General features: G+C 72.7%; 50 protein-coding genes and 1 pseudogene (2 of these 51 only partly in view). 35 read left to right on the top strand and 16 right to left on the bottom strand.

What is annotated here, in order from left to right; translation table 11 throughout:
- Positions 1-389: the 3' portion of a pseudouridine synthase gene (locus ACGFNI_RS22825; protein ID WP_393686423.1), read on the top strand. The gene continues 793 nt to the left of window position 1, outside the view; 389 of the gene's 1,182 nt are visible here — the last part of the coding sequence; its start codon lies beyond the left edge, outside the window; the stop codon is at positions 387-389.
- Between the two features lie 90 nt (positions 390-479).
- Positions 480-1,484, top strand: coding sequence for an ADP-ribosylglycohydrolase family protein (locus ACGFNI_RS22820; RefSeq protein ID WP_393686421.1), 1,005 nt, complete (start codon positions 480-482; stop codon positions 1,482-1,484).
- A gap of 30 nt (positions 1,485-1,514) precedes the next feature.
- Here the strand turns inward: ACGFNI_RS22820 and ACGFNI_RS22815 are convergent, their stop codons facing one another.
- Positions 1,515-2,219, bottom strand: coding sequence for a DNA polymerase beta superfamily protein (locus ACGFNI_RS22815; protein ID WP_393686419.1), 705 nt, complete (start codon positions 2,217-2,219; stop codon positions 1,515-1,517).
- Between the two features lie 165 nt (positions 2,220-2,384).
- Here ACGFNI_RS22815 and ACGFNI_RS22810 point away from each other — a divergent pair, with 165 nt between their 5' ends.
- The 5 genes from ACGFNI_RS22810 to der all read left to right on the top strand — a co-directional run bounded on the left by ACGFNI_RS22810 (position 2,385) and on the right by der (position 6,665).
- On the top strand, positions 2,385-2,510 hold the full coding sequence (locus ACGFNI_RS22810) for a hypothetical protein (RefSeq protein WP_393686417.1): 126 nt from the start codon (positions 2,385-2,387) through the stop codon (positions 2,508-2,510).
- Positions 2,507-3,592, top strand: coding sequence for a prephenate dehydrogenase (locus tag ACGFNI_RS22805; RefSeq protein WP_393686415.1), 1,086 nt, complete (start codon positions 2,507-2,509; stop codon positions 3,590-3,592). The genes ACGFNI_RS22810 and ACGFNI_RS22805 overlap by 4 nt, the downstream gene beginning before the upstream one ends.
- A 98-nt stretch (positions 3,593-3,690) precedes the next feature.
- Complete coding sequence (gene cmk, locus ACGFNI_RS22800; protein ID WP_393686414.1) at positions 3,691-4,413, top strand: (d)CMP kinase; 723 nt, start codon at positions 3,691-3,693, stop codon at positions 4,411-4,413.
- Positions 4,414-4,520: 107 nt separating this feature from the next.
- A complete protein-coding gene (locus tag ACGFNI_RS22795) occupies positions 4,521-5,108 on the top strand; it encodes a lysophospholipid acyltransferase family protein (RefSeq protein ID WP_393686493.1) in 588 nt (195 codons plus the stop codon).
- Positions 5,109-5,201: 93 nt separating this feature from the next.
- The gene (gene der, locus ACGFNI_RS22790; protein WP_393686412.1) at positions 5,202-6,665 is read left to right on the top strand and encodes a ribosome biogenesis GTPase Der; all 1,464 of its coding nucleotides are present in this window, start codon (positions 5,202-5,204) and stop codon (positions 6,663-6,665) included.
- Between the two features lie 72 nt (positions 6,666-6,737).
- On the opposite strand, the gene ACGFNI_RS22785 is transcribed toward der, so the two are convergent.
- Both ACGFNI_RS22785 and ACGFNI_RS22780 read right to left on the bottom strand, forming a co-directional pair.
- Entirely contained in the window at positions 6,738-7,019 is a 282-nt protein-coding gene (locus ACGFNI_RS22785) for a hypothetical protein (RefSeq protein ID WP_393686410.1), read from the bottom strand.
- A 169-nt stretch (positions 7,020-7,188) separates the two neighbouring features.
- On the bottom strand, positions 7,189-7,986 hold the full coding sequence (locus tag ACGFNI_RS22780) for a hypothetical protein (RefSeq protein ID WP_393686408.1): 798 nt from the start codon (positions 7,984-7,986) through the stop codon (positions 7,189-7,191).
- Positions 7,987-8,414: 428 nt separating this feature from the next.
- Between ACGFNI_RS22780 and ACGFNI_RS22775 the strand changes: the two genes are divergently transcribed.
- The 3 genes from ACGFNI_RS22775 to ACGFNI_RS22765 all read left to right on the top strand — a co-directional run bounded on the left by ACGFNI_RS22775 (position 8,415) and on the right by ACGFNI_RS22765 (position 11,325).
- Positions 8,415-9,674, top strand: coding sequence for a glycosyltransferase family 4 protein (locus ACGFNI_RS22775; RefSeq protein ID WP_393686406.1), 1,260 nt, complete (start codon positions 8,415-8,417; stop codon positions 9,672-9,674).
- Positions 9,671-10,609: a hypothetical protein gene (locus ACGFNI_RS22770; RefSeq protein ID WP_393686404.1), complete on the top strand. Its 939-nt coding sequence runs from the start codon at positions 9,671-9,673 to the stop codon at positions 10,607-10,609. Before ACGFNI_RS22775 ends, ACGFNI_RS22770 begins: the two co-directional genes overlap by 4 nt.
- A 500-nt stretch (positions 10,610-11,109) precedes the next feature.
- Positions 11,110-11,325: an I78 family peptidase inhibitor gene (locus ACGFNI_RS22765; protein ID WP_393686403.1), complete on the top strand. Its 216-nt coding sequence runs from the start codon at positions 11,110-11,112 to the stop codon at positions 11,323-11,325.
- Positions 11,326-11,439: 114 nt separating this feature from the next.
- Here ACGFNI_RS22765 and ACGFNI_RS22760 read toward each other — a convergent pair whose 3' ends face one another.
- Complete coding sequence (locus tag ACGFNI_RS22760) at positions 11,440-12,471, bottom strand: phosphatase PAP2 family protein (protein WP_393686401.1); 1,032 nt, start codon at positions 12,469-12,471, stop codon at positions 11,440-11,442.
- Between the two features lie 265 nt (positions 12,472-12,736).
- The gene (locus tag ACGFNI_RS22755; RefSeq protein WP_393686399.1) at positions 12,737-13,927 is read right to left on the bottom strand and encodes a hypothetical protein; all 1,191 of its coding nucleotides are present in this window, start codon (positions 13,925-13,927) and stop codon (positions 12,737-12,739) included.
- A 213-nt stretch (positions 13,928-14,140) separates the two neighbouring features.
- On the opposite strand from ACGFNI_RS22755, the gene ACGFNI_RS22750 reads away from it, so the two are divergent.
- Entirely contained in the window at positions 14,141-15,763 is a 1,623-nt protein-coding gene (locus tag ACGFNI_RS22750) for an MFS transporter (RefSeq protein ID WP_393686397.1), read from the top strand.
- A gap of 119 nt (positions 15,764-15,882) precedes the next feature.
- On the top strand, positions 15,883-17,079 hold the full coding sequence (locus tag ACGFNI_RS22745) for an acyl-CoA dehydrogenase family protein (RefSeq protein WP_393686395.1): 1,197 nt from the start codon (positions 15,883-15,885) through the stop codon (positions 17,077-17,079).
- Between the two features lie 47 nt (positions 17,080-17,126).
- On the opposite strand, the gene ACGFNI_RS22740 is transcribed toward ACGFNI_RS22745, so the two are convergent.
- From ACGFNI_RS22740 to ACGFNI_RS22725, 4 genes are all read right to left on the bottom strand, one after another.
- Positions 17,127-17,579, bottom strand: a complete 453-nt coding sequence (locus tag ACGFNI_RS22740) for a cell division protein SepF (RefSeq protein WP_393686393.1) — start codon at positions 17,577-17,579, stop codon at positions 17,127-17,129.
- Between the two features lie 387 nt (positions 17,580-17,966).
- Positions 17,967-18,929, bottom strand: coding sequence for an ABC transporter substrate-binding protein (locus tag ACGFNI_RS22735; protein ID WP_393686391.1), 963 nt, complete (start codon positions 18,927-18,929; stop codon positions 17,967-17,969).
- Positions 18,926-19,435 carry a GNAT family N-acetyltransferase gene (locus ACGFNI_RS22730; RefSeq protein ID WP_393686389.1) on the bottom strand — a complete coding sequence of 170 codons (510 nt, stop codon included), beginning with the start codon at positions 19,433-19,435 and terminating at the stop codon, positions 18,926-18,928. Before ACGFNI_RS22730 ends, ACGFNI_RS22735 begins: the two co-directional genes overlap by 4 nt.
- A complete protein-coding gene (locus tag ACGFNI_RS22725) occupies positions 19,432-20,526 on the bottom strand; it encodes an LLM class flavin-dependent oxidoreductase (RefSeq protein WP_393686387.1) in 1,095 nt (364 codons plus the stop codon). The genes ACGFNI_RS22730 and ACGFNI_RS22725 overlap by 4 nt, the downstream gene beginning before the upstream one ends.
- A 446-nt stretch (positions 20,527-20,972) precedes the next feature.
- Here ACGFNI_RS22725 and ACGFNI_RS22720 point away from each other — a divergent pair, with 446 nt between their 5' ends.
- The 12 genes from ACGFNI_RS22720 (at position 20,973) to ACGFNI_RS22665 (ending at position 34,314) form a co-directional block, all read left to right on the top strand.
- Positions 20,973-21,845: an amino acid ABC transporter permease gene (locus tag ACGFNI_RS22720; RefSeq protein WP_393686385.1), complete on the top strand. Its 873-nt coding sequence runs from the start codon at positions 20,973-20,975 to the stop codon at positions 21,843-21,845.
- A complete protein-coding gene (locus tag ACGFNI_RS22715) occupies positions 21,842-23,731 on the top strand; it encodes an FAD/NAD(P)-binding protein (protein ID WP_393686383.1) in 1,890 nt (629 codons plus the stop codon). Before ACGFNI_RS22720 ends, ACGFNI_RS22715 begins: the two co-directional genes overlap by 4 nt.
- Positions 23,715-24,614, top strand: a complete 900-nt coding sequence (locus ACGFNI_RS22710; RefSeq protein WP_393686381.1) for an amino acid ABC transporter permease — start codon at positions 23,715-23,717, stop codon at positions 24,612-24,614. The genes ACGFNI_RS22715 and ACGFNI_RS22710 overlap by 17 nt, the downstream gene beginning before the upstream one ends.
- Positions 24,611-25,378: an amino acid ABC transporter ATP-binding protein gene (locus ACGFNI_RS22705; protein WP_393686379.1), complete on the top strand. Its 768-nt coding sequence runs from the start codon at positions 24,611-24,613 to the stop codon at positions 25,376-25,378. Before ACGFNI_RS22710 ends, ACGFNI_RS22705 begins: the two co-directional genes overlap by 4 nt.
- 1 nt (position 25,379) lies before the next feature.
- Complete coding sequence (locus ACGFNI_RS22700) at positions 25,380-26,405, top strand: ABC transporter substrate-binding protein (protein WP_393686377.1); 1,026 nt, start codon at positions 25,380-25,382, stop codon at positions 26,403-26,405.
- A gap of 24 nt (positions 26,406-26,429) precedes the next feature.
- Positions 26,430-27,476, top strand: a complete 1,047-nt coding sequence (locus tag ACGFNI_RS22695; RefSeq protein WP_393686375.1) for an LLM class flavin-dependent oxidoreductase — start codon at positions 26,430-26,432, stop codon at positions 27,474-27,476.
- A complete protein-coding gene (locus tag ACGFNI_RS22690; RefSeq protein ID WP_393686373.1) occupies positions 27,476-28,858 on the top strand; it encodes an NtaA/DmoA family FMN-dependent monooxygenase in 1,383 nt (460 codons plus the stop codon). The genes ACGFNI_RS22695 and ACGFNI_RS22690 overlap by 1 nt, the downstream gene beginning before the upstream one ends.
- Positions 28,855-29,640 (top strand): DUF1684 domain-containing protein, encoded by a 786-nt coding sequence (locus ACGFNI_RS22685; protein ID WP_393686372.1) that lies wholly within the window; start codon positions 28,855-28,857, stop codon positions 29,638-29,640. Before ACGFNI_RS22690 ends, ACGFNI_RS22685 begins: the two co-directional genes overlap by 4 nt.
- Positions 29,641-29,932: 292 nt before the next feature.
- Positions 29,933-30,838, top strand: a complete 906-nt coding sequence (locus ACGFNI_RS22680; RefSeq protein WP_393686370.1) for a S1 family peptidase — start codon at positions 29,933-29,935, stop codon at positions 30,836-30,838.
- A 207-nt stretch (positions 30,839-31,045) separates the two neighbouring features.
- On the top strand, positions 31,046-32,116 hold the full coding sequence (locus ACGFNI_RS22675; RefSeq protein ID WP_393686368.1) for a slipin family protein: 1,071 nt from the start codon (positions 31,046-31,048) through the stop codon (positions 32,114-32,116).
- A gap of 102 nt (positions 32,117-32,218) precedes the next feature.
- The gene (locus tag ACGFNI_RS22670; RefSeq protein ID WP_393686366.1) at positions 32,219-32,641 is read left to right on the top strand and encodes a hypothetical protein; all 423 of its coding nucleotides are present in this window, start codon (positions 32,219-32,221) and stop codon (positions 32,639-32,641) included.
- A 605-nt stretch (positions 32,642-33,246) separates the two neighbouring features.
- Positions 33,247-34,314 (top strand): S1 family peptidase, encoded by a 1,068-nt coding sequence (locus ACGFNI_RS22665; protein ID WP_393686492.1) that lies wholly within the window; start codon positions 33,247-33,249, stop codon positions 34,312-34,314.
- 153 nt (positions 34,315-34,467) lie between these two features.
- On the opposite strand, the gene ACGFNI_RS22660 is transcribed toward ACGFNI_RS22665, so the two are convergent.
- Positions 34,468-34,920 (bottom strand): subtilase-type protease inhibitor, encoded by a 453-nt coding sequence (locus tag ACGFNI_RS22660; protein ID WP_393686364.1) that lies wholly within the window; start codon positions 34,918-34,920, stop codon positions 34,468-34,470.
- Between the two features lie 319 nt (positions 34,921-35,239).
- Positions 35,240-36,331 (bottom strand): DUF3533 domain-containing protein, encoded by a 1,092-nt coding sequence (locus ACGFNI_RS22655; protein ID WP_393686362.1) that lies wholly within the window; start codon positions 36,329-36,331, stop codon positions 35,240-35,242.
- 307 nt (positions 36,332-36,638) lie between these two features.
- On the opposite strand from ACGFNI_RS22655, the gene ACGFNI_RS22650 reads away from it, so the two are divergent.
- Together ACGFNI_RS22650 and ACGFNI_RS22645 are read left to right on the top strand one after the other, a co-directional pair.
- Positions 36,639-40,115 carry a DNA polymerase III subunit alpha gene (locus ACGFNI_RS22650; RefSeq protein ID WP_393686360.1) on the top strand — a complete coding sequence of 1,159 codons (3,477 nt, stop codon included), beginning with the start codon at positions 36,639-36,641 and terminating at the stop codon, positions 40,113-40,115.
- On the top strand, positions 40,112-41,170 hold the full coding sequence (locus ACGFNI_RS22645; RefSeq protein WP_393686358.1) for a hypothetical protein: 1,059 nt from the start codon (positions 40,112-40,114) through the stop codon (positions 41,168-41,170). Before ACGFNI_RS22650 ends, ACGFNI_RS22645 begins: the two co-directional genes overlap by 4 nt.
- Here ACGFNI_RS22645 and ACGFNI_RS22640 read toward each other — a convergent pair.
- Positions 41,159-42,475, bottom strand: coding sequence for an APC family permease (locus ACGFNI_RS22640; RefSeq protein WP_393686356.1), 1,317 nt, complete (start codon positions 42,473-42,475; stop codon positions 41,159-41,161). The two genes, ACGFNI_RS22645 and ACGFNI_RS22640, sit on opposite strands and share 12 nt — an antisense overlap.
- 81 nt (positions 42,476-42,556) lie before the next feature.
- Here ACGFNI_RS22640 and ACGFNI_RS22635 point away from each other — a divergent pair, with 81 nt between their 5' ends.
- Both ACGFNI_RS22635 and ACGFNI_RS22630 read left to right on the top strand, forming a co-directional pair.
- Positions 42,557-43,018 carry an Lrp/AsnC family transcriptional regulator gene (locus tag ACGFNI_RS22635; protein WP_227050922.1) on the top strand — a complete coding sequence of 154 codons (462 nt, stop codon included), beginning with the start codon at positions 42,557-42,559 and terminating at the stop codon, positions 43,016-43,018.
- A gap of 69 nt (positions 43,019-43,087) precedes the next feature.
- Positions 43,088-43,573 carry an NUDIX domain-containing protein gene (locus ACGFNI_RS22630; RefSeq protein ID WP_393686354.1) on the top strand — a complete coding sequence of 162 codons (486 nt, stop codon included), beginning with the start codon at positions 43,088-43,090 and terminating at the stop codon, positions 43,571-43,573.
- A gap of 197 nt (positions 43,574-43,770) precedes the next feature.
- Here ACGFNI_RS22630 and ACGFNI_RS22625 read toward each other — a convergent pair whose 3' ends face one another.
- The gene (locus ACGFNI_RS22625; protein WP_393686352.1) at positions 43,771-44,817 is read right to left on the bottom strand and encodes a lytic polysaccharide monooxygenase; all 1,047 of its coding nucleotides are present in this window, start codon (positions 44,815-44,817) and stop codon (positions 43,771-43,773) included.
- A 371-nt stretch (positions 44,818-45,188) separates the two neighbouring features.
- Here ACGFNI_RS22625 and ACGFNI_RS22620 point away from each other — a divergent pair, with 371 nt between their 5' ends.
- Entirely contained in the window at positions 45,189-47,408 is a 2,220-nt protein-coding gene (locus ACGFNI_RS22620; RefSeq protein ID WP_393686350.1) for an NADP-dependent isocitrate dehydrogenase, read from the top strand.
- Positions 47,409-47,619: 211 nt separating this feature from the next.
- Here the strand turns inward: ACGFNI_RS22620 and ACGFNI_RS22615 are convergent.
- Positions 47,620-48,377, bottom strand: a pseudogene (locus ACGFNI_RS22615) (GNAT family N-acetyltransferase).
- Positions 48,378-48,601: 224 nt separating this feature from the next.
- Between ACGFNI_RS22615 and asnB the strand changes: the two are divergent.
- The 4 genes from asnB to ACGFNI_RS22595 all read left to right on the top strand — a co-directional run bounded on the left by asnB (position 48,602) and on the right by ACGFNI_RS22595 (position 52,829).
- The gene (gene asnB / locus ACGFNI_RS22610; protein ID WP_393686348.1) at positions 48,602-50,452 is read left to right on the top strand and encodes an asparagine synthase (glutamine-hydrolyzing); all 1,851 of its coding nucleotides are present in this window, start codon (positions 48,602-48,604) and stop codon (positions 50,450-50,452) included.
- Between the two features lie 184 nt (positions 50,453-50,636).
- The gene (locus ACGFNI_RS22605) at positions 50,637-51,026 is read left to right on the top strand and encodes a GntR family transcriptional regulator (protein ID WP_393686346.1); all 390 of its coding nucleotides are present in this window, start codon (positions 50,637-50,639) and stop codon (positions 51,024-51,026) included.
- Between the two features lie 47 nt (positions 51,027-51,073).
- Positions 51,074-51,850: a dimethylargininase gene (gene ddaH / locus ACGFNI_RS22600; RefSeq protein WP_393686344.1), complete on the top strand. Its 777-nt coding sequence runs from the start codon at positions 51,074-51,076 to the stop codon at positions 51,848-51,850.
- 19 nt (positions 51,851-51,869) lie between these two features.
- A complete protein-coding gene (locus ACGFNI_RS22595) occupies positions 51,870-52,829 on the top strand; it encodes a pirin family protein (RefSeq protein ID WP_393686342.1) in 960 nt (319 codons plus the stop codon).
- Between the two features lie 46 nt (positions 52,830-52,875).
- On the opposite strand, the gene ACGFNI_RS22590 is transcribed toward ACGFNI_RS22595, so the two are convergent.
- Positions 52,876-53,553 carry a TetR/AcrR family transcriptional regulator gene (locus tag ACGFNI_RS22590; RefSeq protein WP_393686340.1) on the bottom strand — a complete coding sequence of 226 codons (678 nt, stop codon included), beginning with the start codon at positions 53,551-53,553 and terminating at the stop codon, positions 52,876-52,878.
- Between the two features lie 148 nt (positions 53,554-53,701).
- Between ACGFNI_RS22590 and ACGFNI_RS22585 the strand changes: the two genes are divergently transcribed.
- Together ACGFNI_RS22585 and ACGFNI_RS22580 are read left to right on the top strand one after the other, a co-directional pair.
- Positions 53,702-55,267 (top strand): DHA2 family efflux MFS transporter permease subunit, encoded by a 1,566-nt coding sequence (locus tag ACGFNI_RS22585; RefSeq protein WP_393686338.1) that lies wholly within the window; start codon positions 53,702-53,704, stop codon positions 55,265-55,267.
- A gap of 110 nt (positions 55,268-55,377) precedes the next feature.
- Entirely contained in the window at positions 55,378-56,100 is a 723-nt protein-coding gene (locus ACGFNI_RS22580) for a L,D-transpeptidase family protein (RefSeq protein WP_393686336.1), read from the top strand.
- A 109-nt stretch (positions 56,101-56,209) separates the two neighbouring features.
- Here the strand turns inward: ACGFNI_RS22580 and ACGFNI_RS22575 are convergent, their stop codons facing one another.
- On the bottom strand, positions 56,210-56,235 hold the final stretch of the coding sequence (locus ACGFNI_RS22575; RefSeq protein WP_393686334.1) for an N-acetylmuramoyl-L-alanine amidase. It continues 1,900 nt past the right edge of the window; 26 of the gene's 1,926 nt are visible here — the last part of the coding sequence; its start codon lies off the right edge, out of view — the gene reads right to left on this strand; it ends in the stop codon at positions 56,210-56,212.

The following is a 56,235-nucleotide window of genomic DNA, read 5'->3' as shown; positions in this document are numbered from 1 at the left end:
TCCTGCTCACCAACCACGGCGAGCTGGCCCACCGGCTGACCCACCCGCGCTACGGCGTCAAGAAGACCTACCTCGCCGCGATCCAGGGCCCGCTCCCGCGTGACCTGGGCAAGCAGCTCAAGGACGGCATCCAACTGGAGGACGGCTACGCCCGCGCCGACCACTTCCGCGTGGTGGAGAACACCGGCAAGAACTACCTCGTCGAGGTGACACTCCACGAAGGCAGGAAGCACATCGTGCGCCGGATGCTCGCGGAGGCCGGGTTCCCGGTCGAGCGGCTGGTCCGTACGAGCTTCGGGCCGATCGCGCTGGGTGACCAGAAGTCCGGCTGGCTGCGCCGGATGACCAACACCGAGGTCGGCATGCTGATGCGCGAGGTCGAGCTGTAAGCGGCCGAACCTCTGACCCCGGCAGGTGACGGCTTGCCGGGAAAGATCACCACCCCTTATTGTCACGATGACGATTAAGGGGTGGTTTTCATGGGGACCGCAGCAACCGGCGCGCTGATCGGGCTCGCCCTCGGGGACGCACTCGGCTATCCCACCGAATTCGACGGCGTCCCGTCGATCCTGGCGCGGTACGGGCCGTGGCGGCACCTGGCGCTGCCCGACCCCGCGCAGGTCAGCGACGACACCCAGATGACGCTGGCCCTGGGCCGCGGGCTGCGCACCGCCACGGAACGCGGACCGCTCACCGCACAGACCCTGGAGCGCCCGCTCCGCGAGGAGTACGTCGCCTGGTGGCGCTCACCCGACAACAACCGGGCGCCTGGCACCACCTGCCTCACCGCCTGCCAGCTGCTGAGCGCGGCGGAGCGGCCCTGGGCTCAGGCCAGCAGGACCGGATCCAAGGGCTGCGGCGCCAACATGCGGGTCGCGCCGATCGGTCTGGCACCCGGACTGAGCCCGCAGCAGCGGGCCGGCGCGGCGCAGCTCCAGGCCGCCCTGACCCACGGCCACCCGACCGCGCTCGCCGCCAGCGAACTGACCGCGTACGCCGTGCAGCTCCTGGCCGAAGGCGCCAGGCCCGCCGAACTGACCGGACTGCTGCGCGGGTACGCACGCGACCGGCGCACCGGCTACCCGGACGACTGGCTCGGTGACCTGTGGCGGCACGCCCAGGACCCGTCCCCCACGGCGTTCGCCGCCCGCGGCTGGGACGAGTGCACCGGCGTACTCGACCGGCTGGACGCGGCCCTGCGGGCGCCGGACGCGGAGACCGACCCCTGCCTGGCCACCGGCGCGGGCTGGATCGCCGAAGAGGCGCTCGCCACCGGACTGCTGTGCTTCCTGCTCTTCCCCGACGAACCGCTCACCGCGCTGCGCCGGGCCGCCTGCACCTCGGGCGACTCCGACTCGATCGCCTGCCTCACCGGGGCGTTCGCGGGTGCCCATCTGGGCGCCGGAGCCTGGCCCGCGGAGTGGGCGGGCCGCATCGAGTACCGCGCCGACCTGCTCGCGCTGGGCGCGGCCTGGGACGGGTGAGGTCCGTGCGGCGGGGCCGCGCCGCCCCGCTCACCGGGCACCGGGCAGCGCCGCCCGCCGGGCCCTGACCAGGAAGTCCTCCACCCGGGCCCGGTCCGGCTCGGCGGGCAGCGGGGAGCCGGACACCGCCGCCTTCGCCTCCTCGGTCAGCGTCGTCATCCGTCGCGTCACCTCGTCCCAGGACAGCTCGCCGCGCCGGACCGCCAGCAGCTGCGCGCGGGCCTGCCCGGCATCCGTCGCAAGGACGCCGCTGCGCAGGGTGTCGCGGCAGCAGACCAGGACCCGCAGCAGATGCATGGCGTGCTTCCAGCGGGGCGCGCCCTCCCGGCGGACGTCCGCCTGCACCTTCGTGAACTGCGAGGCGGCGAACCCGGTGAAGGTGCGGTGGAGCTGCCGGGACAGGAAGGCGCCGCGCAGGGCGAGCAGTTCGCGTCCGGTGGCGTCGATCCGTTCCACCAGCGGCGAGTGAAGGCACTCCAGCACGTTCGGGTCGGAGCGCAGCCCCAGCGCGCAGAACCGCTCCAGTTCCCAGGAGAACTCCTCGTCGCGCGGGCCCGTCACATGGGACGGCGGCTTCTCGAAGCGCCAGAACAGCTCGGTGGGCGGGAGGTACACCCCGCGCCGGTCGGTGTCGCTGCCTTCGACGGCGAGACCGAAGGCGCGCGAGCCGACCACGCAGGAGTGGACGGTGTGCCCGGCGACAAGGGCGTGACCTGCGGCATCGGAGGGTGGCATGGCGCAGAGTGTGGCCGCGGGGCGGGGCGGCTGTCACCCGGATTCCGCGCCGCGGGCGGCCGTACGTCCCGGTGGGCGGTCGCCGGGCACGGCTGTCGGTGGGGCTGGATACGCTTGATCGGCGTGCAGAGGCGCGCGGGCAGGTGCAACGCAGGGAGCAGGGACGTGAGCGTACGAGCGGTCCGCAGGGCCGTCCAGCCGGACCGGGACGAAGCCGGGCCGGCCAAGGCCCGGATCTCCCCTGTGTACCCCGGCGCCACCGCCGCGCCGCGAAAGGACATCGCCCAGTGAGAACCGCACTCGTCATCGGAACGGGCCTGATCGGCACATCGGCGGCGCTCGCGCTGCACGCCCGCGGGGTGCGGGTCTTCCTGGAGGACCACGACCCCGACCAGGCGCGGACCGCCGCCGCGCTCGGCGCAGGCGTCGCCGAGCCGCCCCCGGGCCCGGTCGACCTGGCGATCGTCGCCGTCCCGCCGGCCCACGTGGCGGCGGCGCTGGCGGACGCGATACGGCGGGGCGCGGCCCGCGCCTACCTCGATGTCGCCAGCGTCAAGGGCGGCCCGCGCCGCCAGCTGGAGGCGCTGGGCTGCGACCTGTCCCGCTACCTCGGCACGCACCCGATGGCGGGCAAGGAGCGCTCCGGGCCGCTCGCGGCCACCGCCGACCTCTTCGAGGGCCGGCCCTGGGTGCTGACCCCGGGACCGGGCGGCGACACCGAGGTGCTCAACCTCGCGCTGGAACTGGTCGCGCTGTGCCGCGCGGTCCCGGTCGTGATGGACGCGGACGCCCACGACCGCGCCGTCGCCCTCGTCTCGCACACCCCGCAGCTGGTCTCCAGCCTCGTCGCCGCCCGCCTGGAGGGTGCCGACGAGACCGCCGTACGGCTGTGCGGCCAGGGTGTCAGGGATGTGACGCGGATCGCGGCCTCCGATCCCCGGATGTGGATCGACATCCTGTCCGCGAACCCGGGGCCGGTCGCCGAGGTGCTGTCCGAGGTGGCGGCCGACCTGGACGGGACCGTACGCGCGCTGCGTGCCCTGGAGGCCGCGGACGAGGAGAAGCGGGCCGACGGCGCCGGTGGCATCGAGGACGTCCTGCGGCGCGGCAACGCCGGGCGGGAGCGGGTGCCCGGCAAGCACGGCGCGGCCCCCGCGGTGTACGAGATCGTCGCCGTGCACATCGGTGACCAGCCGGGCGAGCTGGCCCGGATCTTCGCCGACGCGGGCCGCGCCGGGGTCAACATCGAGGACGTCCGCATCGAGCACGCCACCGGCCAGCAGGCCGGATTCATCCAGCTCATGGTCGAGCCCGCCGCGGCGCCCGTGCTGACCGCGGAGCTGCGCGAGCGGGGCTGGTCCATCCGGCAGTGACACCGTGGAACACGGGGCGCGGGGGAGCCAGTAACCTTGACCACGGCCCGTTCGGCCCAGGACCCCCGCCCCGTGTAACCAGAAAGGTGTTCGTCACCGTGGAAACCGCCGCCCGGACCGCCCCGGCTGCAGTGATTGTCGCCATCGACGGCCCCGCTGGCACGGGCAAGTCCAGCACGTCCAAGGCCGTCGCGGCCAAGCTCGGCCTCGGCTACCTGGACACCGGCGCCCAGTACCGCGCGATCACCTGGTGGATGCTCTCCAACGGCATCGACGTCGACGACGCCGTTGCCGTCGCCGATGCCAGCGCCAAGCCCGTGATCGTCTCCGGCACCGACCCGGCCGCCCCGACCATCTCGGTCGACGGCCTGGACGCGGCGGGCCCGATCCGCACCCAGGAGGTCACCTCCGCGGTCAGCGCGGTCAGCGCCGTCCCCGAGGTGCGCACCCGGATCACCGACCTCCAGCGCTCCATCGCCGCCGAGGCCCCGAACGGCATCGTCGTCGAGGGCCGCGACATCGGCATCACGGTGCTGCCCGACGCCGACCTCAAGGTGTTCCTGACCGCTTCCGCCGAGGCGCGGGCGGCCCGCCGCAGCGGCGAGCTGAAGGGCAAGGAAGCCTCCGACCTGGCGGCCACCCGTGAGGCTCTGATCAAGCGGGACGCCGCCGACTCCTCCCGCAAGACCTCGCCGCTGGCCAAGGCCGACGACGCCGTCGAGGTGGACACCACCGAGCTGACGCTGGAGCAGGTCATCGAGTGCGTGGTGACCCTCATCGAGGGCGCGGGCGCCGAAAAGGCAGGGCGGGTCGTGCGGTGACCGGCAGCGGCAGGGCGCCCGAAGCAGGCGCGGCCCGCCGTCCGCAGCGCAGCCAGGCGCCGAGCCCGGCGGGTGCCGCGGTCGGCCGGCGGATCGGCATCGGCCTGATGTACGGGCTGTGGAAGCCGCGGGTGCTGGGCGCCTGGCGGGTGCCGTCCGCGGGCCCGGTGATCCTCGCGGTCAACCACGCGCACGGCATCGACGGCCCGATGCTGATGGGCACCGCACCCAGGCCGGTGCACTTCCTGGTCAAGAAGGAAGCATTCATCGGCCCGCTGGATCCGTTCCTGCGCGGGATCGGACAGCTGAAGGTCGACCGCACCACCACCGACCGCAAGGCGATCACCGACGCGCTCGGGGTGCTGGAAGGCGGCGGAGTGCTGGGCATCTTCCCCGAGGGCACCCGGGGCGAGGGCGATTTCGCCTCGCTGCGGGCCGGCCTCGCGTACTTCGCCGTGCGCTCCGGCGCGCCGGTCGTCCCGGTGGCGGTGCTCGGCAGTACGGAACGCAGCAGCCGGCTCACCCCGGCGATACCGCCCCTGCGCGGCCGGGTCGATGTCGTCTTCGGTGACGCCTTCGACGCGGGCGACGGATCGGGGCGGCGCACCCGCAAGGCGCTGGACGAGGCGACCGTGCGGATCCAGGAGCGGCTCACCCGTCACCTGGACAAGGCCAGGCGCCTGACCGGGCGCTGACCGACACTTGAGTAGTGGGCCGCGCCGAGCGGCCCACCGATGACGAAGCCACGCGGCGGACGCCGCGCATGAGCAGGACGAGGAACGGACTTCATGAACGACCAGACCCACACCGGCGACGAGCACGGTGCGCTTGGCGACGCCGAGTACGCGGAGTTCATGGAGCTTGCCGCGGAGGAGGGCTTCGACCCCGAGGAGGTCGGGGGGGACATCGCGGCGGCCGGACACGGCCCGCTGCCCGTACTCGCCGTCATCGGCCGCCCCAATGTCGGTAAGTCGACACTGGTGAACCGCATCATCGGCCGCCGCGAGGCGGTCGTCGAGGACAAGCCGGGCGTCACCCGTGACCGGGTCACCTACGAGGCCGACTGGAACGGCCGCCGCTTCAAGGTCGTCGACACCGGCGGCTGGGAGCAGGACGTCCTCGGCATCGACGCGTCCGTCGCCATGCAGGCGGAGTTCGCCATCGAGGCGGCCGACGCCGTGATCTTCGTCGTCGACTCCAAGGTCGGCGCGACCGACACCGACGAAGCCGTCGTCAAGCTGCTGCGCCGGTCGGGCAAGCCCGTCGTCCTGGTGGCCAACAAGGTCGACGGCGCGTCCGGCGAGGCCGACGCCGCGATGCTCTGGTCGCTGGGCCTGGGTGAGCCGTACCCGGTCTCCGCGCTGCACGGCCGGGGCACAGGCGACATGCTCGACGCCGCCCTGGACGCGCTCCCCGAGGCGCCCGCGCAGACCTTCGGCAGCGCGCTCGGCGGGCCCCGCCGCATCGCGCTGATCGGCCGGCCGAACGTCGGCAAGTCGTCGCTGCTGAACAAGGTCGCGGGCGAGGAGCGGGTGGTCGTCAACGAGGTCGCAGGCACCACCCGCGACCCGGTCGACGAGCTGATCGAACTGGGCGGCACGACCTGGAAGTTCGTGGACACCGCCGGCATCCGCCGCCGCGTCCACCTCCAGGAAGGCGCCGACTACTACGCCTCGCTGCGCACCGCAGCCGCCGTCGAGAAGGCCGAGGTCGCCGTCGTCCTCATCGACTCCAGCGAATCCATCAGCGTCCAGGACCAGCGGATCATCACCATGGCGGTGGAGGCCGGGCGCGCCCTGGTCATCGCCTACAACAAGTGGGACACCCTCGACGAGGAGCGCCGCTTCTACCTGGAGCGGGAGATCGAGCGGGACCTCGTGCAGATCCCGTGGGCGATGCGGGTGAACGTCTCGGCGCGCACCGGCCGCCACATGGAGAAGCTGGTCCCGGCGATCGAGACCGCGCTGGCCGGCTGGGAGACCCGGATCCCCACCGGACGGCTGAACGCCTTCCTCGGTGAGATCGTGGCCGCCCACCCGCACCCGATCCGGGGCGGCAAGCAGCCGCGCATCCTCTTCGGTACGCAGGCGGGCACCAAGCCGCCGCGGTTCGTGCTCTTCGCCTCCGGCTTCCTGGAGGCCGGCTACCGCCGCTTCGTCGAGCGCCGGCTGCGCGAGGAGTTCAGCTTCGACGGGACGCCGATCCACATCTCCGTCCGGGTGCGCGAGAAGCGCGGCCAGAAGAAGAAGTAGCGGTATGCCGAACCGGCCGGGGATGTCCCCGGCCGGTTCGGCGTGGTCAGGCCGTCCCGCGCGGCGGCCGGATCAGCGTCCGTGCGGCCTGGCGTCGCGCCGTCCCGGCGGCAGTGCGGGGAGCGCGGCGCGCGGCGTGTACGGCTGGCGGGCGACGACTTCCCAGTTGCCCGGTGTCGCCGTGGTGCGGCCCCAACTCCTGTTGCCGTGCAGCATCTCGGGACCGTCTCCCTCGCCCGACCGGTCGCCGGGCAGCGCCCGGAAGGCCCGGCGGTACTCGGCGTACAGCGCGTCGTAGATCGGTGTGGGCGAGCGGCCTGTGCCGTGTGTCCCGGGGTCCTGCGACGGACGCATTCCGGGAATCTGGTGCGGATAAGGGGCGCGGGATGAGGGGTCATATGCGTGCACGTCTGCACCAACGACCCCGATGGCCGGGGGATGCGGCTTCGGTCCGGAAACGGCTGATCGCGGGGTGTTCCCGCACGGAGTGACGGGAACACCCCGCGATCGGGGTCCGGACGGATCAGGTGCCGGCCAGCGGCATCGCGCCGGCCACCAACTCGCCACGGGCGGCGGCCTTCTCCAGCGCCTGCCGCATCAGATCCTCCCGCGGCTGGTGCCCGATGGCGCCGGACGGCGCGGCGTACATCAGCACCGACTGCGCCTTGGTGGCGGCGGCGCGCCAGCCGTCCGACACGGCCAGCGGCTGGTGCGCCTGCCACCAGGCCGCCTGGCTGCCGGTGTTGCCTGGCTGCAGCACGGCATGGAGCTTGCCCATCGCGAGCAGCGCGGACCAGCCCGGGTTGGGAGCGGGCAGCACGGCCACGTCCGTCACGGGGCGGAAGCCCTGCTCCAGAAGGAGCGGCAGGAAGTCGTCGTCCAGGCTGATCGAACCCGGGCGGGCGATCGGGCCGCTGGGCTCGACGACGAGCGCCGCGCGCAGCTCGCCCTCGACCAGCACGAGTCCGCAGGTGATCCCGAGGGTCGCCTGGCGCTCGCTGGTGGGGATGGGGGTGGCGGGCGGTCCCGGCTGTCCCGGGGCGCCCTCTCCGGTGATGGAGCGCACGGCTCCCTTGAGCTGCTCCTCCGATACCGAGACGACCTGGGAAGGAATGCACGTCGCGTGCGCGAAGGCGAGCACCGCGGTCTCCTCGCCCACGAACAGGACGGTGCTGGTGCGCTCCTGCTCGCTGTCGCCTGGCGTACGGCAAGAGGTGCAGTCATAGCTGCCGGGGGCGTTGCCACCGGCCAGCAGGCGGTCGGCTTCTTCATCGCCGATCTCGGCGCGAACGTCGTCGCTGACCTCGAGCATGCGCGGCACGGGTGGCTCCTCGATCTCTGAGTGGCTGCCGGGGGGTCTCCCGGCTCGTACAAGGACAACGGGTGATCTGCGGCCGGGGTCACGCGCGGACCGGAACGGAATCGAACCGATCGCCGCACACGGGAAAGGTGTGCCGGAACCGCTCGCCGAGCGCCGCCTTCCGCGCCGGAGTGCCCCACAGGCCCTGATGCCGCAAGGGCGGAGGCGCCCCGCGTCCTCGCAGTTCCCGCACATCGCTACCAATGCCCTAACTTTTTCGGAACAACTTGGCAAAAGCCCTCAACCCGGAACCCCGGTTCGTGGTCCAACCGTTCAGCTGACACATGCGTGGCACCGTCAGGAGGGGCGGGCACGGGCCACCGGCGCCGCGTCCTGCGGAGCTGCCGGAGGGCCAGGGACGACCGGGAGACCAGGGGATACGGGGACGGATGCACATCTCATTCCTGATTCACAACGCCTACGGCATCGGAGGAACGATCCGTACGACGTTCAATCTCGCGCGCACGCTGTCCGAGAGGCACGACGTGGAGATCGTCTCCGTGCTGCGCCACCGCGACACCCCGGTCCTCGACCTCGTCCCCCGGGTCCGGCTGCGGCATCTCGTGGACCTCCGGGAGGAGCGCCCCACGTACGAAGGCGCCGACCCCGCCCACCGTCGTGCGGCGAAGGTCTTCCCGGCGGCCGAGGGGCGCTTCGGCCAGTACAGCGAGCTGACCGACCGGCGGATCGCCCGGCACCTGCGCCACATCGAGGCGGACGTGGTGGTCGGCACCCGTCCCGGGCTCAATGTGCACATCGCCCGGCAGACCCGGCGCGGTGTGCTGCGGATCGGCCAGGAACACCTCACCCTCGACACCCACAGCCGGGCGCTCAAGCTGGTGCTGCGCCGCGCCTACCCCCGGCTGGACGCGGTCGTCACCGTCACCGAGGCCGACGCCGCCGCCTACCGCCGCCGGCTGCGGCTGCCGGGCGTCCGCATCGAAGCCGTCCCCAACAGTGTGCCCGCGCCCGCCATCGCGCCCGCCGACGGCAGCGGCAAGTGGGTCGTCGCGGCCGGCCGGCTCGCCCGTGCCAAGCGCTACGACGTCCTCGTCCGCGCCTTCGCCGAGGTCGTCGAGCGGCGTCCCGACTGGCGGCTGCGGATCTACGGCAGCGGCGTGGAGAAGGCCGCCCTGCGCACCCTGATCGACGAACTCGGCCTGTACAACCATGTGTTCCTGATGGGCCCTGCCAGCCCGCTGGAGCCCGAGTGGGCCAAGGGCTCCGTCGCCGCGGTCTCCTCCGGTTTGGAGTCCTTCGGGATGACGATCGTGGAGGCGATGCGCTGCGGCCTCCCGGTGGTCGCCACCGACTGCCCGCACGGCCCACGCGAGATCATCGACGACGGGGTGGACGGCCGGCTGGTCCCGGTCGGCGACCCCACGGCGATGGCCGGCGCGCTGCTTGAACTGATCAACGACGACGCGGCGCGGCAACGGATGGGCCGCGCCGCGCTCACCGCCGCCGCCCGCTTCGACCCCGCCCGTGTCGCCGTGCGCTACGAAGCGCTCTTCGGCGACCTGCTCGCGCAGCAGCGCGGCAACCGTCTGCGCGGTGCCCTGCACCGCACCCGAGGAGCACTGTTGAGCGGCGCATACGCCACCAAGGACGCGGCCGTGGCCGCGGTGAGAGGGGCGCGGACGGCATGAACACCCCGACGCAGGCGCCCGCGGCCGGATCCGGCGACGCGACGCCCGACGAGCCAGGCGCGGCCCGCGCCGAGGGGGAGACGGCGGACGACCTGAAGGCCGACTGCATCGCGGACTCCGCGGGCGGCCTCACCTTCGACCTGAACGCACCCCGGGGCGCGCACACCGCCTGGAGCGCGGCGCTGGTGCTCCGGCGGCGCGGTGACACGGCGGACGAGGAGGTACGGCTGCCGCTCGGGCCCAGCGGCGCGGGCCGGCTGCGCGCCGTGCTCCCCAGCACCGTCGCCCTCGACGAGGGCCGCTGGAACGTCTACGCCGACCTCGGGGACGGCCGCGCACCGCGCCGGCTGCTGCCCGGCGTCAACGACCTCAGGTCGCTGGTGGACCGCCGACCCCTGGCGGGCATCGGCCGGCTCGGCGTCCGGATCCCGTACACCACCAAGCTCGGCACCATGGCGCTGCGCAGCTGGCTGCGCGGCCCGCACGCGGAGGCCGGCGACCTCCGCGTGCAGCCGGACGGCATGACGGTCTCCGGGCGTCTCTACGGCGCCGCGCCCGGCCCCGGCGCGCAGGCCGAGGCCCGCGCCCGCCGCGCCGCGCAGGACGGCGGCCCGCGCGCCACCGTGACGGTCCCGCTGACCGTCGAGGGCGCCGACTTCACCTTCACGCTGCCGTACGCGGAGCCGGCCGGACACTGGCGGCGCGGCACCGAGCCGTGGGATCTCTGGCTGCGTCCGGCCGAGGGCGCACGGCCGGTCCGTATCGCCCGCCTGCTGGACGACGTGCACGACAAGAAGCAGGTGTTCACCTACCCCGCGCTGCCGGTCGCCGCGGCGGCCGGAGAGCTGCGGGTCGGCCCGTACTACACCCTCGACAACGACCTGGCACTGCGGGTCGCGGGACCGGCCGGAGCCGACGGGGACGCCGGGGCCTGAGCCGGGCGCGCGGCCCCGGCCCGCCGCCCCCGCGCCGTGCGCGCCCGTGCGCGCCCGCGCCGGATGAGTGGTATGGGTGCGGCGCGGGGCCGGGCGGGGCCGGGCCTGTGACGGGGTGCCGGGCGGGGCTCCGGCGCGATCGGCGGGGTGTTGTGCGGAAAATGTGTGTGGAATGTGTCTCATCGGCGCCATGCGGAGCGGCCGATAAAGTCCTACGGGCGGCGGGAATCCGCCTTACCGGGGCGGGGGAATTCATGCCCTGTGCCGGGGCTCAGGGGCCACTGTCCTTACCGCGTCCGGAATTTGATCACGACGGAATTCGGGCTGCATTATTTTCCACCCGGTTGCGGCATCGGGCGGGGCATATGAGTGAGGGAAGTTCCCGTAAACGCCCCGGCGTTGGCTGTGACACAAGTGTGACCAATGAAAGACCGTGAAGAGACCGGGGCCAGGGAACAGGGGCCTTCCACGCATCGCCGCGGGCGCCTACGGTGACTGTCATGGCTCCCGAACCACACCTTCCGAACGAACCCGATGACGACGTCGAGACCTACGTCGGCCTCGACCAGCAGGACGCCGAGGAGCGGGCCCGCGAGCGCGGCTGGACGACGGTGCGCTCGCTGCCGCCGGGCATGATGATCACCATGGAGTACCTCGGCGGCCGGATCAATTTCGAGGTCAAGGACGGCCGGGTGCACCGCAGCTGGAAGGGCTGACCGGGCCGTTGTGCTCCGTACGACGCCGAAGGCCCCGGCCCTCCAGGAGGAGTGGCCGGGGCCTTCGGTGCGGGGTGGCGGGTGTGCGTACCGGCCCCGCGGTTCGTGGGTGGGTCAGGTGCTCTGGGAGTGACCGCGCCCGGAGGTCGGGCTCAGCGGCGGGGTGCGCGGGACGCGGTCCGCGTGCGGCGGCCGGCGGCTGCCCGCCGGGGTGACGGGCGAGCGCTCCGCGCGGGAGGTGTGCGGCCGGGCCGGATGGTGCGGCCGTCCGTCCGGGGCGCGGGTGGCGGTGGCACGGCCGCCCGGCGGCGCGGGGACCGCCTCGCGCAGCAGGACCTCGCCGTCCGGTGCGACGCGCTGCGGCGACAGTCCGGCGGGCGTACCGGCCGGCAGCGGGCCGCGCAGCGAACCGGGACGCAGTCGCAGCCACAGCCGCAGCAGGATGCCCATGAGGCGGTCCTCCGCCCAGGTCATCGCGGGCTCGAACCACGGCAGTGCCAGCAGTACCAGCAGCCCGGCAGCCCAGCCGAGCAGCACGTCGCTGACCCAGTGCGTACCGAGGTAGACGGTGGTCATGCCGACGCCGAGCGCGCCCAGCGCGGCGATCACCGACAGGGTGCGGCGGCGCAGCGGCGTGGTCGCCAGATAGGCCAGCACGCCCCAGGTGACCACGGCGTTGGCGGTGTGGCCGGACGGGAATATATCGCCGCCGAGCCACATCTCAGTGGAGCCGACGGTGGTCGCGTAGTGCGGTCCGAGCCGGCCCATGCCGATCTTGGCCGCGCCCACCGTCATGTTCAGCAGCAGCAGCGAGGCGCCCAGCACCAGCAGCGGGTGGAGGTTGCGCTGCCGCCAGCAGCGCCAGCCCAGCCAGGCCGCGACGGCCAGTGCCGTCGGTCCGCGCTGGCCCAGGACCACGAAGTAGTCGAGGAAGGCATGGATCGACGGCCATTGCTTGTAGGGCCGGAAGAGCATGACTTGCCAGTCGAAGGTGACCAGCCATGTGGAGGCCAGCACTCCGGCCACGATCGCGAAGTACACCGCCAGCGTGCCCCAGAGCAGCCATAGGCGGGTCTGTGTCATGCGTGGTCGGGCGCGATCGGTCGGGCGCTCCTCCATCTGGTCGAGCTTGTCATCGGTACGCACTCAATCGACGTTACCGCGTGCGATGTACGTGCCTGGTCAAACCGTGCGCTTTGTAATGACGATGTGATGTGGAATGGGTCTCAAGCTGTGCCGGGAAGCGTGGAATCGGAACGGAATTCACGGGGAATCGGATTCCCGTACCGGCATCCGCGTGTCGTCACACCGAGAGCTTTATCTGTTTTTCCGTACGGCCGTTTATCCGTGATTTGCGTGCCGTTAGGTGATCGTTTCCCGGCAACGGCGGTCACGGAGAGAGATCTTCCGGTCACGGAGGGCCCGAACCGTTCAGCCAGAACGCGCCGTATGCCGCCGACGCCGCCGCGACCACCCCGACCAGCAGCCCGGCGCGCAGCGGTCGCCACCGTGCCAGGCCGGCGGCGAGCGGCAGCAGCAGCGGGAACGCCGGGAGGATCAGCCGAGGCTTCGACCCGAAGAAGCCCTTGGCGGTCAGCGCGAGGAACAGCACGAGACCGCCGTAGACCAGCAGCGGCAGCGGCTGCCCCCGCCGCGCGCCGTGGAGGTACAGCCAGATCACCAGCACGACGGCGGCCAGCAGCCCGAGCCCGGTGGCGAAGCCGGGGCCCGACAGGAGGCCCCAGAGGTAGGTGGCGAACGCGATGCCGCCGTCGAAGCCGTTGCCCCAGCCGCCCTGGACGTCGAGGTAGCCGGTGAAGCTGCCCTGCCGGGCGCCCACCCACAGGAAGAAGCCGCACCAGCCGAGCGGCGCCAGCAGGACACCCGTCACCATCCCGCGGTGCCTGGCCAGGCTCGACCGCAGGCTCGCGCCGCCCGCCCGGTCGTTCCACACGGTGACCGCCGCGGTGATCCACACGGCGGCGACCACCGCGGCGCCCACCGGGCGGGTCAGCCCGGCCAGTGAGGCCAGCGCCCCGGCCCACATCCAGCGCCCGGTCAGTACGGCGTACAGGCTCCAGGCGGCCAGCGCGGTGAACAGGGACTCCGAGTACGCCATCGACTGCACGATGCCGATCGGCAGCGCGGCCCACAGTGTGGCCAGCGCGATGCCGGCCCGCGGCCCGTGCAGCCGCTCGCCGATCGCGTACAGCGCCCAGGCGGCGGCGAGCGAGGACAGCCAGGCGACGGCCATCCCGGCGTCGGCGGCGGACAGCGGGAGGAGCGCCGACAGGCCCCGCTCCAGCCAGGGCAGCAGCGGGAAGAACGCGAGGTTGGAGTGGATCAGGCCGGGCACCGGTTCGACGGTGTAGCCGTAGCCCAGCTCGGCGACGCGGGTGTACCAGAGCGAATCCCAGCGGGCGGTCAGCAGGGTGTGCCAGTTGTTGCCCGCGGCGGCGGACCACACGGCGAGCACCGCGACGCCCAGCAGACGGATGGCCGCGAACGCCGCCACCGCCGGCAGGGCGCGGCGCAGGGCGGCCCGGGTGGCGGGGCGGCACAGCGTCCGGCCGGGGGCGGCGGTGGAGGCGAGGTCGTTCATCGGGACGATTATCCAGGTGACGGGAGAGGGCTGTGCCGTCGCGGGGGGAGGCAACTCCTACCGCTGCGATGCGCGTCTCATCGAGAGGTGAGCCACACGTCCCGCTGCGCGACTCGCGTAGTCTGACGTCTCAACTCGCCCGTGCCGCCGGTTTCCCCGGGGCTTTTTCGCGCCCTGATCCGCGGTCGCGAGAGCATGACAGGAGGTGCGTGCATGACCGGGACGACCCCGTCCGGCACGGGACGGACGGCTGGTGTTCCCCGGATCTCAGGGGGCGGCGCGAACCGCTGGACCGTGCTGATCGTGCTCTGCGTCAGCCTGTTGTTCGTCGCGCTGGACACCACGATCCTTTACGTGGCGGTGCCTTCGGTCACCGAGGACCTGCGTCCAGGGCCGGTGGAACTGCTGTGGATCGTCGACGTCTACCCGCTCATCGCGGCGTCGTTGCTGATCCTGTTCGGCACCCTCGGCGACCGGGTGGGACGCCGGCGCATTCTCCTGCTCGGCTACGGCCTGTTCGGCCTCGCGTCGGCCGCCGCGGCCCTCGCGCCGAACCCGCAGATCCTGATGACGGCGCGTGCGCTGCTCGGTATCGGCGGCGCCATGATCATGCCGGCCACGCTGTCGATCCTCCGTCAGGTCTTCCCCGACCGGCGGGAGCGGGCGGTGGCGATCGGCGTCTGGAGCGCGGTGGCCGCGGTCGGCGCCGCTGTCGGTCCTGTGCTCGGCGGCTTCCTCGTCGAGAACTTCTGGTGGGGCTCGGTCTTCCTCATCAACATCCCGATGATGCTGGTGATGCTGCTGATCGGGCGCTGGATGCTGCCCGAGTCGCGCGGCGAGCGCAACGGACCGTGGGACGTGGTCGGTGCGGTCATCGCGGCACTCGGCGTGCTGGGTGTCGTCCTCGGCGTCAAGCGCATCGGCAGCGGTGCGGTCGTGCTCGGTCCGACCACGCTCGGGCCGATCGTTCTGGGCGCCCTGCTGCTGGTCCTGTTCGTCCGCAGGCAGCGCAGGCGGGAGCATCCGCTGATCGACGTGCGGCTGTTCGCCAGGCCCGCGTTCGGTACATCCGTCGGCTGCATCGTGCTGGCCATGCTCGCGTTGGTGGGCCTTCAGCTGATAGCGGTCCAGTACCTCCAGCTCGTCCTTGGGCTGACGCCCTTGCAGACGGGCCTGCGGATGCTGCCGTTGGTCTTCGCCGCGATGGCGGCGGGGCTCACCGGCTCGCGGATGCTCCAGGCCGTCGGCCCGCGCGCGATGGTTTCCTGCGGCTTCGTCCTCACCGCAGGCGCGGTGCTGTGCCTGACGGCGATGAACGCGCAGGACCGTTTCTGGCTGCTCTCCCTCGGCTTCGTGCTGCTCGGTTTCGGCTTCCAGAGCACGCTGTTCGGCGCGTACGAGTCCATGCTCAGCGAGGCGCCGCCGGAGCAGGCGGGCGGCGCGGCGGCGATCGGGGAGACCTCCTACCAACTCGGCGCCGGCATCGGGGTGGCCCTGCTCGGCAGCGTCATGAACGCTGCCTACGCCCCGGGCCTCGGCCATGTCGACGGCGTACCCGCGCGGGCGGCGGCTGCGGCCTCGCACTCGTTGGGCGAGGCGTACAAGGTGGCGGCGGGACTCGGCGGTCCGGCGCGTGCGGTGCTGCGGGAGACGGCGCGCGACGCCTTCGTCCGCGGCCTGCACGTCACCCTCGTCGCCAGTGCCGTGCTGCTGCTGGTCGGCGCGGCCATCGCGCTGCGGCTGCCGCGCCGGGCCGCGGAGTCGGTGGAGCGCGCGGAGGGCGACAACGCCGCCGGCTGTGACAGTGAACCCGCGGCGGCGAGGGCCGGCGGCTGACGCGAGCTGCGGTGGCGCGGCGGCTCTTGCCCGCGCGGTGCGGCGGGCCGTACCGTCGGTGCGAGCAATAACTACCACTGCTAGTTTTCGCGCGTGCCGATCCTCCCGGAGGCCCCGTCATGTCCGCAAAGCCGTCATCGACGCTCCCGCCGTTCGACCCCGCCGACCCGCTGGGCATCGACGACCTGCTCACCGACGAGGACCGCGCGGTACGCGGCACCGTCAGGCGCTGGGCAGCCGACCGGATCCTGCCGGACATCGCCGACTGGTACGAGCGCGGCGAACTCCCCGGCATCCGCGAACTCGCCAGGGAACTCGGCTCGCTCGGCGCCCTGGGCATGTCGCTGACCGGCTACGGCTGCGCCGGTGCATCCGCCGTCCAGTACGGTCTCGCCTGCCTGGAGCTGGAGGCGGCCGACTCCGGTATCCGCTCGCTGGTCTCCGTGCAGGGCTCGCTCGCCATGTACGCGATCCACCGCTACGGCTCCGACGAGCAGAAGCAGCAGTGGCTGCCGCGGATGGCGTCCGGCGAGGTCATCGGCTGCTTCGGCCTCACCGAGCCGGACCACGGCTCCGACCCGGCCGGGATGCGCACGTACGCGAAGCGGGACGGCGGCGACTGGGTGCTCAGCGGTCGCAAGATGTGGATCACCAACGGCTCGGTGGCCGGGGTCGCGGTGGTCTGGGCCGCCACCGACGACGGCATCCGTGGCTTCGTCGTGCCCACCGGATCCCCGGGGTTCTCGGCCCCCGAGATCAAGCACAAGTGGTCGCTGCGCGCCTCGGTGACCAGTGAGCTGGTGATGGACGAGGTGCGGCTGCCCGCCGATGCCGTGCTGCCCGGCGTCACGGGGCTGCGCGGCCCGCTCGGCTGCCTGAGCCATGCCCGCTACGGCATCGTCTGGGGTTCGCTGGGCGCCGCCCGCGCCTGCTTCGATGCGGCGCTGGAGTACGCGACGACGCGGGAGCAGTTCGGCAAGCCCATCGGCGGCTTCCAGCTCACCCAGGCCAAGCTCGCGGACATGGCCGTCGAGTTGCACAAGGGGCTGCTGCTCGCCCACCACCTGGGTGTGCGGATGGACGCGGGGCGGCTGCGGCCCGAGCAGGTCAGCTTCGGCAAGCTGAACAATGTCCGTGAGGCGATGGAGATCTGCCGCACCGCCCGGACCGTCCTGGGCGCCAACGGGATCTCCCTGGAGTACCCCGTCATGCGGCACGCGACCAACCTCGAATCGGTGCTCACCTACGAAGGCACCGTCGAAATGCACCAGTTGGTGCTGGGGAAGGCGCTCACCGGTCTCGACGCCTTCCGCTGAGCCGAGGGGGAGGGGCGGTGGTGAGCCGCCGCCCCTACCGCCCCACCTCAGCTCTGGTTGAAGAAGCCGCCATTGCGGTGGCCTTCCTTCTCGCCGCTGACGACCTTGTAGTCGGCGGGGGTGAGCAGGAAGACGCGGGTCGCGACCCGCTCGATCGAGCCGCGCAGCCCGAAGGCGATCCCGGCGGCGAAGTCCACCACGCGCTTGGCGTCGGCCGACTCCATGGCCGTCAGGTTGACGATCACCGGGATGCCCTCCCGGAACAGTTCGCCGATGCCGCGGGCGTCCGCGAATCCGTCCGGGGTGACCGTGGCGATGCGGGTGCCCTGGTCCTGAGCGCTGCTGCTCTCGGCCACCCGGAGCCGTGGGTCGGTCACCCAGGAGCCGCTCGCCGGGTTGCCGGGCTCGGCCCCCTCGGCGTAGTCGTCGTCGTAGTAACGCTCGTCATCGTTGTCGTCGACGAGGCCAAGCCAGGCACTCGCCTTGCGCACCGATCCCATGGACGCCTCCTCTCACCCGCGGTGTCTGTATGTCCGCCTCTCTATGGTCGTCCATGATGCGGAGGGAGTGCCAAGTGGATAGCCGCCGCACGGGGGGTTCGTGACACATCTGGTGCAGAGAGGGTGGCGTCTCGTCAGGTCCCGGGGTGCAAAGGGAACTGACGGCGTGACGGACGTCACGATAGAGGTGGGTGGCGGGTGCTGTCGATATGGGGTCCGGACGGAATCGCCGGGCGACCGGCGGGTCGGTTCCGTGGGGAGACCTGGGTATATGTCCGAAGCATCGGATACCGGATGCACCGGTCGCACGGTGCTGGACGAGGGCGTACCGGTGCGGTGCGGACGGCGGGGCACGGACGGTGGTGGCGGCCGGCCGTGCCCCGTGGTTCAGCGGCCGAGTTCCGGCGGGCTGATCTGCGAGGTCTTGATGGCCGACGGGGAGGTGCCCCACTTCTTCAGGATCCGGTCGTACCTCCCGTCCTTCTTCAGCCGGTTGACGGCCGCCTGCACGGCGGCGGTCAGGGGGCTGCCCTTCTTGAAGGCGAAGCCGACGTCGAGGCGCTGGAATTCGTTGAGGAAGCGCAGGCCCGGCTGCTGGCGTACGGCGTAGCGCAGGCCGTTGATGGTGCTCATCACCACGTCCGAGCGGCCCTGCTGGAGGGAGATCCACAGCGCGCCCTGTTCGGCGTAGGTCTTGACGTCGTAGGGCTTCTTCCCGGCGGCGGTGCAGTCCTTGCGGTGATCCTCCAGGGTCGCCTCGAAGGTGGTGCCCGCGCCGGTGGCCACCGTCAGGCCGCACAGCTGCCGCAGCGAGGTGACCTTCTTCAGCGGGCTGTCGTCGCGGACCGCGAAGCCCTGGCCGTCGTTGATGTACGTGACGAAGTCGATGGCCTTGCGGCGTTCGTCGGTGACGCCGAAGTTGCCGGTGCCCAGGTCGTACTTGCCGCTGTCGAGGGCCGGCAGGATCGCCTCGAAGCCGGCCACCTCGCGGGTGAGCCGGACGCCCAGGACCTTGGCGACCGCGTCGGCGAAGTCGATGTCCTGGCCGGCCACCGTCCGGCCGTCCGGGAGGTAGGTGGCGCCGGGCGGGGCGCCGACGCTGCTGGCCAGCGCGAGGGTGCCGCGCGACCGGACGGCCGCGGGCAGCAGCTTCGCGGCCGACGGGTCCTTCGGGATGCCGGAGACGACGTCCGTGGTGGGGATCTTCGCGGCGGCCGGGTCCTGGTCCTGCGCGCCGGCCGCCGGGCCGCCCGCCCCGCAGGCGGTGAGCGGGAGGGCGACGGCGGCGAGCAGGGCCGCGGCCCGCAGGGTCACGGTGCGCGGCCGTCGGCGGGAGGTGGGGGTGGTCATGGGTGCGCGGTCTCCAGGTGTTTCTCGAACGGCAGCGGGCCGATCGATTCCGGGGGTGCGGTGACGTCGAACAGCGGGCGGTATCCGGTGGCGAGGTAGAGGTCCCTGGCCTCCGGCTGGCGCGGGCCCGTCGTCAGGTAGATGCGGGTGTAGCCGCGCTGTGCCGCCTCCCGTTCCAGGACGTCGAGCACCCGCCGGGCCAGCCCGCGGCGGCGGTGCGCCGAGTGCGTCCAGATGCGCTTGAGTTCGGCGGTGCTGCTGTCGTAGCGGCGGAAGGCGCCGCCGGCGACCGGTGCGCCGTCCTCCATGAGCAGCAGGAAGGCCCCTCCGTGCGGCGGGGTGAACTCCTCTGCCGGGTACTCCTGGCTCAGGTCGAAGGGGTGGTTGTAGCGGGTGCTGTATTCGTGGGTGAGTGCGTCGAGCAGCGGCCGGGCGAGCGGGTCGGTGGGGGCGACGTGGCGCACGGTCGGCCGGTCGGCCCGCAGCGGGCGGGGCGTGGTGGTCATCCGGCCACCTTGGCGGGGCGGGCCGGGTCGCCGGAAGCGGCTCCGGACGGATCCGGCCAGGCCAGCGTGTCGGGCAGCTCGTGGCGCAGCGCGGGCAGCACTTCGGCGGCGGTCAGCCGCAGGACCTCGGCCTTGCGGGCGAACGGCAGCCCGGCGACCTCGACGGAGAAGAACTGCAGCGCGTGGCCGTAGGCGTCGTGCTGCCTGCGGATCTTGTCGGCGATCCGGTCGGGGGAGCCGATGAACGCGGGGCCGTGGCCGGCCGCGTCGTCCACCGTGCGGAACGGGGTGTTGTTGCCGGGGACGTCACGTCCCGCGACGGCCGCTTCGTAGTAGGGGCCGAACTCCCGGCGGGCGGTGCGGTCGTCGGCCGCGGCGTAGAGGGTGCCGCCCGAGCCGACCAGCGCCGTCGACGGATCGTGTCCGTAGGCCGCCCAGCGGGCGCGGTAGTGGTCGATCAGCCGGGCGTAATTGGCCACCGGCTGGATGGCGTTGGCGGCGAACAGCGGATCGCCCCAGAGCGCGGCGAGTTCCACCGAGCGTTCGCTGGTGGCGCTGCCGTGCCAGATGGCGGGCGGACGCTGATGGGGGCGGGGGAGTGTGGTGACCGCGTCGAGCGGCGGCCGGAAGCTGCCGGACCAGGAGACCTTCTCCTCGCTCCACAGCCGGCGCAGCAGCTCGTAGTTCTCCTCCTGGAGCGCGTACTGGTCGTCCGGATCGCGGCCGAACAGGGCCCACGGCTCGGGGGCGTTGCCCTTGCCGATGGTCAGCTCCAGACGGCCGCCGGAGAGCTGGTCGACGGTCGCGTAGTCCTCGGCGACCCGTACCGGATCGAGGGTGGAGAGCACCGTGACGGTGGTGAAGAGCCGGATGCGGCGGGTGCGGGCGGCGATGGCGCCCAGGACGGCGGGCGGGGAGCTGGACAGGAACGGCGGTCCGTGCCGCTCCCCGACGCCGAACGCGTCAAATCCCAACTCCTCGGCCAGTACCGCGAGTTCGATGACCTCGTGGAACCTTTCGGAGGGGGAGACAAGGTGCCCGGACAGCGCGTCCGGGGTGTGGTCGATCAGTGTCATGACGCCGAAGCGCATACCGCGCCCTTCTTCGAGCATGCCGAAGGAACAGGGGGGACGAAAAGGGGAAGGCGAGGGGAGTGCGCCGCGGGGCGGCGCGGGTGTGAAGGCGCGCGGTGACGGGAGAGAGGAACCGCGGATCGGCCCGGCCGGATACGGCAGCGGGCTTCAGGGCAGGGCGTCAGCTCAACAGGAGGACGACCACACGCGACCGAAGTCGATGTGGTCACGGGTGACCAGCCACTGCCATGCATTCATGCCGCTAAGTGGAACAGGCATCCGTTTCCGCGTCAACAGGGAAGTGATCCACCGCTCACAATATGGACAACAACGTGGACACCCTTGACAGTGAGGGCTGTTCACCTCATAGCCTCTTGGAACGGCCGTGCTGAGGGGCGCGACCGTTCTGCCTGTGTGAAGGCGCTCATCTCCCGTGTTCGATCACGAATCCACGGAGCCTTCGCATGTCTTCCGGCACTCTCGACACCCTTGCCGCATCCGCCGCGGCCCCGCCCGGCGGCCCGCATTCCACGGATCCCGTCCCGCGCATCGTGCCGCGGCGCCCCGTCGGCCAGTGGGCGGCGGCCACCGTCGTCCTCCTGCTGCTGGCCCTGGCCGTCCGCTCCGTCGTGCGCAACGACGCCTTCCAGTGGGACGTGGTCGCCGACTACTTCCTGACCGACGCCGTGCTGCGCGGCCTGGGCCTGACCCTCTGGCTGACCGGCGTCGTCATGGTGCTCGGCTTCGCCATCGGCACCCTGCTCGCCGTCATGCGGCTCTCGGCCAACCCCGTGCTGCGCGGCGTCAGTTCGGGCTACGTATGGCTCTTCCGGTCGATGCCGATCCTGGTGCAGCTGCTGTTCTGGTTCAACATCGGCGCGCTGTACCCGACGATCCTCGGCGTCAAGACCGTCCAGCTGCTCGGCCCTGTCACCATCGCCGTCATCGGCCTGACCCTGCACGAGGCCGCCTACGCGGCCGAGGTCGTGCGGGCCGGCATCCTGTCCGTCGAGAAGGGCCAGCTGGAGGCCGCCCAGTCGCTCGGCCTCGGGCCCTGGCGGCGGCTGCGCCGGATCGTGCTGCCGCAGGCGATGCGGGCGATCGTGCCGCCGGCGGGCAACATGCTGATCGGCACCCTCAAGGGCACCTCCATCGTCAGCGTGATCGCGGTCAACGACCTGCTCTACGCGGTCCAGTTGATCTACCACCGCACCTATCAGGTCATCCCGATGCTGCTGGTCGCCACCCTCTGGTACATCGCGGTCACCTCGGTGCTCGGCATCGGCCAGCACTTCGTCGAGCGGCACTACGCCCGCGGGACGGCGGGTGCCAGGTGAAGCCGTCCGTGGTGATCGTGGGGGCCGGGCCGCGGGCCACCGGCATCATCGAGCGGATCGCCGCCAACGCCCCCGAGCTGTACGGCGACGAGCCCCTCGACCTGCACCTGGTCGACCCGTACCCGCCGGGCGGCGGCCGTATCTGGCGCCGTGACCAGTCCCCGCTGCTGTGGATGAACTCGCTCGCCGAGGACGTCACGATGTTCACCGACGACACCGTCGAGATGGCAGGTCCGGTACGTCCGGGGCCCTCGCTCGCCGAATGGGCCGCCGGGGTGCGCGCGGGGGAGGTACCCGTCGACGCGGCGCTCGCCGCCGCCGTCGCCGGTCTCGGGCCCCGCGACTTCCCCGGCCGCCGGATCCAGAGCGCCTACCTGGGCTGGGTGTACGAGCAGGCGGTGGCCGCGCTGCCGCCGCGGATCGCCGTCCACGAGCACCGCCGCCGTGCGGTACGGGTCGCGGGCCCGCGCGAGGGCAGGCAGCAGGTCTGGCTTGAGGGCCGCCCCGCGCCGCTGACCGCCGACCTCGTCGTCCTCACCCTGGGCCATCTCGACGCCCAACCGCCATCCGAACAACGGGAGTTGGCGCGGTTCGCGGCACGCAACGGGCTCACCTACCTGCCGCCCGACTTCACCGCCGACAGCGACCTGAGCGCCCTGCGGCCCGGCGAGCCGGTGCTCGTACGGGGCTTCGGCCTGGCCTTCATCGACCTGATGGTGCTGCTCACCGAGGGCCGCGGCGGCACGTACCGCACGGAGGCCGACGGCCGGCTGACCTACCACCCCTCGGGACGCGAGCCCGTCCTGCACGTCGGCTCGCGGCGCGGGGTGCCCTACCACTCCAAGATCGGCTACGAGCTGGCGGGACCGCGTCCGCCGCTGCCGCGGTTCCTCGGGCCCGCCCAGATCGACGCGCTGCTCGCCCGCCCCGGCGGCTTCGACTTCCGGCGCGACGTGTGGCCGCTGATCGACAAGGAGCTGGGCTTCGCCCACTACCACCGGCTGTTCGCCGCCCACCCCGAACGCACCCTGACCACCTGGCCGGAGTTCGAGCGGCGCTACGCCGCCGCGGAACCCGGCAGCCCGGCGCTCGGGGAACTGGCCGCAGCCGCGGTCCCCGACCCCGCCGACCGGCTCGACCTGGACGCGCTCGACCACCCGCTGGCCGGCCTGCGCGTCCGGGACACCGACGCGCTCCAGGACACCCTGCGCGGCCACATCGAAGCCGACCTGGCCCGCCGCCACGACCCGGAACACAGCCCCGACCTGGCGGTCTTCCTCGGCCTGCTGTCCGTCTACGGCCAGCTGGTGCGGCTGGGCGACCGCGGCCCGTGGTGGCACGGATTCTTCAGCTTCCTCGCGTCGGGCCCGCCAGGCCCCCGGCTGCACCGGCTGCTCGCCCTCTCCCGGGCCGGCGTGGTGCGCTTCATCGGCGCGGACGCCACCGTCACCGCCGACGAGCGGACCGGACGGTTCACGGCCGGCTCGGCGAGCGTGCCGGGCGCGCGGACCGAGGCCCGCGCGCTGGTCGACGCGCGGCTGCCGGAGCCGACGGTGACGGCGTCCCGGGACCGGCTGCTGCGCGCGCTGCACACCGACGGCGCGGCGGCCACCCCCGCCGGGCTGCTGTCCGTGCACCCCGCGGACGGCCGGATCCTGGACCGGGCCGGCCGCCCGCACCCGCGCCGCTTCGCCCTCGGCCCGCACACCGACGCCCGCTCCAGCGGCGCCTTCACCCGGCCCCGCACCAACGCGCCCTCCTTCCGGCAGAACGACGCGAGCGCGCGGGCGCTGCTCACCTTCCTGGCGCAGCGGGCCGGCCGGCGGCACGCCGTCGCCGCCCGCACCGCACCCACATCCGAGGACTCCCATGCCGCTGACCACTGAACCGCCCGCCGAGAAGACCGCGACCGAGCGGGCCGGGCCACCGCGGGCGGGCGATCCGGCGGCGCTGAAGGTCGTGCCCGTACGGCATCCCTGGCGCTGGGTCGCCATCGTGGTCACCGCCGTGCTCATCGCCCAGTTCGCCCACGGGCTGATCACCAACCCGGCCTGGGAATGGGGGGTGTTCGCCCAGTTCTTCACCGCGCAGACGGTGCTCAAGGCGGTCGGCGTCACCCTCCAGCTGACCGTCTACGGCACCGCGCTCGGCTTCGCCCTCGGCATCGTGCTGGCCTTCATGCGGCTGTCGGCCAGCCCCTTCCTGCGCTGGGTCGCACTCGGCTACATCTGGGCGTTCCGCTCCATCCCGCTCATCGTCCAGCTGCTGTTCTGGTTCAACCTCGCCTACCTCTACAAGCGGCTCGACTTCGGTATCCCGTTCGGGCCCGGCATCTTCTCCTTCGAGACGATGGGCCTGGTGGGCGCGCTGGGCGCGGCGGTGCTCGGCCTCGCCCTGCACCAGGCCGCCTACGCCGCGGAGATCGTGCGCGGCGGCGTACTGGCCGTGGACGGCGGCCAGTTGGAGGCGGCAGCCGCGCTGGGCATCCCCCGGCTGCGGCAGCTGCGCCGCATCGTGCTGCCGCAGGCGATGCGCTCGATCCTGCCGAACGCCGCCAACGAGGTCATCTCCCTCTTCAAGGGCACCTCGATCGTCTCGGTCATGGCGATCGGCGAACTCTTCTACCAAGTCCAGGTCATCTACGGACGGAACGGCAGGGTCGTCCCCCTGCTGATGGTGGCCACCGCCTGGTACATCCTCCTGACCAGCGCGCTCTCCGTCCTCCAGCACTACGTGGAACGTCACTTCGCGAAAGGCATGACCCGATGAGCGCCCCTGCCATGGTCGATATCAAGGCCGTCCACAAGAGCTTCGGATCGCTGGAAGTGCTGCGCGGCATCGACCTGGAGGTGAAGGCCGGCGAAGTCACCGTCGTGCTCGGGCCGTCCGGGTCGGGCAAGTCGACGCTGCTGCGCACCATCAACCACCTGGAGAAGGTCGACAGCGGATCGGTGAGTGTGGACGGCACGCTGGTCGGCTACCGGCGCTCCGGCGACAAGCTGTACGAGCTGCGTGAGCGCGAGATCCTCAAGCAGCGCACCCACATCGGCTTCGTCTTCCAGAACTTCAACCTCTTCCCCCACCTGACGGTCCTGGACAACATCACCGAGGCACCCGTATCGGCGCTGCGCCGCCCCAAGAAGGACGTCACCGCGACGGCCCGCGCGCTCCTTGAGCGGGTGGGCCTGGCCGACAAGGCCGACGCCTATCCGCGGCAGCTCTCCGGCGGGCAGCAGCAGCGGGTCGCCATCGCCCGCGCGCTCGCGCTGGAGCCCAAGCTGCTGCTCTTCGACGAGCCGACCTCCGCCCTGGACCCGGAACTGGTGGGCGAAGTACTCGACGTCATCAAGGACCTGGCCGACCAGGGCACCACGATGATCGTCGTCACGCACGAGATCGGCTTCGCCCGTGAGGTCGCCGACACCGTCGTCTTCATGGACGACGGCCGGATCGTCGAGCAGGGCCCGCCCGCCGAGGTCCTCGACCACCCGCGCCACGCGCGCACCACGTCCTTCCTCTCCAAGGTCCTGTGACATGCGGACCCCCCGAAGAACCGCCAGGACAACCCTTTTGAGGAGCAGCCCCGTGATCCGCCGCCGCACCCTGTCCGCCGTCGCCGCGCTCGCCGCGGGCTCCGCTCTGCTCACCGCCTGCGGGGACGGCCGGGCGTCGGACGACGACGCGGTACCGGCCGGGGCGAAGGGCTCGTCCCTCAACATCGGCCCCGACCAGCACCGCATCCGCGGGAAGAAGGACGCGTCCGCCGCCGCGCTGGTGCCGCAGCGTGTCCGCAGGGCCGGTGCGCTGCGCATCGGGGTGGAGGCAGGGAGCGTCCCGCCGCTGAGCTTCTACGCATCCGACGACCGGACCCTGATCGGCGTCGAGGAGGACCTGTCCACGCTGGTCGCCGACACCCTCGGCCTGAAGCCGCAGTTCGACCCGCTGTCCTGGGAGAACCTCTTCGTCGGCCTGGACAGCGGCAAGCTCGACGCCGTCTTCTCCAACGTCACCGTCACCGAGGACCGCAAGCAGAAGTACGACTTCGCCACCTACCGGCTCGACGAGCTGGCCATGGAGGCGAAGAAGGGCAGCGGCTGGAAGGTCCGCGGGCCCAAGGACGTCGCGGGCAGGACCATCGCGGTCAGCTCGGGCACCAACCAGGAGAAGATCCTCGTCGGCTGGAGCGAGCAGAACGAGAAGGCGGGCCGCAAACCGGTCGACATCAAGTACTTCCAGAAGAACTCCGACACCTACCTGGCCCTCCAATCGGGCCGTATCGACGGGTACTTCGGACCGAACCCGACGGTCGCCTACCACGCGAAGACCACCGGGCAGACCGAGAGCGTCGGGCACTTCTCCGGGGGCGGCGACCGCATCCAGGGCAAGATCGCCGCCACCACGAAGAAGGGCAGCGGCCTGGCCGCCGCGTACGCCGCCGCGCTGCGCAAGGTCATCGCCGACGGCAGCTACGCGAAGGTGCTCGACCGCTGGGGACTGTCCGCCGAAGCCCTCACCACCTCGCAGGTCAACCCGCCCGGCCTGCCCAAGACAGCGAACTGACCCGGCGCAACGGAAGGCACACCCATGTCCGCACCACGACACCCGCTCCACCTGGCCGTCGCGCTGGACGGCCCGCGGCCCGCAGGACCCGACGACGCGCGCCGCTACGACGCGGAGCACTACGTCCGGCTGGCCCGCACCGCCGAGCGCGGCACCCTCGACTTCGTCACCCTCGGCGACAGCTTCGGCCGTCCTGGCCCCGACGCGCCCGCCGTGCTCGCCCGGGTGGCACCGGCGACCACCCACATCGGCCTGGTCCCCACCGTCACCACCACCCACACCGAGCCCTTCCACGTCTCCACCACCGTCAGCACCCTGGACTGGGTCAGCACCGGCCGGGCCGGCTGGCAGGCCGACGTGTCCACCACCGACGCCGATGCCGCGCTCTTCGGACGGCGGCCCGCCGCCCCGCCCGCCGAGGTGTGGCGCGAGGCCGGCGAGGTCGCCGACGTCGTCGCCCGGCTGTGGGACAGCTGGGAGGACGACGCCGAGATCCGCGACCGGGCGAGTGGCCGCTTCATCGACCGCGACAAGCTGCACTACGTCGACTTCACCGGCACCGCCTTCACCGTCCGCGGCCCGTCCATCGTCCCCCGCCCGCCCCAGGGCCGGCCGGTCACCGTCGTGGACGCGACCGGCACGGACGACGGCGCCGCCGAGGCCCTACGGGAGGTGGCCGCCGCCCACGCGGACGTTGCGCTGGTCAGGGCCGAGGACCCGCAGACCGCCGGCGCCGCCCGCGAGGAGCTGCGCGCCCGCGCCCGCGCGCACGGCCGCGACCCGGACCTGCTGGTCGTCCTCGCCTCGCTGCCCGTCGAGCTGGACGCGCCCGGCGACGCCGCCGGGCTCGCCGACCTGCTCGGCGACTGGCACGCCGCCGGCGCGGCGGACGGCTTCCACCTGCGGCCCGCCGACCCGGCGCGCGACCTCGGCCTCCTGGTCGACACCACCGTCCCCGTCCTCCGGGAGCGCGGCCTGCTGCGCCGCTCCTACCCGGGTGCCACGCTGCGCGCGCACCTGGGCCTGCCCCGCCCCGCCAACCGCTACGCGCTCGCCCGAGAGGCTTCGTGATGACCACGTCCCGTACCGCACCGCAGCCCGGTGCCCGCAAGCAGATCCACCTGGCGGCGCACTTCCCCGGCGTCAACAACACCACCGTGTGGGACGACGCCCCGTCCGCAGGCAGCGGTCAGGACGCCGCGCGGCACCCCTCGATCGGCAGCCAGATCGCCTTCTCGTCCTTCACCCACCTCGCCCGCACCGCGGAGCGCGGCCTGTTCGACTTCTTCTTCCTCGCCGAGGGGCTGCGGCTGCGCGAGCACAAGGGCCGCATCCACGACCTCGACGTGGTCGGCCGCCCCGAATCGCTCACCGTGCTGAACGCGCTGGCCGCCGTCACCGACCGGCTCGGCCTGGCCGCCACCGTCAACGCGACCTTCAACGAGCCCTACGAACTGGCCCGCAGGCTGGCCTCGCTCGACCACCTCAGCGAAGGCCGGGCCGCCTGGAACGTCGTCACCTCGTCGGACGCCTTCACCGGCGAGAACTTCCGCCGCGGCGGCTACCTCGACCGCGCCGACCGCTACACCAGGGCCGCCGAATTCGTCGCCACCGCACGGGAGTTGTGGGACGCCCACGCCGCCGACGGGCACCCCGTGCCGTTCGACCACGCCGGCACCCACTTCGACATCCGCGGCGAGTTCACCCTCCCGCGCAGCCCGCAGGGCCACCCCGTCGTCATCCAGGCGGGCGACTCGTCCGCGGGCCGCGAGTTCGCCGCGTCCGCCGCGGACGTGATCTTCACCCGGCACAGCGGTCTCGAAGCCGGGCGGGCCTTCTACGCCGACGTCAAGAGCCGGCTGGCGGCATACGGCAGGCAGCCGGACGACCTCAAGATCATGCCCGGTGTCACCTTCGTGCTCGGCGACACCGCGGCCGAGGCACAGCAGCAGGCCGTCGAGATCCGCAGGCAGCAGGTCTCGCCGCAGAACGCGCTGCTCGCACTGGAGCAGATCTGGGGCGTCGACCTCTCCTCCTACGACCCCGACGGGCCGCTCCCCGACATCGACCCCGTCCCCGATTCCGCACTCGCCCAGGGCCGCGTCAAGATCGCCGACCCGAAGGCGGTGGCCGACAAGTGGCGCGCACTGTCGCAGGCCAAGGGCCTGTCCATCCGGGAAACCGTCATCGAGACCACCGGCAGGCAGTCCTTCATCGGCACGCCGGAAGCCGTCGCCGAAGAGATGGACACCTTCGTGCAGTCCGACGCATCCGACGGATTCATCCTCGTGCCGCACCTGACCCCCGGCGGCCTCGACCCGTTCGTCGACCGGGTCGTGCCGCTGCTCCAGGAGCGCGGCGTCTTCCGCACGGAATACACCGGCACCACCCTGCGCTCACACCTGGGGCTGCCGGACCCGGCACGCCCGGCAGGAAAGGGTGACAGGGCATGAGCACGCAAGCACGTCAGGAGTGGCAGAAGTGGCGCGAGGAACGCGCCGCCGAGGTCGCCCGACCGTACGGACCGCTGGCCCTGACCGGCATCCACTGGCTCGCCGACCACCCCGACGGGCACATCCAAGGACTGCCGGGACGCTGGTACGACGACGGCGACGCGGTGCTGCTGCGGGCCGCGGCCACCGAAGGACTCGCCGTCGACGGCGCCCCGCTCGACGGCGAGGTCAGGCTCGGCCCGGACACCGCACCCGAGGCCACCCGCGTCACCCGGGGCGCACGCCACTTCCTGGTGCTGCACCGCGAAGGGCTGTGGGCGGTGCGCGACTTCGACCCGGGCTCGGCGGCCCGTACCGCGTTCACCGGCATCGACGTCTTCGACCACGACGAGCGCTGGGTGCGCCCCGGCCGCTACCGCCCCTACCCGCAGGGCCGGACCGTCCAGGTGCCCAACGCCGACGGGGTGCGGCGCGGCCTCGGCCTCGCCGGTGAACTGACCTTCACCCTCGACGGCGACGCGCACACCCTCCAGGTCGCGGTCGAGGGCGACGGCTCCCTGTGGGCGGTGCTCGCCGACGCCACCAGCGGCACGGACAGCTACCGCTTCCGCTTCCTGCGCCCGCCGGCCCCCGCGGCGGACGGCAGCGTCACCGTCGACCTCAACCGCGTCCTGCTGCCGCCCTGCGCCTTCGCCGACCACTTCATCTGCCCCTTCCCGCCGCCCGGCAACACCCTGCCCATCGCCCTGCGGGCCGGTGAACGGAACCGCAGCGCGGGCTGATCCGTCCCACCCCCGACCGAGGGGGTCACCCGCCGTCCCGGCGCTCCCGGAAACGGGCGCCGGGACGGCACACACCCCCGGAGCCGACGGCTCTTTCTGCCCTCCGGCCCCTGCCGTCCCTGCCGCCCCACGCCTTCCCGACCCCTCTTGCGCTGCGGGCCGCCGCGCCCGACACTCCCGATCAGCGCTTGTCAGGGGCACGTGGAAAAGGAACGTGCGGCTTCCCGCGTGCCCTTCGGCTGCGCCTCACGGGCCACCATCGGCGGCCCATCGATCCCCTCGGAGGAATCACGTGAGGAATGCGCGTATCAGACCCCGCAGCGGCGTACAGAGACGCATCCGGCTGATCGCCGTCGCGTCAGGGCTGGTGGCCGTGGGGGCCATCACGATCCCGACCGCCAACGCCCAAGGCCCCGCGCCCGCACAGAAGTTCAGCGCCTCCCAGCTCTCCGCCGCGAGTTCCGCGGTCCGCTCCGCGGACGTCGCAGGCACCGCGTGGCGGGTCGACCCGCAGACCGGCACCCTGGTCGTCACGGCCGACCGGACCGTCTCCCGCGCCGAGCTGGCCTCGATCGAACGGGCGGCGGGCGGCAACGCCGGCGCCCTGCGCGTCGAGCGCACCTCCGGCACCCTGCGCAAGCTCATCTCCGGCGGCGACCCCATCTACGCCCCCAGCTGGCGCTGCTCGCTCGGCTTCAACGTCCGCAGCGGCAGCACCTATTACTTCCTGACGGCGGGCCACTGCACCGACGGCAACCCGCCCTGGTACACCAACTCCGCGAACACCACGAACATCGGCACCACCACCGGCTCCAGCTTCCCCGGCAACGACTACGGCATCGTGAAGTACACCTCGTCGGTCGGTCATGAGGGAACGGTCGGCGGCCAGGACATCTCCAGCGCCGGCACCCCGACCGTCGGCCAGACCGTCACCCGCCGCGGTTCCACCACCGGTACCCACAGCGGCACGGTCACCGGCCTGAACGCCACCGTCAACTACGGCAACGGCGACATCGTCTCCGGACTCATCCAGACCACCGTCTGCGCCGAGCCCGGCGACAGCGGCGGCCCGCTCTACTCCGGCACCAAGGCACTCGGCCTCACCTCCGGCGGCAGCGGCGACTGCACCTCGGGCGGCACGACCTTCTTCCAGCCCGTCACCGAGGCGCTCAGCGCCTACGGCGTGAGCGTCTACTGACGGCACGGAGCGGCCCGTACGCACCGCTCCTGACCTGCTGAGATCCCCGCACGACCGGGCGTGTGCCCGGGATGGCGCGGTCCCCTGTCCGCCGGCGGACAGGGGACCGCGCCGACAGCCGCCGACGCCGAGCGGCCATCTCACCCACCGGGCATACCATGGTAAAGAGCAACAACCCGGACGGATGGTGAATGTCAGGGGGCTTCGATGCTGGAAGAACTGGTGACCAGCGGCGTGGCGCTCGCCTCGGCGGGTGTCGTCTACGCACTGGCGGCGGCGCGGGTGGTCAGGCAGTACGAACGCGGCGTGGTGCTCCGGCTCGGCCGGCTGACCTCATCGGTCCGCGAACCCGGATTCACCATGATCGTTCCGATCGTCGACCGGATGCGCAAGGTCAACATGCAGATCGTCACGATGCCGGTGCCCGCACAGGAAGGCATCACCCGGGACAACGTCACCGTCCGGGTCGACGCGGTGGTCTACTTCAAGGTCGTCGACGCCGCCGACGCGGTGATCGCCGTCGAGGACTACCGCTTCGCCGTCTCCCAGGTCGCGCAGACCTCGCTGCGTTCGATCATCGGCAAGAGCGACCTGGACGAACTGCTCTCCAACCGCGAGAAGCTCAACCAGGGCCTCGAAGTCATGATCGACAGCCCGGCGCTCGGCTGGGGCGTGCAGATCGACCGGGTGGAGATCAAGGACGTCTCGCTGCCGGAGACGATGAAACGCTCGATGGCGCGCCAGGCGGAGGCCACCCGCGACCGGCGGGCCCGGGTCATCAACGCCGACGCCGAACTCCAGGCGTCGAAGAAGCTGGCCGAGGCGGCCCAGGCGATGTCCGGGCAGCCGGCCGCACTCCAACTCCGCCTGTTGCAGACCGTGGTGGCGGTCGCCGCCGAGAAGAACTCCACGCTGGTGCTGCCCTTCCCCGTGGAACTGCTGCGCTTCCTGGAACGCTCCGGCCTCCACGCCGAGGCCGAGACGGCCCGCGCCGACGCCGAGCAGACCCGCTCCCGGCAACAGGACGAACCCGCCGCCCCGCCCCCGGACCCGCACGGCACCTACATAGCCGACCTCGTCACGGAGGACCCCACCTCCCTCACCGACCCCACGTCCCCCACCTCCCTGGGCCCGGACCCGGCACTCGCCCCCGACCACTACCTGGAGACGGGCCAACTACCGGACGACGAGGACCTGGAGCTGGGCCGGCCCCCGGACGAGCAGAGCGGCGAGGCGGACGGCCGGGGGCCGGGGGAGCGGGGGGCGGGCTCGCCTTGAGAACCGCCCGGCAAGGCAGAGCTGTCCGACGTCATGGTTCGCCCGACCCGACAGGCCCTAGGGTGATGCTGTATCCACGATGCGGGAAAGAGGGGGGCGGTCATGGATCCAGACATGGCAGCGTTGGCAGGCACCGCAGGAACAACACTCGTCACTCTGCTGACGACCGAGACCTGGCAGGGCATCAGGGGAAGGTTCGTCTCGCTGTGGCAGCGGGCCAGGCCCGACCGGGCGCCCGCCATCGCCGACGAACTCGACGCGTCCCGCGAAGAGTTGCTCAACGCGCAGGCCACGGGCGACAACGAAGCCGAAGCCGAGCTCGGGGCGGAATGGCAGGGCCGCATCAGGCGACTGCTCACGGCCCACCCCGAACTCGCCGATGAACTGCGGTCGATGCTCGACGAGTTGGCTCCCGGCGCCACCGCGGCACCCACGGTGACACAGCACGCCACCGCCTCCGGAAACGCACGGGTCTACCAAGCCGGCCGCGACATGCGTATCGGCGGCGGGGCTGAGGGCCCGTGAACGAGGACGCTTCGCTGGGGGCTGCGGCGTACGGGCTTCGCGCCGGCAGGCCGGCGGTGGCCGCTGACCGGGGTGCGTGATCGGGCTGGGCGGTGACGCCGAGGAAGCGGTGAACCTCGTGGTCGAAGCCTGTGCCGACGCACTCCCGGGGCTCACCGGTCCCGCCACCTGACCCCGGCTGCCCCTGCCCGGCGCCCACTGCAGCCCCCGAACGCAAGCTCCCCGACGCCGAGTTCACCCCAGCCGCAGCGCCCCCGTCCGTTATCCGGACCCCCGCCCTCCGGGCCAACGCTTTCCGGACAGGTCTAGTCCTTACCAAGTGCGTGCCATCGGCTGCTCGGTGTGGTCGGGGGTGTCCGGAGTCGGGGGCGACGTGCGCGGATATCGGTGTGGACGCGATGTGTTGAAGTGGTGAACTCCCGTACCCGAGACCGGAACTCGGTCTTGTGCGCGAGTGAGCGGGGTGGGAATACTCGGCGACGCACGTTGGCATGGACGCGACTCCCTGAGGTGATCGAGCGAGGGGCGCACGTCTGTGACCTGTTCCTCACACTCTCCGGGCCCGTGCAGTCCCCACACGGCGGGTCCTTCCCCCCACGGGAGGCATTGAGTTGAAGCACCGTCGCATACCCCAGCGCCGTGCGGTTCTGGCCGGAGCGGGAGCACTGGCTCTCGCCGCCACCGCCACACTCACCCTCACCGCCAACGCAGCCACCACGCCCCAGGCCGCCAAGCTGAGCCCGGCCGCGGCGACCACGCTCGCCTCGCAGTTCAAGACCGGAACCGCAGGCTCGTACTACGACGCACAGGCCAAGAAGCTCGTGGTCAACGTCGTGGACGAGTCGGCAGCCCAGGCCGTCCAGGCCAAGGGTGCGGAGGCCAGACTCGTCAAGCACTCGATGGCCCAGCTCGACTCGGCGCGTCAGACGCTGAAGTCCAAGGCGACCATCCCTGGCACCTCCTGGGGCGTCGACCCCCGGAGCAACAAGGTCGTGGTGACCGCGGACCGTACGGTCAAGGGCGCCGCGCTCGCCAAGCTCACCAAGGTCACCGAAGGTCTCGGTGACCGGGCCGAACTCCGCCGCACGAAGGGGGAGATCAAGCCCCTGATCGCCGGTGGCGACGCGATCTGGGGGAGCAGCGCCCGCTGCTCGCTCGGCTTCAACGTCGTCAAGGACGGCCAGCCGTACTTCCTGACCGCCGGTCACTGCGGCAACGCCGTGCAGAGCTGGTCCGACCAGCAGGGTGGCCAGGAGGTCGCCACCACCGAGGACTCCAAGTTCCCGGGTGACGACTACTCCATCTCCAAGTACACAGGTGACACCGAGCACCCCAGCGAGGTGGACCTCTACAACGGCAGCACCCAGAAGATCACCAAGGCCGCCGATGCCACGGTCGGTGAGAAGGTGCAGCGCAGCGGCAGCACCACCCAGGTGCACGACGGCACCGTCAAGGCGCTCAACGCGACCGTCAACTACCAGGAGGGCTCGGTCGAAGGTCTGATCCAGACCGACGTCTGCGCCGAGCCCGGCGACAGCGGCGGCGCGCTCTTCGACGGCGAGTCCGCGCTCGGCCTCACCTCCGGCGGCAGCGGCGACTGCTCGTCGGGTGGCGAGACCTACTTCCAGCCGGTTCCCGAGGCCCTGGAGGCCGAGGGCGCCCAGATCGGCTGACGCACCACGCCGTGCCCGAACGGCCCGTCGCGGCACCGCACTTCGCGGGTCCGCGACGCGCCGCAGGGCACGGCACCGGCACCGGCCCCCGGACTTCTTCGACGTCCGGGGGCCGGTGCCGTGCTGCGTGCGCGGCCCGGTGGCGGGGAGTGCTCAGAACTCGAAGACCGCGCCCGCGCCGTCCTGCATCGCGCAGGAGTTGGCGAAGGTGTGCGTGTACGCGACCCGGCGGCCCTGCCAGACGCCGTCAGCCGTCACCACGACCGGAGCCCACTCCTTGGTACACACCCGTGTGCTCCTGGCGCCGGTCACCTGGTCCAAGTCGCCCTTCACGGCGTTCAGTTGGCCGCAGGCCGCGCGGGCGACGGGGTGGCTGCCGCCGGCCACCGGGGCGCAGGTCAAGGTCACCGCGCGCGCCACGGTGGAGCTCGCGCGGCTCTCGCCTTCGCCGACGGTCAGGACCAGCGCCGACGGGGCGTACAGCCCACCGCTCCGGGCGGACTGCGCCGCGGCGGCGGCCGGCGTGGTGGCCGCCTGTGCGGTGGTGGCCAGTGCGCCGAGAACCAGTGCCGCGCCGAGCGCGATCCCCCCAGTGATGTACCGCATGCCGAACACTCCCTTGCTCGAAGTTCCAGATAACGGACGGGAGTCTGGCTCAACGGCACAGTGATCGCACACCGGTCGGTGACTTTCAGGCGATAGATGAAAGCGGTGGGTAATGGCGTGAACAGATGTGGTGATGCTGTGGAGATCCGGCGCCTGTGACGTGTGCGGCCAGCGGGTATGCCGCCGCGCGGCAGCCGTCGTCCCTCCTGTCGGGGGCGGTGCCACGGAGCGGATCCGGCCGCCGTACGGGCGTCCGGACGTCGGTACGGTGCCCGGGTATTGGCCCGAAGGGGGTGTGTGGCGGGCCGCGCGGCCGGGTTCAGGCGGGTCGCGGCTCCGGTTCCCCGGCCCGCTCCCCATTCCCGTCCTTCCCGTTTTTCCCGTTCCTGCCGTTCTTCCCGTGCAGTGCCGCCAGGACGGTGGTGAGCACCGCGCCGCCCACCGCCCAGGCGGAGAGCACCAGGAGCGAGCCGGTCAGCCCGTTGCCCCGGAAGTAGCCGACGGACCGTGCCGCCCAGGTGCCGGCGCCCGGCGGCAGCGCAGGTCCGATCGCCCGCCAGAACGGCGGCAGCAGCGGGTAGGGGTAGGCGCCGCCCGCGCTCGGGTTGCCCAGCACCACGATCACCAGGATCGCCAGGCCGATGCCGATGATGCCGAGCAGCCCCTGGAACGCCAGGGTCGTGGCCCCCACGGCGAAGACCGTCAGCGCGCCCACTCCCCACAGTGCGAACAGGCTGCCGGGGAGCGCGCCGAGCACCGGTCCGATCACCACCGCGCCGGCCAGCCCCGCCGCGATCGAGTAGACCGCGAGCGCGCCCAGCCGGATCACCGCCCGGGTGCCGTTCGCGGGGCGGGCGCCGGCGCTGATCGCCAGGATCGCGGCGCAGAGATAGCCGCCGACGCACCAGCCCACCACGAGGTAGAACGACGACAGGCTGCGGGCGTCGCCCCGGTCGGCGGGCGCCACGTCCTCGGTCCGCACGCTGCGCCGCTGGGCCTTCTCCGCCGCGCCGACGACCGCCTCGGCCGCCTGCGACAGCGAGGCGCCGCCGCCGCTGGCGACCAGCAGCCGGTCGGTGTTGCCGCGCGGGTCGACGAGCAGCGCGGCGTCGATCTTCCGGTCCGCCAACTGGCGCCGCGCGGCGGCCTCCGATGCCACCGGGCGCGGGTCGAGCGGCGAGCCGTTCAGCCGGTCCAGCTTGGTCACCAGTTGCCCCCGGGTCTGCGCCGGGGCGACCACGCCGAGGGCGATGTCGGTCGGCTTGGGAGCGTGGAAGGCCCCGGCGTACGAGGTGATGAACGCGATCATCAGGCCCAGTACGCCGACCACCAGCAGGGTGGCCCGGGGTGTCACCGCGTCCCACACCTCCTTGATGAAGGTGGTGGGGGTGCCCTCGTCCGTCGTGGCCATTGCGCCGCTCCTCGCCCCGTCGAGCCGTGTCGTGCTCTGCCCTGCCGTGCCGCTTCCGCTTCTGTGCCGCTTCCGTACGGCTTCCGCTTCCGTGTCGTGCCGATGGCGCGCCGTGGCGGGTCCTGTGCACCCACATCCTCCGGTCGGCTGCGGGTGTGCGCAGATCGGGCGCGGCCGATCGACGGAAAGGGGGGCGGTGGCGGGCCCGCTCCACGTGTTCGTACGAATGTTCGAGCGACGGGTTATGGTGGAGGGGGAAGCAGGGACACGGGACCAGCCGGGGGCGGATGAGGTACAGGAGGTGCGGATGCCGGGGTTCACGCATCTGCACACCGCTTCGGGGTTCTCCCTGCGCTACGGCGCCTCCCACCCGGAACGGCTCGCCGAGCGCGCCGCCGAACGCGGTATGGACACCCTCGCGCTGACCGACCGGGACGGGCTCTCCGGCGCCGTCCGCTTCGCCAAGGCCGCGGCAGGCGCCGGTGTCCGCCCGCTGTTCGGCGCCGAACTCGCCGTCGGGGAGCGCGTGGTGCGGCCCCCGGACGGCCACGCGGGCACGGGTCACCCGCGCACCCCGGTGCGCGGCGGCGCCTTCGTCGACGAGTCCGCCGCCCGCGTGGTCTTCCTGGCCCGTGACGGCGCGGCCGGCTGGGCCGCCCTGTGCCGGCTGGTCACGGCCGCGCACGCGGACGGCGGCGAGCGGCCCGTCCTGCCGTGGCACGCGCTGGAAACGGCGACGGACGGGGTCACCGTCCTGCTCGGCCCCGAATCCGACGTCGGGCGGGCGCTCGCCTCGGGCCGCCCGGACCGCGCCGTCCGGCTCCTCGCCCCCTGGCGCGAGCGGTACGGCGACGCGCTGCGTCTGGAGGCCGTCGACCACGGACGCCCCGGCAGCGGCCCCGGCTCGCTCCGGCTGGCCGCCCGCACCCTCGGCCTCGCCGTCGACCAGGGCATCCGCGCCGTCCTGACCAATGCGGTCCGCTACGCCGACCCAGGACAGGGCCCGGTCGCCGACGTCCTGGACTCCGCCCGCCTCCTGGTGCCGGTCGACCGGCACCGCCCCGACACCTGGGACAGCGGCGAACGCTGGCTCAAGGACACCGCCGCGATGCACCGCACCGCCGAGCGGATCGCCGACGCGGCCGGCTTCCGGCGCGGCCTCGCCCACCGGCTGCTCGCCATGACCGAGGAGACCGCGGGCGCCTGCCGGGTCGACCCGGTAGACGACATCGGGCTCGGCCGCGTCCACTTCCCCGAACCCCGGCTGGTCGGCGCGGAACACCGCACCGCCGCCCGGGTGCTGCGCTCCCGCTGCGCCGCCGGGATGGTGCGGCGCGGCTACGACCGCGACCGGGCACGCTGGGAGCGGCTGCACGAGGAACTGCGCACCATCGAACGGCTCGGCTACCCCTCGTACTTCCTGACGGTCGCCCGGGTCGTGGACGACGTGCGGGAGCGGGGCATCCGGGTGGCGGCCCGCGGGTCAGGCGCCGGGTCGCTGGTCAACCACCTCCTGGGCATCGCCCACGCCGACCCCGTCGAGCACGGGCTGCTGATGGAACGCTTCCTGTCCGAGCGGCGGAAGGCGCTGCCCGACATCGACATCGACGTCGAGTCCGCCCGCAGGCTGGAGGTCTACCGCGCGATCTTCGACCGCTTCGGTGCCGAGCGGGTCGCGACGGTCTCGATGCCCGAGACCTACCGCGTCCGGCACGCGGTGCGTGACGTGGGCGCGGCCCTGGGCATGGACCCGGCGCGGGTGGACCGGATCGCCAAGGCGTTCCCGCACATCAGGGCCCGCGACGCCCGCTCGGCGCTGGCCGAACTGCCGGAGCTGCGCGGGGTGCGGGAGGCCGCCGACGAGCGGCTGTGGCAGCTGGTCGAGTCCCTGGACGCGCTGCCCCGCGGGATCGCCATGCACCCGTGCGGGGTGCTGCTCTCGGACGCCTCGCTGCTGAGCCGTACGCCCGTCGTGCCGACCAGCGGCGAGGGGTTCCCCATGTCCCAGTTCGACAAGGAGGACGTGGAAGACCTCGGGCTGCTCAAGCTCGACGTGCTGGGTGTGCGCATGCAGTCCGCGATGGCGCACGCGGTCGCCGAGATCGGGCGGGCCACCGGCCGCCGCATCGACCTGGACGATCCGGCGCAGGTGCCGCCGCGCGACCCGGCCACCTACGACCTGATCCGCTCCACCGAAACGCTCGGCTGCTTCCAGATCGAGTCGCCCGGCCAGCGCGACCTGGTCGGCAGGCTGCAACCCGCCTCCTTCCACGACCTGGTCGTCGACATCTCGCTCTTCCGTCCCGGACCGGTCGCCGCCGACATGGTGCGGCCCTTCATCGAGGCCAGGCACGGCCGCAGGCCCGTCCGCTATCCGCACCCCGACCTGGAGGAGCCGCTGCGCGAGACCTACGGCGTCGTGGTGTTCCACGAGCAGATCATCGAAATTCTGCGGATCATGACCGGCTGTGCGCGGGACGAGGCGGACGAGAAGCGGCGGGCGCTCTCGGATCCGGAGCGTCAGGGGCGGGTGCGCGCCTGGTTCGCCGACCGTGCCGGGCGGCGCGGCTACCCGCCCGAAGTGACCGCGCGCACCTGGGAGATCGTCGAGGCGTTCGGCGCGTACGGATTCTGCAAGGCGCACGCGGTGGCCTTCGCGGTGCCGACCTACCAGTCCGCCTGGCTCAAGGCGCATCACCCCGCGGCCTTCTACGCCGGGCTGCTCACCCACGACCCCGGGATGTACCCGAAGCGGCTGCTGCTCGCGGACGCGCGGCGGCGCGGGGTGCCGGTGCTGCCGCTGGACGTGAACCGCTCGGCGGTCACCCATCGCATCGAACTGGTGTCCGGTACGGTGGGTGGCGGCCCCGGCGTCTGGGGGCTGCGGCTCGCGCTCGGCGACGTGCACGGCATCGGCGACGACGAGGCGCGGCGGATCGAGGCCGGGCAGCCCTACCCCTCGCTCCAGGACCTGTGGCAGCGGGCCGCGCCGCGCCGCCCGGTGGTCGAACGCCTCGCCAGGGTGGGCGCGTTGGACGCCTTCGGCGCCAACCGCAGGGACCTGCTGCTGCACATCGCCGAACTCCACCAGCGGCAGCGCCGGGCCCCCGCAGGACAGCTGACGCTGCCGGGCCGGGCCGACGGCGACGGGCGGGCCGACACCGCCGAGCCCGTCGGGCTGCCCGACCTCGGCGACGTCGAACGGCTCAGCGCCGAGCTGGGTGTCCTCGGCATGGACACCTCCCGCCATCTGATGGCCGACCACCGGGAGTTCCTCGCGGAGCTTGGCGTGCTGCCCGCCAGGCTGCTGCGGGGCGCGAGCAACGGCGAGACGGTGCTGGTCGCCGGGGCCAAGGCGGCCACCCAGACGCCGCCGGTCCGCTCCGGCCGCCGGGTCATCTTCACCACCCTCGACGACAGCACGGGCCTGGTCGACTGCGCCTTCTTCGACGACAGCCACGAGGCGTGCGCGCACACCGTCTTCCACTCCTGGCTGCTGCTGGTGCGCGGCACCGTCCAGCGGCGCGGCCCGCGCAGCGTCAGCGTGGTCGGCGCCGCCGCCTGGAACCTCGCCGAACTCGCCGAACTGCGCCGCGACGGCGGCCTGGAGGCGGTCACCGCCCGCCTCGCCGCCGCACCGCAGGCGGCGGACGCCGCGCCGGGACGCACCATCCGGCTGGAGACCGGCTACACCCTGCACCCGTGGGCCGACCTCAAGACGCCGGGCGAACGCGCCGCCACCGGCCGCAAACTGTGGCACTCCAGCCCGGGGAGCGCGGGATGACCACCGCGCCGGAGCCCGGCACGCTCCACATACGGTTCGGTACCGCGGACGGCGGGCCCGTGGGCGCGGAGACGTACGAGCAACTGCTCGGCCTGCTGGCGCAGTTCACGCCGGCGGTCGAGGCGCTGCCGCCGGACGCCGCGCTGGCCGACGTCCGCGGGGCGCTGCGCTACTTCGGCCGGGACGCGGCGGGCATCGCCGCCCTGGTGCGGCTGCGCGCCCTGGCCTGGTACGGCGTGCGGTGCACGATCGGCGTCGCGGGCAACCCACTGCTCGCGCGGATGGCGGCCCAGGGCGCACCGCCGGGTGAGGTCAGGGTCGTCCCCGCGGACGAAGGGTCGGTCGCCGCCTTCCTCGCCCGCCGCCCGGCCGCCGCCCTGCACGGCGTGGGCCCGGCGACCGCGCGCACGCTGTGCGCCTACGGGCTCGACAGCGTCGGGCGGATCGCCGCCGCGCCACCCGCGACCCTCCAGCGGATCCTCGGTGTGAAGACCGGCCGGATGGTGTACGAGCGGGCCTGCGGCATCGACCCGACGCCGGTCTCCCCGCACGCCGCCGCCCGCTCGATGGCCGCCGAACACCGCTTCCCGCACGACGAACTCGACCCGGCCAGGCGGCGCGGCGCGCTGCTCGCGCTGGCCGACGGACTGGGGGCCAGGATGCGGGCCGGCGGGCAGGCGGCCCGCGCGCTCACCCTCGTTGTCCGCTACGCCGACCGTTCGTCGACGACCCGCACCCGCAGGCTCGCCGAGCCGACCGCGCACGGCCCGGCGCTGACCGAAGCGGCCTACGCGCTGCACGCGGCGCTCGGGCTGCAACGGGCGCGGGTGCGGTCGGTGGCCCTGCGGGCGGACGACCTGTGCCGGGCCGAACTGGCCACCAGGCAGCTGACGTTCGACCCGGTGGACGACAGGGCCCGCCGGATCGAGGCCGCCGTCGACCGGGCGCGGGCCCGCTTCGGCGAGCGCGCGGCAGGCCCTGCGGCGACGCGCCCGCCCGTTTCCCCTGCGGGCGCCGGCCACCGGGCACAGGGCCCCCGCGGCTCAGCCGGCTGACCCGTGCGCCCCCGGCCTCTTCCGGCGCCGCAGCCCGCGCAGCGTCAGGAAGCCGAACGAGGCGAGCGCCAGCGCCGCCGGAATCAGCAGCAGCCACCCGGAGAAGGCCAGCACCCCAGCCGTCAGCACGGCACTGGCGATCACGCCGTACCACAGGGGCGTGCGGCGCGGCAGCAGCACCAGCGCGGCGCCGAGCCCGGCCAGGGTGACCGCGGCCAGGCAGGTGGCGGTCGCCCGCATCAGCAGATCCAGGTCGGCGCCGCCGAAGCCCGCCGCCACGGCCAGCAGGACACAGGCACAGCCGAGCACCGCGAGCGCGCGGCGCGGCACCTCGCCAGGACCGCCGCCCCTGGCCAGCCAGCGGGGCGCGGCGCCGTCACGGCCGAGCGCGGCGCCGAGCCTGGAGGCGCCCGCCAGATAGGAGTTGACCGCGCCGAAGGTGAGGAACAGGGCGGCCACGGCGGCGACCGGCCGCGCGGCACCGCCGATGCTCTGGGCGAGCAGCGCGGTCAGCGGGGTGTCCGTACCTGCCGCCTCCGGGCCCAGCGCGCCGATGGTGGCGAGGGCCAGGCCGAGGTAGAGCACCGTGATCGTGATCAGCGTGTTGCGGGTCACCCGCGGCAGGTCCCGGGCGGGGTCGGCGAATTCACCGGACAGATGGCTCGCCGCCTCCCAGCCGGCGAACGCGAAGAACAGCACCGAAGCGGCCGAGCCGACCGACGACCAGCCGCCGGGCAGGAACGGGGTGAAGTGACCGGCCGACACGTGCGGGGCTGCGGCCAGCACCGCGCACAGCAGCACCGCGGCCAGCAGCCCGCCGAGCAGCAGCTGCACCCGGCCCGACATCCGCAGCCCGACCGCGTTGGAGACCAGCGAACCGGCCAGCACCACGCCGCCGACCGCCGCGGCGCCCGCGTCGCCCCAACCGGCCGCGTCCGCCACGTACTTCCCGCCGATCCAGGCGGCCGACACCACCCCGATCGGCACCGCGCCGAAGAACCACCAGCCCACGGTGGCCGCGGCCCGCGGCCCCGCGGCCCGGTGCACATACGTGGCCACGCCGCCGCCGTCGGGGAACCGCGCGCCGAGCGCGGCGAAAGCCGCCGCGACCGGTACGCACATGGCGAGCAGGACGACCCAGGCGAGGATCGAGGCGGGTCCGGCCGCCGCCGCTGCCAGGGACGGCAGGGTGAGCACGCCGGGCCCGAGCACGGCACCGGCGCACAGCGCGGTGCCGCTTCCGACGCCCAGCCGCCGTACAACCGGCGCGTGAGAGACGGGAAGAGGTGTCTGTTGAACGGTCACGATGGCAGAAGTTAGCCGGAACAATGATCAAAGGAAGCGCTTGCCGAACGAAATTCGGTGTATAGGGCACCATGGGGCGGCATGGACGACATTGATTCGGCGATTGTCCGCGAACTGCAGCGCGATGCACGGCAGAGCAACCGCGACCTCGCCCGCACGCTGCGCATCGCCCCCTCCACCTGCCTGGAGCGGGTCCGCGCGCTGCGCGCCCGCGGCGTGATCACCGGCTACCGCGCCACGGTCGATCTGCGGGCGCTCAACCGGCCGGTGCAGGCCCTGCTCACGGTCCGCATCCGCCCGATGAACCGCGAGGTCATCGAGCGCTTCAAGGCGTTCTTGACCTCGCTGCCCGAGGTGCTGAGCGTCTACGTCGTGGCGGGCGGCGACGACTTCCTCGTGCACGTCGCCGTCCCGGACGTCGACCGGCTGCACGCGCTGTTGATGGACCAGGTCTTCAAGCGCCGCGAGGTCGTCGACTGCCGCAGCTCGGTCATCTACCAGCACGTGGCCACGGACGTCGTCGAACCGCTGCCGCCCGTATAGCCCGTATCGGCGGGCCGCACGGACCGGCCGTGACCGGCGCCCCCGGCGGCCGTGTCCCAGACTGGTCCCATGGCGGGAAAACGCAGTGCAGGACTGCTGCTCTACCGCGTCGGCGGTCCCGGCGTCGAAGTGCTTCTGGCCCATATGGGCGGTCCGCTGTGGGCCCGCAGGGACGCCGGCGCCTGGTCCGTTCCGAAGGGCGAGTACGTACCGCCGGAGGAGCCGCAGGCCGCGGCCAGGCGGGAGTTCGAGGAGGAACTGGGGCTGCCGCCGCCGGGCGGCCGGTACCTTCCGCTGGGCGACACCCGGCAGGCGGGCGGCAAGACCGTGACGGTATGGGCGGTCGAGAGCGACCTCGATCCCGCCCTGATCGTGCCGGGCACCTTCGAGATGACCTGGCCGCGCGGCTCCGGGACGCTGTGCAGCTTCCCGGAGATCGACCGGGTGGAGTGGTGCACACCGGACGTGGCGCGCGGGCGCCTGGTGGCGGGCCAGCGGGTCTTCCTGGAACGGCTGGCCGACCGCTTGGAGGGGGAGGCGCGGCCCCCGGAATGAGGCGTTGCCCCGGCGGCGGGGCGGCGGGACGGCGGGGCGGCGGGGCGGCGGGACGGCGGGGCCTCATCCCTGCCGTCCCGCCGCAGGGACGCGCCCGCCGCCCCCGGCACGGGGCGGCGGGCACGCTGCCGGGGCCGGAGCGGTCGGCGCCCGGCGGACCGGGCCGCAGCCCGGGGCCCATGAGGGGCGGAGGCGCGTCAGCCGCGCCTGCGGACCGCCCTGCGGTGGTTGGCGGTGAACAGGAAGGCGGCGCCCGCCGCGAGCACCGCGCTGCCGCCGAGTGCGAGCGGCGTGGCCGTGGAGTCGCCGCCGGTCTCGGCCAGCCGCTGCCCGCCGGCCGGGCGGGCACCGCCGCCGTCGGTCCGCGGGGCGTTGCCGTCCGTGGCCGTGGCCGTGGCCGTGGCCGCGTCCGTGCCGTCGTCGTGCGGCATCTTGTGGGCGCCGGCGGGGTGTTCGTGCCCGGCGCCGGTGCCGGTGCCGCCGTGCCCGTGGTGGTCGACGGTCGAGCGCCCGGCACCGGCCGCGATCTGGGTGTCGGTGGGCGCCTGCGCCCCGCCCGCCGAGCCGCCCGCCCTGCCCGCGCCGTCCTTCCCTTCCTTGCCGGATCCGTCCTTGCCGAACACGACGTCCGAGCAGGTGTAGAACGCCTCGGGGCTGTCCGAGCGCTGCCAGACGCTGAAGACGAGATGGCGGCCCTTCCTGGCCGGCACCTTGCCGTCGAAGACGTAGTCACCGTTCTTCAGCTCCGGGTTCGTGACCTCGGCGAACGGTGTGGACTCCAGGTCCGACCAGGCCAGCGGCTTCGCCGGGTCGTAGCCGTCCTTGGTGAGGTAGAGCTGGAAGGTGCCCTTGTGCGGGGCGGTGGCCTTGTAGCGGAAGGTGTGGGTGCCGGCCGCCAGCGGGGACGCGGGCCAGTCGGCGCGCGGCAGATCAAGCCCCTTGTATTTGTCGCGGCCCGCGCTGCACAGCTTCCCGTCCGGGATGATCTCCTTCGACCGGCCGCCGGCGTCCGGGATGTTGACCTCGTTCCAGTCGTAGAACGCCTGGGGGCCACCGGCCTGGACGGCGGCCTTGCACGCGGCGGACCGCGGGCTCTCCGGCCCTTCGGCGAAGCAGGCCGAGACCCGGCTGACCGGGTCCGCCATCGATCCGTGCGCGGCTGCCGGTGCCGCCGACAGGACGGTGAGGGCGAGCGGGGCGAGGCCGGTCAGCGCGATCCCGGTGGCCTTGCGACGAGCGGTCATCTGCGGGTCTCCTTCATCAGGCGCCTGGTGCCGGGGCGCAAGGCGGGCGCGGTGGGGGGTCGGGATGCGGGCGGCCTGGCCGGCCCGGGAGCACACCGCCGAGGTCCGCGCCCCGCCTTGCGAGCAGCACGCTAGCCACGCCGACCAGCCAATTCGGGCCGGAAAGCGCGCTCGGGCCGATCCTTATGGCGCCTTTAAGGCGGGGCTAAGCGGCGGCACAGGTTCCGCCCCCGGCGGCCCGCGGCGGTGCCGGGCGGTGGGCCGCGGTGAGCTGAGGGTGGCGTCGCCGTGGGCAGGGCCCTGTCGAGAGAGGGGCCGTCACGAGATATCTTGACGTCAAGCAATGTTGCAGACGTGGAGCGGAGCACCCGGTGACTGACTCGACCATCATCTATACCCACACCGACGAGGCGCCGGCCCTGGCGACCTACTCGTTCCTGCCGGTCATCGAGGCCTACGCCTCGACCGCCGGAGTCGCTGTGGAGACCCGCGACATCTCCCTCGCGGGCCGGATCATCGCGAGCTTCCCCGAGCGCCTCCGGGAGGACCAGCGCATCGACGACGCCCTCGCCGAGCTGGGCCGGCTGGCCAAGACGCCCGGGGCCAACATCATCAAGCTGCCGAACATCTCGGCGTCCATCCCGCAGCTCAAGGCGGCCATCGCCGAGCTCCAGGAGCAGGGCTACGCGCTTCCGGACTACCCGGACGACCCGAAGACCGACGAGGACAAGGACGTCCGCGCCCGTTACGACAAGGTCAAGGGCAGCGCCGTCAACCCGGTCCTGCGCGAGGGCAACTCCGACCGCCGCGCCCCCGCGTCGGTCAAGAACTACGCCAAGGCCCACCCGCACCGCATGGGCGCCTGGACCGCCGAGTCCAAGACGAACGTCTCGACCATGGGCGTGGACGACTTCCGCTCCACCGAGAAGTCCGCGGTCATCGCCGCGGACGGCGCCCTGCGCATCGAGCTGACGGGTGACGACGGCACCACCACCGTGCTGCGCGAGTCGGTGCCTGTGCTCAAGGGCGAGGTCGTCGACGCCTCCGTGATGCGCGTCGCCGCGCTGCGCGAGTTCTTCACCGCGCAGGTCGCCCGCGCCAAGGCCGAGGGCGTCCTCTTCTCGCTGCACCTCAAGGCCACGATGATGAAGGTCTCCGACCCGATCATCTTCGGCCACGCCGTGCGCGCCTTCTTCCCCAAGACCTTCGCCGAGTACGGCGACGTGCTGGCCGCCGCGGGGCTCACCCCCAACGACGGTCTCGGCGGCATCCTCAAGGGCGCCGAGGCGCTGCCCGAGGGCGCGGCCATCAAGGCGTCCTTCGAGGCCGAGCTGGCCGATGGCCCCGAGCTCGCGATGGTCGACTCGCACCGCGGCATCACCAACCTGCACGTGCCCAGCGACGTCATCGTCGACGCCTCCATGCCCGCGATGATCCGCACCTCCGGGCACATGTGGAACAAGGACGACCAGGAGGCCGACACCCTCGCGGTCATCCCCGACAGCAGCTACGCCGGCATCTACCAGGTCGTCATCGACGACTGCCGCGCCAACGGCGCCTTCGACCCGGCCACCATGGGCTCGGTGCCCAACGTCGGCCTGATGGCGCAGAAGGCCGAGGAGTACGGCAGCCACGACAAGACCTTCGAGATCCCCGCGACCGGCACCGTGCGCGTCCTCGACGGCAACGGCGACGCCGTCCTGGAGCAGGCCGTCGGCGCCGGCGACATCTTCCGCATGTGCCAGACCAAGGACCTGCCGATCCAGGACTGGGTCAAGCTCGCCGTCACCCGCGCCCGCGCGACCGGCGACCCGGCCGTCTTCTGGCTCGACGAGGGCCGCGCCCACGACGCGCAGCTGATCGCCAAGGTCAAGACGTACCTCGCCGACCACGACACCGACGGTCTGACCATCGAGATCATGACCCCGGAGGCGGCGACCGCGTTCTCCCTGGAGCGCATCCGCCGTGGCGAGAACACCATCTCCGTCACCGGCAACGTCCTGCGTGACTACCTGACGGACCTGTTCCCCATCCTGGAGCTGGGCACCAGCGCCAAGATGCTCTCCGTCGTCCCGCTGATGAACGGCGGCGGCCTGTTCGAGACCGGCGCCGGCGGCTCCGCGCCCAAGCACGTCCAGCAGCTGGTCAAGGAGAACTACCTGCGCTGGGACAGCCTGGGCGAGTTCCTCGCGCTGGCCGTCAGCTTCGAGCACCTCGCGCAGACCACCGGCAACGCCCGCGCCCAGGTGCTCGCCGACACCCTGGACCGCGCGACCGGCACCTTCCTCAACGAGGACAAGTCGCCGAGCCGCAAGCTGGGCGGCATCGACAACCGCGGCAGCCACTTCTACCTGGCGCTCTACTGGGCCCAGGAGCTGGCCAAGCAGACCGACGACACGCAGCTCGCCGAGGCGTTCGCGCAGCTCGCCAAGACGCTGGTCGAGCAGGAGCGGACCATCGTCGACGAGCTGATCGCGGTGCAGGGCTCGCCGGCCGAGATCGGCGGCTACTACCAGCCCGACGCGGCCAAGGCGGTCTCCGTGATGCGCCCGTCGCAGACGCTGAACCAGGCGCTGTCCACCCTCGGCTGACGCCGCCGCAGCCGGCACAGGAGGGACGCCTGCCCGGCGCCCGCCCCGTGCCCGCACCCGTTCCGCCCCGGCTGGGATACCTTCCCGCCGGGGCGGACCCGTTCCCCCGCACCGGGCCGCGCACCCACTGCCTTGGCCCCATCGCCGTGGTTCCGCCCCGCCTGCTTCATCCCCCAATACCCCCTGACGCCGGATATGCGGACGGCGGGATTCAGCCGCGCGGCAGTGCGTGGACGCAGCGCCATTCCGTGGCGCAGGTCCGGTAGCCGAGGCTTCGGTTGATCGTCAGCATCGGGGTGTTGGCGGTGTCGTTCCCGGTGAACGCCTCGGTGCAGCCGGCGTCCCGGGCGCGGCGCAGTGAGTCGGTCTTGGCGAGCCGGGCCAGGCCGTGACCGCGGAACGCGCGCCGGGTGCCGGTCATTCCGGAGGAGTAGCGGCCGGCGCCGTCGGTGGTGGCCAGGCTGAAGGCCGCGATCTCGCCGTCGACGGTCACCACGGACGTGAGGTACAGGTCGTTGTCCGGGTGCTCCCAGGTGTGCCGCAGCCAGTCCTCGTACGTCATGGCGTCCCCGGCGGCGTCGCCAGGTTCGTCGGCCGTCACCTCGGCGTCCGCGCGGAACAGCGGATACGGATCGGCGCCGAAGTCCGCGCCGGTGTGCAGCCGGACGCCGGGCGGCAGCTCCCCGGGCGGCGGCAGCGCGGCGTCCGCCGGTGGCCGGGGTGTACGCAGGGCGTCGCGACGGCCTGCCCCGTGACGCTGCTGTCGTGGACGAGTCCGCAGGTCACGGAGCCCGTCACCCGGCCGTCCAGGACGGCCACGAAGAGCCGCAGCCGCTGCGCGGGCGCGGCGTTCGCGACATGCCAGGCGATGCCTTGAGGGGTGAAGATGAGAGAGGGCAGTACGGCGCGCCGCAGGTCGGCGACGGCCTTGGCGTCGGAGGGCCGGAAGTCGCGCAGGGTGAGCGTCATGGGCGCGGACAGTACGCCCCGCCGTGCCCCGGTGCCTCCCCATTTTTCGGGGGAGTGGCGGGCGGCCCGTACGTGATCTCCCGGGGAGCGGAGGCCCGGTGGCCAGTTCCGGACGGTCCGGATCCAGTATAGGTGGCCCTTGCAACTATCTGGGCGTACGGTGATCACCGCGGACCGCAGCCGGGATGCGGCGGCCCGCTGTCGACGAAGGAGGAGCCGCGAACATGTGCGGAATCACCGGATGGATCTCCTACGACCGTAACCTCACCACCGAGCGCGCCACCCTCGATGCCATGACCGAGACCATGTCCTGCCGCGGCCCGGACGCCGCCGGGATCTGGCTCGACACCCACGCCGCGTTCGGCCACCGCCGCCTCGCCGTCATCGACATCGACGGCGGCAAGCAGCCCATGTCCGTCGAGCACGACGGCCGCACCCTGATCGTCACGACCTACAGCGGCGAGGTCTACAACTACCGTGAACTGCGGGCCGAGTTGGAGACCCTGGGGCACGCGTTCCGCACGAACAGCGACACCGAAGTCGTCCTGCACGCCTACCTGGAGTGGGGCGAGGCGTTCGCCGAGCGCCTGAACGGCATGTACGCCTTCGCCCTGTGGGATCCGCGGACCGAGGAACTCCTCCTCATACGCGACCGGATGGGCATCAAGCCGCTCTACTACTTCCCCACGTCCGACGGTGTCCTCTTCGGCTCCGAGCCCAAGGCGATCAACGCCCACCCCGACGTGCGGCCCGCCATCGACACCGAGGGCCTCGCCGAGCTGATCACCTTCACCAAGACCCCAGGACACGGCGTCTTCAAGGGCATGCACGAGGTGCGGCCCGGACACATCGTCCGCGTCAGCCGCAACGGCGTGTCCGTCAGGAGCTACTGGGCACTCGAAGCCCGGGAGCACACCGACGACCTCGACACCACCGTCGCGCACATCCGCGAGCTGCTCGACGACATCGTCGCCCGCCAGCTCATCGCCGACGTGCCGCTGTGCACCCTGCTCTCCGGCGGGCTCGACTCGTCCGTCATCACCGCGCTGTCGGCCCGCGCGCTGACCGCCCAGGGCATCGGCCCGGTCCGCTCGTTCGCCGTCGACTTCACCGGCTACACCGAGAACTTCAAGGCCGACGACCTGCGCGGCACCCCCGACGGCCCGTACGCCCACGCGCTGGCCGATTACGTCGGCTCCGACCACCACGACATCGTCCTGGACACCGCCGCCCTGATGGACCCCGGCCACCGCGCCGCCGTCCTGGCCGCCCGCGACCTGCCCAACGGCTTCGGCGACGGCGACACCTCGCTCTACCTCCTCTTCAAGGCGGTGCGCGAACAGTCCACGGTCGCCCTGTCCGGCGAATCGGCCGACGAGGTGTTCGGCGGCTACCGCTGGTTCCACGACCCCGAGGCCGTCCACGCCGACACCTTCCCCTGGATCGCGGCCGGCGTGTCGGGCCGGTTCGCCGGCGGCAACGCCACCCGCGAGGCGCTGCTGGACAACGGCCTGCTCGACAAGCTCGACCTCAAGGGCTACGAACAGCGCCGCTACCGCGAGGCGCTCGCCGAGGTCCCGTACCTGGACAGCGACACCGGGCTCCAGCGCCGGATGCGCGAGATCAGCTACCTGCACCTGACCCGCTTCGTGCAGGTGCTCCTCGACCGCAAGGACCGGGCCAGCATGGCCGTCGGCCTGGAGGTCCGCGTCCCGTTCTGCGACCACCGCCTCGTCGAATACGTCTTCAACACCCCGTGGTCGATGAAGACGTTCGACGGCCGCGAGAAGTCGCTGCTGCGCGCCGCCGCCCGCGACGTACTGCCCGACCTGGTCGCCGACCGGGTCAAGAGCCCCTACCCCAGCACCCAGGACCCGCGCTACAACGAGGCCCTGCGCGCCGAACTGAAGGATCTGGCGGCCGACCGGAACGCCCCCGTGCAGCCGCTGCTGGACGACGCCGCCGCCGCGGAGGCCACCGCGGACGGCGCGACGAGCGACATCCGTCCTGGCGCCGAACTGATCCTGGGGATCGACGCCTGGCTGCGCACCACGGGGACGTCACTGGACCTGTGAGCCGGCGCCCGGAACCACCGGGCATCCGCCGGGCGGCCCGCCCCCGACCTTCCCCCGGAGGGGCGCGGGCCGCCCGCCCCGGGAGGGCCGGTTTCCCGGCTTCCCCGGTAGCGGCACGGCGGACGCCCCTGGCGCACAATGGGTGCCACAAAACCGCGCACCACCACCGTCAGGAGCGCCCACCGTGTCACCGCAGCAACTGCAGATCATCATCGACCCGGAGGCGGCCGACGCACCGTTCGAGCAGGTACGCGCCCAGATCGCGGAGCAGGCCAGGACCGGTGTGCTGCCGGTCGGCCACAAGCTGCCGACGGTACGCGGCCTCGCCGACGACCTGGGCCTGGCCGCCAACACCGTCGCCAAGTCCTACCGTGCCCTGGAATCCGACGGCGTGATCGAGACCCGGGGCCGCAACGGCAGCTTCATCGCGGCTGCGGGCGAAGCCGCCGACAAGGAAGCCGCCGCGGCTGCCGCAGGCTACGCCCGGCGGGCCCACCGCCTGGGCCTCGACCGGCGGGCCGCCCTCGCCGCCGTCGAGGACGCCCTGCGCGCGGTCTACGACACGGACGGCTGACACCCCGCCCGCCCCGCCCGCACCCAGCGCCCCAGGAGGAGCCCCGTATGCCCAGCCGGCACGTCCTCGTCCGTCGACCCGGCCCCCGCCTCGCCGAAGGACTCGTCACCCATATCGACCGCAGGCCGGTGGACGCGGCGTTGGCGCTGTGCCAGTGGGAGACCTATGTCCGGACACTGCGCGCGCACGGCTGGCACGTCACCGAGGTGCCGGCCGCCGACGACTGCCCCGACGCGGTGTTCGTCGAGGACACCATGGTCGTCTTCCGCAACGTCGCGCTGCTGGCGCGCCCCGGTGCGGACACCCGCAGGCCCGAGACCGACGCGGCCCGGGAGGCGGTGCGGGCGCTGGGCTGCTCCGTCAACGAGATCCGCGCGCCCGGCACCCTCGACGGCGGCGATGTGCTGAAGATCGGCGACACGGTATTCGTCGGCCGCGGCGGCCGGACCAACGCCGAAGGCGTACGCCAACTCCGCGCCGCCTTCGAGCCGTTGGGGGCCCGCGTGGTCGCCGTGCCGGTCAGCAGGGTGCTCCACCTCAAGTCCGCGGTGACCGCCCTGCCCGACGGCACAGTCATCGGCCATCCGCCGCTGGTCGACGACCCGGCCGCCTTCCCGCGCTTCCTGCCCGTACCGGAGGAGTCCGGCGCCCATGTCGTCCTGCTCGGCGGCGGGAAACTGCTGATGGCGGCCGACGCGCCGAGGAGCGCTGAACTCTTCGCCGACCTGGGATACGAGCCGGTTCCGGTGGACATCGGCGAGTTCGAGAAGCTGGAGGGCTGCGTGACATGCCTGTCCGTACGCCTGCGCGAGCTGTACGCCTGACCGCGCATATCGTGACGGTATGAGCAACCTCGATCTCAAGCCCGCGGCGCACCTGTGCGGGGGGAACGGCCGCACGGGTCCGGTCCGCGACGTCCAGCCCGGCAAGCAGGTGCCACTCGGCGAGAGCACGGTCGTCCGGAGGCTGCTGCCCAACCTCGGCCGGCGGATGGTCGGCGCCTGGTGCTTCGTGGACCACTACGGTCCCGACGACATCGCCGACGAGCCCGGGATGCAGGTGCCGCCGCACCCGCACATGGGTCTCCAGACGGTCAGCTGGCTGCGCGAGGGCGAGGTGCTGCACCGCGACAGCCTCGGCAGCCTCCAGACCGTACGCCCACGCGAGCTGGGCCTGATGACCTCGGGCCGGGCCATCGCCCACTCCGAGGAGTCCCCGCGCGGCCACGCGCCCCTGCTGCACGGCGCCCAGCTGTGGGTCGCGCTCCCCGGCGAACACCGCGACGCGGCACCGGCCTTCGAGCACCACGACGACCTGCCGGTGATCACCGGCGGCGGCCTCACCGCCACCGTCATCCTCGGCGAACTGGCCGGCGCCACCTCCCCGGGCACCACGTACTCCCCGCTCGCAGGCGCCGACCTCACCCTCGCCGCAGGCACCGACACCCGGCTGCCCCTCGACCCGGACTTCGAGTACGCGGCGCTGACCATCTCCGGCGAATCCGACATCGACGGCGTCCGGCTCGCCCCCGGCGCCCTCCTCTACCTCGGCTGCGGTCGCAGCGAACTGCCGCTGCGGGCAACCTCCGACAGCAGTCTGCTCCTCATCGGCGGCGAACCCTTCGAGGAGGACATCGTCATGTGGTGGAACTTCATCGGCCGCACCCACCAGGACATCGAAGAGGCCCGCACCGACTGGATGACGGGCTCCCGCTTCGGCACCGTCCACGGCTACGACGGCGCCCGGCTGCCCGCCCCCGAACTCCCGGCGGTGGCGCTGAAGGCGCGGGGGCGGGTGCGCTGAGCCGGGGTGAGGCCCTGGGCCGCTGTGCCCGAGGGTGTGGCCCTGGTTACGCGTCCACGGGGCGGGGTGCGTAGGCGCGCAGGAAGGTGTCGACCGCGGACCGTCCGACGGCTCGCAGTTCGGCGTCGGGGACCTTGCGGGTGCCGAGCCGGGAGCGCAGCTCCATCGGTCCCGTGAGCAGTGCGAGGAACTGCTCGGCTGCGAGGTCCGGGTCGTTCGTGTGCAGTCGGCCGGAGAGCGCGAGGCGCGCCAGGCGGTCGGCGAGGGCGTCGTGGAGGCGCTGGGCCCCCTCCCGCTGGATCAGCTCCAGCAGTTCGGGGAAACGGGCCGCTTCGGCGTGCAGCAGCCGGCGGAGCGCTCGGGACTCGTCACCGCAGTGGTGCAGCAGCAGCCGGTGACCGGCATCCTCCAGCCCGGTGCGCACGTCGTCCCGCACGTCCCGCAGTTCGTCGAGTGCCGCCAGGCCCTGGCCGACCGTGCGGCCGGCGGCGGCCCGCATCGCCTCGCGGAACAGGGTCTCCTTGTCGCCGAGGTGGTTGTAGATGGTGGGCTTGGCCACGCCCGCCTCGGCTGCGATCTCCCGTACGCAGGACTGCCCGTATCCCTCGCGGGCGAACGTCTTGAACGCGGCTTCGAGGATCGCCTGCCGCTTGTCGACGCGCCCGCGCGGCACAGCACGCCCGCTCAACTCCGAGGCCGTGGCTGGGGTCTTGGGTCGGTTCACCCCGCTACCTTATCGTCTCGCTCCCCTGAGTGAACCGTACGGTTCAAAAATATGGGCTGGCTGGTTGCAGGCGGACCGGACGGGTCGCTAAATTGAACCGCCCGGTTCAACAGTGTGTGCGTGCCGCGCTCAACGGAGTGGGAAAGTGATGTCTCAAGTCAGAGATGACCGCCTGGACGCGGAGCTGTTACGGCTCATCGGCGTCACCCTGCTGGGCGGGATCATGGGGATCCTCGACAGCACCATGGTCACCGTCGCCGCCGACACCCTTGCCGACGAGTTCCGCACCACACTGAGTGCCGTCAGCTGGGCCTCGACCGGCTACCTGCTGGCGCTCACCGTGACCATCCCGATCACCGGTTGGGCCGTCGGCCGGTTCGGCGTCAAGAGGCTCTGGCTGTTCGGACTTGTGCTGTTCCTGGCCGGCTCACTCGCCTCCGCGCTCGCCTGGAACCTGGGGAGCCTGGTCGCCTTCCGTGTCGTCCAAGGCGTCGGCGCCGGCGTGGTCGACCCGCTGGTCCTGGTGATCCTGGCCCGCGCGGCGGGAGCGAGCCGGGCGGGACGCGTGATGGGCATGATGGGCGTGGTCCTCTCGCTGGGCCCGGTACTCGGCCCCGTGCTGGGCGGAGTCGTCCTCGAATCGCTGGGCTGGCGCTCGATGTTCGCCATCAACCTGCCCATCGGGATCGTGGCCGTCCTGCTCGCCCTGCGGGTGATCCCGGCCGGTGCGCCCGCCGGGAAGAAGTCCGCCGCCCGGTTCGACCTCCTGGGCGCGGTGCTGGTGGCCCCCGGTTTCGCGGCGATCGTGCTCGCCCTCACACAGGCGGGTGAGCATGCCGGGCTGGGCGCACCGTCCGTGCTCATCCCCTTGACCGGCGGGATCGTGCTGCTCATCGGGTATGTGCTGCACGCGCTGCGCGTCCGGCGCCGCGAACCGCTGATCGATGTCCGGCTGTTCAGCAGCCGCAGCTTCGCCGCGAGCGTCACCGTCCAGGGACTCGTCGGACTGGCCACCTTCGCCGGGCTGTTCGCCCTGCCGCTGTACTACCAGGTGCTGCACGGGCACGGCGCCCGCGCGGCCGGCCTGCTGGTGGCGCCCCTCGGACTGGGCTCGGCGCTCACCATGCCCATCGCCGGGCGGCTGAGCGACCGGCTGGGCCCGCGCAGCCTGGTCCGTGGGGGAGCGCTCCTGGCGGCGTTCGGGGCGGTCGCCCTCACCCGCATCGGCCCGGATCGCAGCGAAGTGTGGTCGGCCCTGGCCGTGTTCGCCATCGGTGTGGGTCTCGGCGGCGCCGGTGCGCCGACCATGGGATCGCTGTACCGGACGCTGCCGCCGGAAAAGGTGGCGCAGGGCAGCTCCGTCGTCTACAACCTCAACCAGCTCGGCGGCGCGCTCGGTGTCGCCTGCGTCGCCCTGATCCTGGCGGTCACCGGCACCGCCACCGGCACCGGCACCGCGGCGGACTTCGGCTCGGGGATCGGAGGGTTCCAGGTCGTCTACGGGTTCGTGTTCGCGGTCGCCCTGGTCATCGTCGCCGCGGCCCCGCTCCTTCCCGGCCGTCCCGATGCGCCGGGCGACGCGCCGGACGACGCGTCGGCCGGGGACGAGTCGGGACGGACACCGGCAGGGGAACGGCGGGGGGAGCGCGGCGGCTGTGTTGCTCTCTCGGTCTTGGCCGACAAATCGTCCACGCACCGGTTGGGCGCCACATAACGGTCTACTGTGGCGTCCGGCGGACGGTGCAGGCGTCATCGCCTCACTCCGCGGAACCGTGAAGGCACGCCAAGTACGCCCGCAGGGCGTCGAGTCGAGGGTGGGGTTACATGACGAGTTCTCGAACGGGCCGCCGGGGCCGGGTGGCCGCGTACGGCATAGCGGGTGTGGTGCTGGCGCCGCTGCTGGCCGGGCTTCAGGCCGTGCCCGCGCAGGCCGCTTCCTCGTCCTCGTCCTGGTGCGGTGGCCTTCGGGGCCCGTACCAGAAGCAGGCCGAGAAGTTCCTGGGGCGCAAGGCCGACGGCCGGCAGTCGGCAGGCGACTGCAGGGCGATCCGGTCGTTCCAGGTGGCGCACGGCATCTACCCGCAGTACGGCTACGCGGGGCCGGCCACCTGGAAGGTGATGAAGGTGGTCAAGAAGCAGCGGAGCGCGTGGAAGAACCCGAACCGCGCGGGCCGGTGCCCCACCAACCGGGGGCGCATCGCGTGCGTCGACCTGACCCGGCAGATCAGCTGGATCCAGGACGGTCGCCACCTCGTCAAGCACCCGGTCCCGGTACGGACCGGCCGGAACGGCGACGAGACGCGCACCGGGCTCCAGCGGGTCTACTGGCGGCACAAGAACCACGTGTCGTCGCTGTACCACAGCAAGATGCCGTACTCGCAGTTCTTCGACGGGGGCGAGGCGTTCCACGCGATCGGCGGCAGCGTCTGGTCGGCGCCGGGCTCGCACGGCTGCGTCAACATGCGGACGGCGGACGCGAAGGCGTACTGGAAGCTGCTGTCCGTCGGCGACGACGTGTACGTCTACGGGCGCAAGTCCGGCACCTGAGCGGCGTCGCCCGCGCCGGGCCCGGGAGACCGGGGCGCGGCAGGGGCGGCAACACCACACGGACGCCCGGGACCAGTTGGTCCCGGGCGTCCGCGTGTGCCGCGTGGGGTCAGTGCCGCGCGGTCTTGGCGGCCG

Origin of the sequence: Streptomyces sp. NPDC048644 (assembly GCF_043199105.1) — a bacterium.
Classification (GTDB): Bacteria; Actinomycetota; Actinomycetes; order Streptomycetales; family Streptomycetaceae; genus Streptomyces.
Note: the sequence above shows the minus strand (reverse complement) of the source record. Positions and strands in the feature narration are given on the sequence as shown.

What these genes read in the sequence shown, in the direction of transcription:
- ACGFNI_RS22625 (WP_393686352.1), bottom strand. Translation starts at nt 44,817, where the DNA reads ATGACCGCTCGTCGCAAGGCCACCGGGATCGCGCTGACCGGCCTCGCC.
- ACGFNI_RS22730 (WP_393686389.1), bottom strand. Translation starts at nt 19,435, where the DNA reads ATGACCACCACGCCCCGCCCGCTGCGGGCCGACCGGCCGACCGTGCGC.
- ddaH (WP_393686344.1), top strand. Translation starts at nt 51,074, where the DNA reads ATGCCCAGCCGGCACGTCCTCGTCCGTCGACCCGGCCCCCGCCTCGCC.
- der (WP_393686412.1), top strand. Translation starts at nt 5,202, where the DNA reads ATGAACGACCAGACCCACACCGGCGACGAGCACGGTGCGCTTGGCGAC.
- ACGFNI_RS22755 (WP_393686399.1), bottom strand. Translation starts at nt 13,927, where the DNA reads ATGAACGACCTCGCCTCCACCGCCGCCCCCGGCCGGACGCTGTGCCGC.
- ACGFNI_RS22585 (WP_393686338.1), top strand. Translation starts at nt 53,702, where the DNA reads ATGTCTCAAGTCAGAGATGACCGCCTGGACGCGGAGCTGTTACGGCTC.
- ACGFNI_RS22685 (WP_393686372.1), top strand. Translation starts at nt 28,855, where the DNA reads ATGAGCACGCAAGCACGTCAGGAGTGGCAGAAGTGGCGCGAGGAACGC.
- ACGFNI_RS22655 (WP_393686362.1), bottom strand. Translation starts at nt 36,331, where the DNA reads ATGGCCACGACGGACGAGGGCACCCCCACCACCTTCATCAAGGAGGTG.
- ACGFNI_RS22775 (WP_393686406.1), top strand. Translation starts at nt 8,415, where the DNA reads ATGCACATCTCATTCCTGATTCACAACGCCTACGGCATCGGAGGAACG.
- ACGFNI_RS22770 (WP_393686404.1), top strand. Translation starts at nt 9,671, where the DNA reads ATGAACACCCCGACGCAGGCGCCCGCGGCCGGATCCGGCGACGCGACG.
- ACGFNI_RS22670 (WP_393686366.1), top strand. Translation starts at nt 32,219, where the DNA reads ATGGATCCAGACATGGCAGCGTTGGCAGGCACCGCAGGAACAACACTC.
- ACGFNI_RS22595 (WP_393686342.1), top strand. Translation starts at nt 51,870, where the DNA reads ATGAGCAACCTCGATCTCAAGCCCGCGGCGCACCTGTGCGGGGGGAAC.
- ACGFNI_RS22740 (WP_393686393.1), bottom strand. Translation starts at nt 17,579, where the DNA reads ATGGGATCGGTGCGCAAGGCGAGTGCCTGGCTTGGCCTCGTCGACGAC.
- ACGFNI_RS22705 (WP_393686379.1), top strand. Translation starts at nt 24,611, where the DNA reads ATGAGCGCCCCTGCCATGGTCGATATCAAGGCCGTCCACAAGAGCTTC.
- ACGFNI_RS22650 (WP_393686360.1), top strand. Translation starts at nt 36,639, where the DNA reads ATGCCGGGGTTCACGCATCTGCACACCGCTTCGGGGTTCTCCCTGCGC.
- ACGFNI_RS22700 (WP_393686377.1), top strand. Translation starts at nt 25,380, where the DNA reads ATGCGGACCCCCCGAAGAACCGCCAGGACAACCCTTTTGAGGAGCAGC.
- ACGFNI_RS22710 (WP_393686381.1), top strand. Translation starts at nt 23,715, where the DNA reads ATGCCGCTGACCACTGAACCGCCCGCCGAGAAGACCGCGACCGAGCGG.
- ACGFNI_RS22660 (WP_393686364.1), bottom strand. Translation starts at nt 34,920, where the DNA reads ATGCGGTACATCACTGGGGGGATCGCGCTCGGCGCGGCACTGGTTCTC.
- ACGFNI_RS22785 (WP_393686410.1), bottom strand. Translation starts at nt 7,019, where the DNA reads ATGCGTCCGTCGCAGGACCCCGGGACACACGGCACAGGCCGCTCGCCC.
- ACGFNI_RS22745 (WP_393686395.1), top strand. Translation starts at nt 15,883, where the DNA reads ATGTCCGCAAAGCCGTCATCGACGCTCCCGCCGTTCGACCCCGCCGAC.
- ACGFNI_RS22690 (WP_393686373.1), top strand. Translation starts at nt 27,476, where the DNA reads ATGACCACGTCCCGTACCGCACCGCAGCCCGGTGCCCGCAAGCAGATC.
- asnB (WP_393686348.1), top strand. Translation starts at nt 48,602, where the DNA reads ATGTGCGGAATCACCGGATGGATCTCCTACGACCGTAACCTCACCACC.
- ACGFNI_RS22675 (WP_393686368.1), top strand. Translation starts at nt 31,046, where the DNA reads ATGCTGGAAGAACTGGTGACCAGCGGCGTGGCGCTCGCCTCGGCGGGT.
- ACGFNI_RS22820 (WP_393686421.1), top strand. Translation starts at nt 480, where the DNA reads ATGGGGACCGCAGCAACCGGCGCGCTGATCGGGCTCGCCCTCGGGGAC.
- ACGFNI_RS22695 (WP_393686375.1), top strand. Translation starts at nt 26,430, where the DNA reads ATGTCCGCACCACGACACCCGCTCCACCTGGCCGTCGCGCTGGACGGC.
- ACGFNI_RS22795 (WP_393686493.1), top strand. Translation starts at nt 4,521, where the DNA reads ATGTACGGGCTGTGGAAGCCGCGGGTGCTGGGCGCCTGGCGGGTGCCG.
- ACGFNI_RS22580 (WP_393686336.1), top strand. Translation starts at nt 55,378, where the DNA reads ATGACGAGTTCTCGAACGGGCCGCCGGGGCCGGGTGGCCGCGTACGGC.
- ACGFNI_RS22725 (WP_393686387.1), bottom strand. Translation starts at nt 20,526, where the DNA reads ATGCGCTTCGGCGTCATGACACTGATCGACCACACCCCGGACGCGCTG.
- ACGFNI_RS22635 (WP_227050922.1), top strand. Translation starts at nt 42,557, where the DNA reads ATGGACGACATTGATTCGGCGATTGTCCGCGAACTGCAGCGCGATGCA.
- ACGFNI_RS22750 (WP_393686397.1), top strand. Translation starts at nt 14,141, where the DNA reads ATGACCGGGACGACCCCGTCCGGCACGGGACGGACGGCTGGTGTTCCC.
- ACGFNI_RS22735 (WP_393686391.1), bottom strand. Translation starts at nt 18,929, where the DNA reads ATGACCACCCCCACCTCCCGCCGACGGCCGCGCACCGTGACCCTGCGG.
- ACGFNI_RS22630 (WP_393686354.1), top strand. Translation starts at nt 43,088, where the DNA reads ATGGCGGGAAAACGCAGTGCAGGACTGCTGCTCTACCGCGTCGGCGGT.
- ACGFNI_RS22720 (WP_393686385.1), top strand. Translation starts at nt 20,973, where the DNA reads ATGTCTTCCGGCACTCTCGACACCCTTGCCGCATCCGCCGCGGCCCCG.
- ACGFNI_RS22765 (WP_393686403.1), top strand. Translation starts at nt 11,110, where the DNA reads ATGGCTCCCGAACCACACCTTCCGAACGAACCCGATGACGACGTCGAG.
- ACGFNI_RS22815 (WP_393686419.1), bottom strand. Translation starts at nt 2,219, where the DNA reads ATGCCACCCTCCGATGCCGCAGGTCACGCCCTTGTCGCCGGGCACACC.
- ACGFNI_RS22645 (WP_393686358.1), top strand. Translation starts at nt 40,112, where the DNA reads ATGACCACCGCGCCGGAGCCCGGCACGCTCCACATACGGTTCGGTACC.